The 57,671-nt window shown below is 35.5% G+C and carries 53 protein-coding genes and 1 other annotated feature (2 of these 54 cut by a window edge); of the genes, 38 read left to right on the forward strand and 15 right to left on the reverse strand.

Annotated features, from left to right (window positions below):
• From MHH85_RS21215 to MHH85_RS21260, 10 genes are all read left to right on the forward strand, one after another.
• A protein-coding gene (locus MHH85_RS21215) for a YecA family protein (protein WP_340708418.1) crosses the window boundary here: on the forward strand, positions 1-121 show its 3' portion. Its footprint begins 872 nt before the window's first position; only the last 121 of its 993 coding nucleotides appear in the window; the start codon falls outside the window, past its left edge; its stop codon occupies positions 119-121.
• Between the two features lie 321 nt (positions 122-442).
• Complete coding sequence (locus tag MHH85_RS21220; RefSeq protein ID WP_053419094.1) at positions 443-1,447, forward strand: GTPase; 1,005 nt, start codon at positions 443-445, stop codon at positions 1,445-1,447.
• A gap of 314 nt (positions 1,448-1,761) precedes the next feature.
• Positions 1,762-2,451 carry a glyoxalase gene (locus tag MHH85_RS21225; protein ID WP_340708419.1) on the forward strand — a complete coding sequence of 230 codons (690 nt, stop codon included), beginning with the start codon at positions 1,762-1,764 and terminating at the stop codon, positions 2,449-2,451.
• Positions 2,452-2,606: 155 nt separating this feature from the next.
• Positions 2,607-3,578, forward strand: coding sequence for a S66 family peptidase (locus MHH85_RS21230; protein ID WP_340708539.1), 972 nt, complete (start codon positions 2,607-2,609; stop codon positions 3,576-3,578).
• Between the two features lie 162 nt (positions 3,579-3,740).
• Positions 3,741-3,932: a hypothetical protein gene (locus MHH85_RS21235; RefSeq protein WP_053419097.1), complete on the forward strand. Its 192-nt coding sequence runs from the start codon at positions 3,741-3,743 to the stop codon at positions 3,930-3,932.
• A gap of 168 nt (positions 3,933-4,100) precedes the next feature.
• Positions 4,101-4,916, forward strand: a complete 816-nt coding sequence (locus MHH85_RS21240; RefSeq protein ID WP_340708420.1) for a DUF2812 domain-containing protein — start codon at positions 4,101-4,103, stop codon at positions 4,914-4,916.
• Between the two features lie 186 nt (positions 4,917-5,102).
• A complete protein-coding gene (locus MHH85_RS21245; RefSeq protein WP_053419099.1) occupies positions 5,103-5,423 on the forward strand; it encodes a PadR family transcriptional regulator in 321 nt (106 codons plus the stop codon).
• Positions 5,420-6,442: a DUF4097 family beta strand repeat-containing protein gene (locus MHH85_RS21250; protein ID WP_340708421.1), complete on the forward strand. Its 1,023-nt coding sequence runs from the start codon at positions 5,420-5,422 to the stop codon at positions 6,440-6,442. The genes MHH85_RS21245 and MHH85_RS21250 overlap by 4 nt, the downstream gene beginning before the upstream one ends.
• Before the next feature lie 113 nt (positions 6,443-6,555).
• The gene (locus MHH85_RS21255) at positions 6,556-7,443 is read left to right on the forward strand and encodes an NAD-dependent epimerase/dehydratase family protein (RefSeq protein ID WP_340708422.1); all 888 of its coding nucleotides are present in this window, start codon (positions 6,556-6,558) and stop codon (positions 7,441-7,443) included.
• 137 nt (positions 7,444-7,580) lie between these two features.
• Positions 7,581-8,093, forward strand: coding sequence for a DUF2179 domain-containing protein (locus MHH85_RS21260; protein ID WP_227751948.1), 513 nt, complete (start codon positions 7,581-7,583; stop codon positions 8,091-8,093).
• Positions 8,094-8,149: 56 nt separating this feature from the next.
• On the opposite strand, the gene MHH85_RS21265 is transcribed toward MHH85_RS21260, so the two are convergent.
• Positions 8,150-8,551, reverse strand: a complete 402-nt coding sequence (locus MHH85_RS21265; protein WP_340708423.1) for an NUDIX hydrolase — start codon at positions 8,549-8,551, stop codon at positions 8,150-8,152.
• 286 nt (positions 8,552-8,837) lie between these two features.
• Between MHH85_RS21265 and MHH85_RS21270 the strand changes: the two genes are divergently transcribed.
• The 15 genes from MHH85_RS21270 to MHH85_RS21340 all read left to right on the forward strand — a co-directional run bounded on the left by MHH85_RS21270 (position 8,838) and on the right by MHH85_RS21340 (position 26,073).
• Positions 8,838-9,443: a lysophospholipid acyltransferase family protein gene (locus MHH85_RS21270; RefSeq protein WP_340708424.1), complete on the forward strand. Its 606-nt coding sequence runs from the start codon at positions 8,838-8,840 to the stop codon at positions 9,441-9,443.
• A gap of 121 nt (positions 9,444-9,564) precedes the next feature.
• Entirely contained in the window at positions 9,565-9,846 is a 282-nt protein-coding gene (locus tag MHH85_RS21275) for a helix-turn-helix domain-containing protein (RefSeq protein WP_193737741.1), read from the forward strand.
• Positions 9,847-10,048: 202 nt separating this feature from the next.
• Positions 10,049-10,585 (forward strand): signal peptidase I, encoded by a 537-nt coding sequence (gene lepB / locus MHH85_RS21280; RefSeq protein WP_340708425.1) that lies wholly within the window; start codon positions 10,049-10,051, stop codon positions 10,583-10,585.
• Between the two features lie 283 nt (positions 10,586-10,868).
• On the forward strand, positions 10,869-14,006 hold the full coding sequence (locus MHH85_RS21285; protein WP_340708426.1) for an MMPL family transporter: 3,138 nt from the start codon (positions 10,869-10,871) through the stop codon (positions 14,004-14,006).
• 146 nt (positions 14,007-14,152) lie between these two features.
• The gene (gene ypfJ / locus MHH85_RS21290; RefSeq protein ID WP_340708427.1) at positions 14,153-15,007 is read left to right on the forward strand and encodes a KPN_02809 family neutral zinc metallopeptidase; all 855 of its coding nucleotides are present in this window, start codon (positions 14,153-14,155) and stop codon (positions 15,005-15,007) included.
• 197 nt (positions 15,008-15,204) lie between these two features.
• Positions 15,205-15,918: a YebC/PmpR family DNA-binding transcriptional regulator gene (locus MHH85_RS21295; protein ID WP_193737737.1), complete on the forward strand. Its 714-nt coding sequence runs from the start codon at positions 15,205-15,207 to the stop codon at positions 15,916-15,918.
• Positions 15,919-16,606: 688 nt separating this feature from the next.
• Positions 16,607-17,707, forward strand: a complete 1,101-nt coding sequence (locus MHH85_RS21300) for a glycosyl hydrolase family 8 (protein WP_340708428.1) — start codon at positions 16,607-16,609, stop codon at positions 17,705-17,707.
• Positions 17,682-18,539, forward strand: coding sequence for a diguanylate cyclase domain-containing protein (locus MHH85_RS21305; protein WP_340708429.1), 858 nt, complete (start codon positions 17,682-17,684; stop codon positions 18,537-18,539). Before MHH85_RS21300 ends, MHH85_RS21305 begins: the two co-directional genes overlap by 26 nt.
• Entirely contained in the window at positions 18,529-20,244 is a 1,716-nt protein-coding gene (locus MHH85_RS21310; RefSeq protein ID WP_340708430.1) for a DUF2334 domain-containing protein, read from the forward strand. Before MHH85_RS21305 ends, MHH85_RS21310 begins: the two co-directional genes overlap by 11 nt.
• Positions 20,237-21,508 carry a glycosyltransferase family 2 protein gene (locus MHH85_RS21315; RefSeq protein ID WP_340708431.1) on the forward strand — a complete coding sequence of 424 codons (1,272 nt, stop codon included), beginning with the start codon at positions 20,237-20,239 and terminating at the stop codon, positions 21,506-21,508. Before MHH85_RS21310 ends, MHH85_RS21315 begins: the two co-directional genes overlap by 8 nt.
• On the forward strand, positions 21,505-23,631 hold the full coding sequence (locus tag MHH85_RS21320; protein ID WP_340708432.1) for a cellulose biosynthesis cyclic di-GMP-binding regulatory protein BcsB: 2,127 nt from the start codon (positions 21,505-21,507) through the stop codon (positions 23,629-23,631). The genes MHH85_RS21315 and MHH85_RS21320 overlap by 4 nt, the downstream gene beginning before the upstream one ends.
• Positions 23,632-23,816: 185 nt before the next feature.
• Positions 23,817-24,530 (forward strand): AAA family ATPase, encoded by a 714-nt coding sequence (locus MHH85_RS21325; protein ID WP_193737731.1) that lies wholly within the window; start codon positions 23,817-23,819, stop codon positions 24,528-24,530.
• 12 nt (positions 24,531-24,542) lie between these two features.
• Positions 24,543-24,977: a GNAT family N-acetyltransferase gene (locus MHH85_RS21330; RefSeq protein ID WP_340708433.1), complete on the forward strand. Its 435-nt coding sequence runs from the start codon at positions 24,543-24,545 to the stop codon at positions 24,975-24,977.
• Positions 24,978-25,074: 97 nt separating this feature from the next.
• Positions 25,075-25,635 (forward strand): YdcF family protein, encoded by a 561-nt coding sequence (locus tag MHH85_RS21335; protein WP_340708434.1) that lies wholly within the window; start codon positions 25,075-25,077, stop codon positions 25,633-25,635.
• Positions 25,636-25,653: 18 nt separating this feature from the next.
• Positions 25,654-26,073 (forward strand): NUDIX hydrolase, encoded by a 420-nt coding sequence (locus tag MHH85_RS21340; RefSeq protein ID WP_340708435.1) that lies wholly within the window; start codon positions 25,654-25,656, stop codon positions 26,071-26,073.
• Positions 26,074-26,116: 43 nt separating this feature from the next.
• On the opposite strand, the gene MHH85_RS21345 is transcribed toward MHH85_RS21340, so the two are convergent.
• The gene (locus MHH85_RS21345; protein WP_193737728.1) at positions 26,117-27,154 is read right to left on the reverse strand and encodes an SEC-C metal-binding domain-containing protein; all 1,038 of its coding nucleotides are present in this window, start codon (positions 27,152-27,154) and stop codon (positions 26,117-26,119) included.
• 210 nt (positions 27,155-27,364) lie between these two features.
• Between MHH85_RS21345 and MHH85_RS21350 the strand changes: the two genes are divergently transcribed.
• Positions 27,365-29,062, forward strand: a complete 1,698-nt coding sequence (locus MHH85_RS21350; RefSeq protein WP_340708436.1) for a M3 family oligoendopeptidase — start codon at positions 27,365-27,367, stop codon at positions 29,060-29,062.
• 161 nt (positions 29,063-29,223) lie between these two features.
• Here MHH85_RS21350 and MHH85_RS21355 read toward each other — a convergent pair whose 3' ends face one another.
• Positions 29,224-31,077, reverse strand: a complete 1,854-nt coding sequence (locus MHH85_RS21355) for an LTA synthase family protein (RefSeq protein WP_340708437.1) — start codon at positions 31,075-31,077, stop codon at positions 29,224-29,226.
• 208 nt (positions 31,078-31,285) lie between these two features.
• Between MHH85_RS21355 and MHH85_RS21360 the strand changes: the two genes are divergently transcribed.
• Together MHH85_RS21360 and MHH85_RS21365 are read left to right on the forward strand one after the other, a co-directional pair.
• Positions 31,286-32,365: an AI-2E family transporter gene (locus MHH85_RS21360; RefSeq protein ID WP_053419119.1), complete on the forward strand. Its 1,080-nt coding sequence runs from the start codon at positions 31,286-31,288 to the stop codon at positions 32,363-32,365.
• 9 nt (positions 32,366-32,374) lie between these two features.
• Positions 32,375-32,995: an NUDIX hydrolase gene (locus MHH85_RS21365; RefSeq protein WP_340708438.1), complete on the forward strand. Its 621-nt coding sequence runs from the start codon at positions 32,375-32,377 to the stop codon at positions 32,993-32,995.
• Between the two features lie 832 nt (positions 32,996-33,827).
• Here MHH85_RS21365 and proS read toward each other — a convergent pair.
• Positions 33,828-35,258, reverse strand: coding sequence for a proline--tRNA ligase (gene proS, locus MHH85_RS21370; protein ID WP_340708439.1), 1,431 nt, complete (start codon positions 35,256-35,258; stop codon positions 33,828-33,830).
• 40 nt (positions 35,259-35,298) lie between these two features.
• Positions 35,299-35,498, reverse strand: a binding site (T-box leader).
• A gap of 81 nt (positions 35,499-35,579) precedes the next feature.
• Here proS and MHH85_RS21375 point away from each other — a divergent pair.
• The 4 genes from MHH85_RS21375 to MHH85_RS21390 all read left to right on the forward strand — a co-directional run bounded on the left by MHH85_RS21375 (position 35,580) and on the right by MHH85_RS21390 (position 37,906).
• Entirely contained in the window at positions 35,580-36,119 is a 540-nt protein-coding gene (locus MHH85_RS21375; RefSeq protein WP_340708440.1) for a histidine phosphatase family protein, read from the forward strand.
• A gap of 46 nt (positions 36,120-36,165) precedes the next feature.
• On the forward strand, positions 36,166-36,633 hold the full coding sequence (locus MHH85_RS21380) for a hypothetical protein (protein ID WP_193737722.1): 468 nt from the start codon (positions 36,166-36,168) through the stop codon (positions 36,631-36,633).
• Positions 36,634-37,044: 411 nt separating this feature from the next.
• Positions 37,045-37,272 (forward strand): hypothetical protein, encoded by a 228-nt coding sequence (locus MHH85_RS21385; protein ID WP_193737721.1) that lies wholly within the window; start codon positions 37,045-37,047, stop codon positions 37,270-37,272.
• Positions 37,273-37,300: 28 nt separating this feature from the next.
• A complete protein-coding gene (locus MHH85_RS21390) occupies positions 37,301-37,906 on the forward strand; it encodes an alpha/beta hydrolase (RefSeq protein ID WP_193737720.1) in 606 nt (201 codons plus the stop codon).
• Positions 37,907-37,947: 41 nt separating this feature from the next.
• Here the strand turns inward: MHH85_RS21390 and MHH85_RS21395 are convergent, their stop codons facing one another.
• From MHH85_RS21395 to MHH85_RS21405, 3 genes are all read right to left on the reverse strand, one after another.
• Positions 37,948-40,065: an MMPL family transporter gene (locus MHH85_RS21395; RefSeq protein WP_340708441.1), complete on the reverse strand. Its 2,118-nt coding sequence runs from the start codon at positions 40,063-40,065 to the stop codon at positions 37,948-37,950.
• Positions 40,066-40,203: 138 nt separating this feature from the next.
• Positions 40,204-41,202: an inorganic phosphate transporter gene (locus tag MHH85_RS21400; protein WP_340708442.1), complete on the reverse strand. Its 999-nt coding sequence runs from the start codon at positions 41,200-41,202 to the stop codon at positions 40,204-40,206.
• 14 nt (positions 41,203-41,216) lie between these two features.
• Complete coding sequence (locus tag MHH85_RS21405) at positions 41,217-41,837, reverse strand: DUF47 domain-containing protein (RefSeq protein ID WP_053419127.1); 621 nt, start codon at positions 41,835-41,837, stop codon at positions 41,217-41,219.
• Positions 41,838-42,077: 240 nt separating this feature from the next.
• Here MHH85_RS21405 and MHH85_RS21410 point away from each other — a divergent pair, with 240 nt between their 5' ends.
• From MHH85_RS21410 to fumC, 4 genes are all read left to right on the forward strand, one after another.
• Positions 42,078-42,611 (forward strand): hypothetical protein, encoded by a 534-nt coding sequence (locus tag MHH85_RS21410; RefSeq protein WP_340708540.1) that lies wholly within the window; start codon positions 42,078-42,080, stop codon positions 42,609-42,611.
• Between the two features lie 18 nt (positions 42,612-42,629).
• A complete protein-coding gene (locus MHH85_RS21415; protein ID WP_340708443.1) occupies positions 42,630-44,195 on the forward strand; it encodes a flotillin family protein in 1,566 nt (521 codons plus the stop codon).
• Between the two features lie 172 nt (positions 44,196-44,367).
• Positions 44,368-44,883 (forward strand): PCYCGC motif-containing (lipo)protein, encoded by a 516-nt coding sequence (locus tag MHH85_RS21420; RefSeq protein WP_340708444.1) that lies wholly within the window; start codon positions 44,368-44,370, stop codon positions 44,881-44,883.
• A 150-nt stretch (positions 44,884-45,033) separates the two neighbouring features.
• Entirely contained in the window at positions 45,034-46,416 is a 1,383-nt protein-coding gene (gene fumC / locus MHH85_RS21425; RefSeq protein WP_340708445.1) for a class II fumarate hydratase, read from the forward strand.
• 63 nt (positions 46,417-46,479) lie between these two features.
• On the opposite strand, the gene MHH85_RS21430 is transcribed toward fumC, so the two are convergent.
• Both MHH85_RS21430 and MHH85_RS21435 read right to left on the reverse strand, forming a co-directional pair.
• Positions 46,480-47,370 (reverse strand): RsiV family protein, encoded by an 891-nt coding sequence (locus MHH85_RS21430; RefSeq protein WP_340708446.1) that lies wholly within the window; start codon positions 47,368-47,370, stop codon positions 46,480-46,482.
• Positions 47,367-47,864, reverse strand: a complete 498-nt coding sequence (locus MHH85_RS21435) for an RNA polymerase sigma factor (protein WP_053419131.1) — start codon at positions 47,862-47,864, stop codon at positions 47,367-47,369. Before MHH85_RS21435 ends, MHH85_RS21430 begins: the two co-directional genes overlap by 4 nt.
• A 220-nt stretch (positions 47,865-48,084) precedes the next feature.
• Here MHH85_RS21435 and MHH85_RS21440 point away from each other — a divergent pair, with 220 nt between their 5' ends.
• Both MHH85_RS21440 and MHH85_RS21445 read left to right on the forward strand, forming a co-directional pair.
• Positions 48,085-48,771: an ABC transporter ATP-binding protein gene (locus MHH85_RS21440; protein WP_193737714.1), complete on the forward strand. Its 687-nt coding sequence runs from the start codon at positions 48,085-48,087 to the stop codon at positions 48,769-48,771.
• A 1-nt stretch (position 48,772) separates the two neighbouring features.
• Entirely contained in the window at positions 48,773-50,107 is a 1,335-nt protein-coding gene (locus tag MHH85_RS21445) for an ABC transporter permease (RefSeq protein WP_340708447.1), read from the forward strand.
• A gap of 52 nt (positions 50,108-50,159) precedes the next feature.
• On the opposite strand, the gene MHH85_RS21450 is transcribed toward MHH85_RS21445, so the two are convergent.
• From MHH85_RS21450 to MHH85_RS21475, 6 genes are all read right to left on the reverse strand, one after another.
• Positions 50,160-51,896 (reverse strand): FTR1 family iron permease, encoded by a 1,737-nt coding sequence (locus MHH85_RS21450; RefSeq protein WP_340708448.1) that lies wholly within the window; start codon positions 51,894-51,896, stop codon positions 50,160-50,162.
• The gene (gene efeB / locus MHH85_RS21455) at positions 51,871-53,148 is read right to left on the reverse strand and encodes an iron uptake transporter deferrochelatase/peroxidase subunit (RefSeq protein WP_340708449.1); all 1,278 of its coding nucleotides are present in this window, start codon (positions 53,146-53,148) and stop codon (positions 51,871-51,873) included. The genes MHH85_RS21450 and efeB overlap by 26 nt, the downstream gene beginning before the upstream one ends.
• A gap of 7 nt (positions 53,149-53,155) precedes the next feature.
• Entirely contained in the window at positions 53,156-54,019 is an 864-nt protein-coding gene (gene efeO / locus MHH85_RS21460) for an iron uptake system protein EfeO (RefSeq protein WP_340708450.1), read from the reverse strand.
• 235 nt (positions 54,020-54,254) lie between these two features.
• A complete protein-coding gene (locus MHH85_RS21465) occupies positions 54,255-55,415 on the reverse strand; it encodes a class I SAM-dependent methyltransferase (protein WP_340708451.1) in 1,161 nt (386 codons plus the stop codon).
• 84 nt (positions 55,416-55,499) lie between these two features.
• Positions 55,500-56,885, reverse strand: a complete 1,386-nt coding sequence (gene nhaC, locus MHH85_RS21470) for a Na+/H+ antiporter NhaC (protein WP_340708452.1) — start codon at positions 56,883-56,885, stop codon at positions 55,500-55,502.
• Positions 56,886-57,323: 438 nt separating this feature from the next.
• Positions 57,324-57,671, reverse strand: the end of a protein-coding gene (locus MHH85_RS21475) for a methyl-accepting chemotaxis protein (protein WP_340708453.1). The gene runs 1,122 nt beyond the window's last position; the window shows 348 of its 1,470 coding nt (coding positions 1,123-1,470); the start codon falls outside the window, past its right edge — the gene reads right to left on this strand; it ends in the stop codon at positions 57,324-57,326.

The raw sequence follows: 57,671 nt of genomic DNA on the forward strand, positions 1-57,671 counted from the left end.
ATTATTTGAACCACTTGGAATGACAGTGAAAGAAATTGCTGAAAACTTTGAGGTTTCGCCATCTTCATTAAATAAATATTATAATGAGCTAACGACTTATTATACTGAAAAAAATAATTAACAAAAAAGCTACTTCAATTAATGAAGCAGCTCTAGACTGTAGACAACTCCGAAGAAATTTGGATTTATCTACAGTCTTTTTATTTTTATACAGGATAGATCGGTTGATTCGAAGCTTACTACTCGCTTTCCGCGGGCGAGCGCCGAGCCGCTTCTCCAAACCAATACAAACTACCTTCTAACTTTCTATATACTCATTCGTTTTGCAGATAAAGGTGGATTTCTAAAAGTGCAAAAAAAGTAAAAAGTTTGCATTCTTAAGAGGTCTGTTATAGCTTTAAAATATGAGAAGTATTGTCCAACCTTCAGGAGGTTTTAACAGATGAACACAAATCAACCTTTTACAGATGCAGAATTTGATCGTATTTTTGAAGAAAAGTCAGAAGAAATTAATGCCCAGCTGGATCGTGAAATTTTGATAGCCATGATTGGTGATGTAAACGCTGGGAAATCCTCAACAGTAAATAAATTAATGGGTGACGATGTGGCACCAGTGGGCGCAAATCCTGGTGAAACTCAGCATATCAAAAAGTATATATACAAAGATAAAATTGTTTTCGTCGATACTCCAGGGCTTGATGATATTAAAAGTGAGAACTCGGATTTAACGATGAATTTTTTCCATGAGGCAGATGTCGTGCTATTTTTCCTTAATGCAGCGGGAACAGTTCTTTCAGAAACGGAGCTTGCTTCACTAAAGAAAATAAGTGCGGTCAATAAAGACATTATTCTAGTACTTAACAAAATTGATGCAGCTGACGATATACCAAGCCTTGTGAAATATGTACAAGACCATACAAATTATCAGTATCCGGTGACACCGATTTCTTCTCGCACAGGTGAAAATATGTCCATGTTACAAGAAAAGGTGTTAGAGCTTTTGGAGGTCAAAAAAAAAGACATTTTAATGGCAGCTCATATGGCTGATAAGTCAGCTACTGCTAAAAAGTGGATTTTAGGAGCAGGCGCATCAGCAGCTGCAATTGGAGCAGTGCCAATTCCAGGAGCTGATTTCGTGCCATTAACAACTTTGCAAGTAGGTATGATGCTGAAGTTGTCTACCCTTTATGGAAAGCCTATCTCTAAAGATAAAGCTAAGGAAATGATTATCGCAACGATAGTTGGTAATGTTGGGAAAACAATATTCCGCCAAATAGTAAAATTCGTACCAGGAGCAGGCACTGTAGCTGGTGCGAGTGTGGCAGGTGGAATGACAATAGCACTCGGCTATGCGGTGAAATATGCGTATGAAAATGACATCGACGTCAATTCAAAAACACTTAAACCTTTATATGAAACGTTTTTAAAAGACCAAAAGAAAAAGTAATATTATATTCTGTGCCATAAACCTTACGAAGGATTTATAGCACAGTTTTTTGTTTTGTGTGGGAAATAATATAGAAAGAACAAGACCAACAATTATCGAATATTTCGCTCATCCTATTGTCACAAGCGTTGGATGATGAAAAGTGGGTTGAGTAGTTTTAAAAAATGATTATCTAAAGCGACTACTAGATTAATAGTATGACATTCTAGCAGTCGCTTTCTCATACAATAGTATGAAAGAGATTTCATCCAATTGGTGGTATAAAACACTAATGTTATTAACATATGATGGAAGTATCGATTGGAGGGAATGTGATGATTATCCAAAAAGTGAGCTTGTATAGCTCGAATTTAGAAGAAACGAAGAATTTTTATGTGGGTAAATTAGGCTTAGGACTTTTAAATGAAAGTATTAATAGTTTTGAAATAGCTGTTGGTACAAGTATTTTAGAATTTAAAGAATATGAAGGGGAAGGTATGCCATTCTATCATTTTGCACTCAATGTACCTGGTAATTTATTTCGAGAAGCTAAAACGTGGATTATGCAATTAGTATCCTTAAATAATGATGAAGAAGGAAATGATGACGTACATTTTGAATCAGCTAAAGCATTCTCATGCTATTTCGAAGATCCCTCAGGTAATATTGTAGAGCTGATTTCACGTTATGGCTCTTCTCCACAAACCAAACTAAATGAACCTTTTTCAGCAAAGAATCTATTAAATATTAGTGAAATAAATGTTACAACAGATGATGTTTTGAATGTTGGTAGTGAATTACAACTATATGGTATTGTCCTAACAGATGAGGAGCCATTAGAACCGAATGCTCTTAATTTTTTAGGTGAAAGGGAAGATGGTGCCTTTTTCTTATTAGCACCTACAAAAAGAATATGGTATTTTTCGACGAAAGAAGCAGTTAGTTATCCATTGATGATCCAGTTGAAAGATGGCCGATTTGTTGAGGTGAATGAAGATGGAAATGTTTCTATTGGAACAAAATAGTACTTTCAAAAAAAGGCTGCTCTAGCGGCTTTTTTATATTAAAGTAGATTATTCTGTGTTTAGTGTTAGAATATGTAAAAGTGTTTACGTAGGGGGTTATTATCATAGCTATTATTAAGCCAAAAAGATTAAAGGTTGGTAGTACAATCGGAATTATTGCGCCATCATCAGGAATAGCAGCTGATTGTCCCGGCCGTTTGCAAAGAGGAATTGAAGAGATTGAGAAGCTAGGCTATAAAGTAGTTGTTGGTGAGTATGCGAGGAATAGCGACGACTACATGGCTGGCACAGTAGATGAAAGATTGACTGATTTACATACGATGTTTAATAATCCAAAAATTGATGCGATTATTACGACAATTGGTGGAACTTGTTCACATCAACTTCTAGATAAAATTGATTATGAACTAATTAAAGATAATCCAAAAATATTTATGGGCTATAGTGATATTACAGCTTTGAATAGCGCTATTTATGAAAAAACAGGACTTGTTACATTTTTAGGACCAGCGATTTTACCTCAGTTCGGTGAATTCAATGGGTTGATGGACTATACATATAAGTATTTTCAAAATACTTTGGTTGAGGTAAATACTGTTGAGATTAACAGTTCATCATATCGTGTATTGGAATCATTATCTTGGGACAAAAAAGATACTAGGGAGCGTGTTAAAGAATCTAACGCTGGTATGCAAATTTTCAAGCAAGGAAAAGCGAAGGGCAAGATTATTGCAGGTAATGTTGGGGTTATGTTGCTTCTAGCAGGAACAGAATACTTTCCTAATGTGGATGGAGCAATTCTTTGCTTAGAAGATGATGAAGGAGAATGTCCAGAATCAATAGATCGTTATTTTACTCAACTCCGACATATGCGGGTATTTGATAAAATTTCTGCTTTAGTCATTGGTCGGTTCCATCCCTCGGTCGGTTTTGGAGATAATCACGATAATGGGTTACTCAACTCCATTTTACAAAGAGCTACAGAAGGATATGATTTCCCTATTGTTTACAATGCTGATTTTGGTCATACAGATCCGATGTTCATATTACCAAATGGTATTCAAGCTTCAATTCAAGCAAATGAAGACGGAATAGAATTTCGCTTTTTAGAAACAGCTGTACAATAAATGATTAGAAATAAGGGTGTATCAGTTGATTTATAAGAACAGATATATAAACAGAGTTTTTAATAGTGAAATAATAACATTCTTTCACTAGCAGATTCATATTTCTCATGGTACTATCGGTATAAATAAAACTGAAATTTTCAAATAAAGAGGCGAAGTAATTTGTTAAAAGGTTTACCATTATACATGGTGCTAATCGCTGTCGGCTCCCTTAGTATCACATTTGGTATGACGCGTAATTTACCTTTGACGATGCAATGGATATTACTTATTAGCGGCACGATTTTAAACATCATTAGCTTAATCGGACTTTTTATATTTTTGGCAAAGCAAGACTCGAATAAAAAAGCATAACTGCTAAGAAAGCTATCTCACTAATGGTGGGATAGTTTTTTATTTTTGGTAAAAAATGTTGATTGGATATATCGCAAAGTGATATAGTCGAAGTGTGGCATAGTTGGGGTAAAAAGAGTTGTCGCATGAATATAGAGTAAATCCCTTTTTCCTTCAAGAGATGGTGTTTTGAGACGTATTAGTTCTCATCAGGATAAATGGAGCAGTTTTGCAATTATTAGCGCATGGATACTATTGATTATTTTCATGCCATTTTGTTTAATGTTGTTTATGTTGGACTTTGAAGATTTGGCGCCTATTTGGTGGATGATTCCTATATCACTTATTATTTTAGCGGTTAGTAATATTAGGTTAAGTATCTTTTTAAAAAGGCAATTAAAGGATTTAGAAAAGAAATATTTTAATACATCGATCGATCAAGTGCAGGCAACAGGAAAGACGTTTAGAAAATGGAAGAATACTTGGGCATACTTTCCTAAAATATTAGAACGATGGTTAATGGAAATGGCGGCACAAGGTAATAGACTAGTAAAAGTAAATGGGAATTTCTTTATATTTGAAGAAGGGCAAAATGAAAAAGTCTCTTATTTTTGCGAAATGAGAAAACGTATAGAGCCTTCTTATTTCGATATGCATAAAGAAGCGGGTTGGCAACTAAAGCATAAAACAACACAACATTTCGGCTCCTTTGTAATTTGGGCAAAGCAATATAAAGAAGGGGAAACAATACCAACCCTAGGGCAGGATATTACTGAAGAGCGAAAGCAAACTTTCCGAACATACTTAAAGCGAATTGCATCATTGCTTTTTTTGACAGTATTAAATTTAATACATTTATTACTTCGTATTAAAGATTATAAATTTGGTGGCGACATTGGTGACAAAGTTGTTATAGGAATACTAGCAATAGTTGTACTGCTAAGCGTAGGTATATTAATAAGTATCTCCTATACGTATTTCTTTAAAGAACGGAAGCTTCATTAACATATGGCATGATATTTTATTTTGTTTCGGCAGTTATAATGTTTGTTATTTTTTTATACAATAGCCTAGTTACAAGCTATTCTTCAAAAAAAGGATAGCTTTTTTATTAAATACAGTACCTTGCATTGAACAATAGACATATGTTATAGTACTGTTTAATAAACAATAGTGAAAGGAGGAAGCTGTATGAACGTGCAATTTAAAAAGGGTGTCTTGAATTTATGTGTGTTAGCTTTACTTGAAAATCAAGATCGTTATGGATATGAGCTAGTGCAAGCTATTTCACATCAAATTGAAATTTCAGAGGGCTCTGTTTATCCATTGCTTCGCCGTCTCACGAAAGAAGGCTATTTTACCACTTATTTAAAGGAATCAACGGAAGGGCCGCCACGTAAGTATTACCAAATTACAAAGCAGGGTCTAATTTATCTAGAAGAATTACGTCAAGAATGGGATTCATTTATTGCTGGAGTAAATCATTTAATCCATGAGGGGGATGTAAAATGAATGAGGAACGGTATTTGCAAGCACTAGAAAAAGAGTTGGATTGTTTAAAACAAGAGGAAAGACAGGATATCATTCGCGATTTTCGCGAGTATTTTTCAAATGGACGTAGTGAAGGGAAAACTGATACTGCTATTATTGATGCCCTTGGGACTCCAGCACATATTGCTGAGGAATTATTAAAGGCTTATGGTGAAGAGGATATGAAGGTAACGGAGGAACAGCCTAAAGGGGAATACTTTACGAAAGTGAGTATAGAGGCTGATTTTGCAGACTTAGATATTATTCCATCACCTGATGATCGTGCATATGTTGATATGAAAGATCAATTGAGTAATAAGTTGATTACAATGGATATTGTCGGAGATACACTGAAAATAGTTATTAAAGAGAAGAAAAAATGGTTTGCATTTGGCATTATTTTAACATTTGGTAACGCGCCTAAAGTGACGATTAAATTACCTAAACGTATGTATGATATGATTCGAATTGATAACGATAATGGTGTAACGAGAGCGGAACAATTACATGCTATTTTAATGCATATTGAATCAGATAATGGTCGAATTATATTAACAGATAGTGCCTCTACAAACTTACATGTAGAAACTGACAATGGCCGAATTACATTAAAAGGTGTTCAATGTAAAACATTAACGGGTGAGACGGATAATGGCCGTATAGAGTTACATCATGTACAAACTGAGTCAGTTAAGGTTAAAACAGATAATGGTCGAATTGATATACAAGAAGTAACAGGTGCCATTGAAGCAGAAACAGATAATGGCCGTATTGAAGCTTTTATTCCTATTATCACTAAACCAATCTCCTTGGAAACGGACAACGGGAGCATTCAATTATACGTGAAAGAAAAGCCAGATAATGCCACGATTCAGACTAAAAAAGACATGGGTAAAAGTATAATTTTCGGTGAAAAAACAAAAAAAGTAATCTTGGGTAATGGTTTATTACCGATTTCTTTAAAAACAGATAATGGGAGCATTACCGTTGCGCTAAGATAATTTCTAGCCCCTTGTACATATTGTACAGGGGGTTTTATAGTAGTTAAAAATATATAAATGACAAAATATTTGCTAAAATAAGATTGGTAGAAATTTCATAAGGGGGAGAGATTATGAAGAAAATTTTAGTATTAGGCGGCACGCGTTTTTTTGGCAAAAGACTAGTTGAATTATTAGTAGAGGATGGTCATGATGTAACAATTGCTACGCGAGGAAATTTAGCAAATCCTTTTTGTGATAAGGTAAAACAAGTCACAGTAGATAGACTAAATGCCAAAGCGCTAAAATCAGCTGTAGGAAATGAACAATGGGATATCGTATACGATAATATTTGTTATTCACCAGATGATGCAGCTGTGGCTTGTGCTATCTTTGATAAAAATGTAGGTCATTATATTTTTACTTCAACATTATCAGTTTATTCAGCAGATGGGATAGCTAAAAAAGAAGAGGATTTTGATCCTTATACGCATCCAATTCAAATGGGAGATCAACATGCATTTTCATATAGCGAAGGGAAACGTTTATCAGAAGCTGTATTTTTTCAAAAAGCAACGTTCCCAGTAACAGCAGTCCGATTCCCAATTGTAATTGGTGAAGATGATTATACAGAAAGACTACTTTTCCATGTTGAGCATGTGGAAAATGAAGAAGAGATAGGAATGGTTAATACAGAAGCACGTATGTCCTTTATCTCATCTGATGAAGCAGGATCTTTCTTAAAATGGGTTGGACAAGAGCAAATTACTGGGCCTTTAAATGCAACATTAAAAGGTACCTATTCATTAGCAGAAATGCTAGAAATTATTGAAGAAGAAGTTGGTAAAAAGGCAATTGTTTCAGCTGAAGTTGAACAGGAAAATGTTTCACCTTATAATATTCCGGATTCTTGGTATATGGAAACGTCAAAAGCAGAGTCTGCAGGTTATACATTTGCAACATTGGATAGTAGTTTTCCACAACTTGTCCACAAGCTTGCAAGAAATACATCACAAAACTAGATAAATAAATCACTGATATGAGAGGGGCTACTATTTTTTTAGTGGCTTCTTTCAGTTTTAAGTGTATAAATCTATTTTTCGGGAACTATAAAAATATGTAAAGAATCTATTTTGAGTGCGACTAGGAGTTGAAAACCATGATTGAAATGATTTTACTAATCATTGTGATTAACATTTCTTATATGACTTTAACAACTCTACGGTTGATTTTGGTCATTAAAGGCTATCCGAAAGTTGCGTCCCTGCTCTCGATGGTAGAAGTATTTATCTATTTGATGGGGTTAACTATTGTATTAGACAATTTGGATAATCCATGGAATATCGCTGCTTACTGCCTAGGTTGGGGATTAGGTGTTTATTCGGGAAGCTTAATTGAACAGCGCCTGGCTTTAGGCTATGTACTATTTGAAGTAATAGTTGATGCAAGTGAAGCGGCACTAGTTGGAGAGTTACGTGCTAAAGGGTATGGTGTCACTTCGTGGTTTGCAGATGGTAAGGATGGTAAGAAAATAAGTATGAGAGTAATAGCCAAGCGTAAAAATGAAGCAAAATTACGTGCAACAATAATAGGTATATCGCCAAAGGCATTTGTTATCTCATATGAACCAAGTAAGCTCAATGGAGGATTTTTAGTAAAACAAATGCGGTAAATAGAATAAAGAGGAAGCATCATATCGTCTAGTTTTCTAGACAGTATGATGCTTTTTTAGTCAGTAGAATCATTAGCCATAAGAATCCTCACGACTTCTAATGGACGTACATCTAATTCGCTTATTTTTGTGAGGGGTATCCAGACAGCTTCATATGTACCATTTTCAATTGAAGATTTTGTGAATTCTTCACCATTTCCTGTGCCAAATTCGCCTGATATTATTTGAGCTGTGAAATAATATTGTGTACCATTGAATGGAACGGTTGTGAGTAACTTTTTGAGCTCTACGTGAACACCTAATTCTTCTAAGGTTTCCCTAATCGCCGCTTGTTCAGCTGTTTCACCATACTCAATTCCACCCCCAGCGAAAACATAATAGTTACCATGACCTTTATTTCTTTTCAATAAAGCTACTTTATCTTCTCGGATAATGACTGTAGCTGCTCGATTTCGCATAAAAATACCTCATTTAACTTAAAATGTTTGAAAAAACAATTAATTATAACCTTTTTTTGTACATTTGGTACAAATTTTATAAATATCGATTACAATAATAGGTAGGGGAATGTAGAATTATGGATTCAATGTATGAACCACCTATTCGTTGCTATCGTTTGAATATAATTTCTTTTGTGGATACTATCTCTAGTATAGAATATTAGAGCTCTTCAAAATAGTAACAATCGCAGTAAATGAATATCGCTGAAGATAGATATTTATAGTGCAAGTAAGGAGTAGAAAAGTGTATAGATTTGTAGGTCTTTTTGTAGTAAAGTTTTTAGGTTTATTTAATAAGGTGAGAGTTTTTGACGAGCATAATGTGCCAACAGAGGGTGGTTATGTTGTAGCTTGTACTCACACAGGTTGGATTGATATTTTGAATCTTGGTGTTTCTATATACCCGAAACCTATTCATTTCATGGCTAAGAAGCAACTTTTTGATCATAAGCTACTAGGTTGGTTTATTACGAAGATGAATGCTTTTCCTGTAGATCGTGATAACCCAGGTCCAAGTGCAATTAAAATACCAATGAAGTTGTTAAAAGAAGGTGAAGTAGTAGGTATTTTCCCAAGTGGAACACGAAATGCGGAAGGAAACTCTTTAAAGCAAGGTGCCATTACAATTGCTCAATTATCCAAAGCACCTATTGTACCAGCTGCATATATTGGGCCGAATACACCGCGTGAAGTGTTTGCTCGTGAAAAGGGCTACCTTATCTATGGTGAACCCATTTATATTACGGCTAAAGGTAAAGCTGGAAGAGAAGAATTTACGCATCTTCTTGAAGAACAATTAGCTACGTTACAGAAGAAGCTAGAAGAGAAAATTGCTCATGACGCTAGCTGATTTTTGTCAGTTAGTGACTATAAAACAACATAGAGTATATCTACTTACTGCGGGGGCAAATCAACTTTAAAGTAGCTGAAAAAGAATCGTTAATACACAATTTCTTTTAGGGGTGGAGCGTATGGTTACTGTTGATTTTTACGAAAAAGATGACAAAGTTGGAGGTAAGTCTCCGTTAGAAGTAATGGCAGAAAAGCGTAGTCAACTGATTTTTAAACAAAGAATGTCAGTTGGACTTACGCAATCTGAATTAGCGGTACAGGCGAATGTAACGCAGAAAACGGTAAGTCGAATTGAACGTGGAGACACGAAGGTTCGCGAAACTACTTTACAAAAGGTTTATGATGTTTTGGGGATAACGGAAGAACATCTTATTGTATTAAAGGGCCATCCAAATACATAAAGAAATACTACTTTTAAGTGCCATATCTGATATGATATGGCACTTTTTTTAGGCTCAATTATTTAGAAAAAGGATTAATTGATTGATATGCATAAATAGTTGTAGTGAAAAATTGCGTTAAAGGGCTGATAGATGGGATAATATAACTAATGTTAAGTTATAATGAAATATATGGAATACTTTTAGTAGGGGGAGAGTTTGAATGGAAAAAAGTCAAAAAAAAGAACTGCTTTCATGGTTACGTCCCATTCTCATCGCTGTCATTATCGCTGTTGTTTGTCGCCAGTTTTTGATTTCACCTATAACAGTTCGAGGTGAGTCAATGGAGCCAACATATTTTGAGGACAATAAAGTGTTAATAAGTAAATTAAGTCATATTGAAAGATTCGATATCATTGTATTTGATGCACCCGACTCAGACGAGAAATATATTAAAAGGGTAATTGGATTGCCTGGTGACCATGTTGCAATGAAGGATGACACTCTTTACATAAATGGGAAGGCATACGATGAGCCTTACTTAAATACAAAGAAAGAAAATTTATTGGAAGGCCATTTTACATATGATTTTACATTAGAAGATATAACAGATGAAAAAGTAGTGCCTTCTAATAGCTATTTTGTACTTGGGGATAATCGTTTGGAAAGCTCAGATAGTAGAGAATATGGCTTTATTTCAAAAAACGCAGTGAAGGGCGAAGTGAAGCTTAAGTTTTTCCCTATATCAATAGTTAAATAACAGAACCTTAATTGATATTTTGTGATGTGAAAAGGTATATCCAATTAAATTGTAAAAATGAGACTCATAGAATGAATATAAAAGGTCTTCCTATCAAGGAAGGTCTTTTTATTTTGTAATAATTTATGTAAAATGATGAAAAATTGTTTATATATATTTGTAACCATCAAATAATTATAATAGATAAGAAATGTATATTATTAATAGCGAAGAGATAGTGAGAGTAATTTAATGAGAGAGTGTTTAAAAATATGCAGTTTTTTAGATTAAGAGGTGTAAAGAGTTGAAAAAGTTCATAAATGTTAGGTCGGTAGCACTAGTGGTGTGGCTAATCATAACAATAGTTATGATTTTGACAATGCCTAATTTAGACCGGCTTGTTAAGGAAAAAGGGCAACTGATTATAAGTAATGCAGTGCAAAGCGGAATTGCAGCTGAGATGATGAAAGAAATGAATGATAATAGTAGTGAACACTATTCCTTTACTGTAGTCTTCCATAGTGATGCGGATAAAAAATTATCTAGTGAGCAATTAGAAGAAATTCGTACAGCGATTACTCGTTTAAAAGATCACCAAAATGATTTAGGCATTACTTCCATAACGTCGCATACAGACAGTAAGGAAGTGAAATCGCAGCTTGTTTCAGAAGATGGGACGACCATCTTGACGCAAATTTCAATAGATAAAAAGCAAGGTGAAATTTCACATGTTGAGAAAGAATTAAATACATATTTTCAATTGAATAATGTAGATACATATTTAACTGGAAATGACTTGGTGATTAGAGATTTTGCAAAGTCTACACAAGATGGTGTTGCAAAGACAGAAGTTATTGCTATTATTTTCATCATAGTTGTATTAATTCTAGTCTTTCGTTCACCTGTAGTTCCAGTGATTTCTTTAGTGACAGTCGGTATAGCATACATCGTTTCTTTAGGCGCTATCGCACATTTAGTGGATAAGTGGGATTTTCCATTCTCCAATTTCACTCAAGTGTTCCTAGTTGTTGCGCTATTTGGTATCGGTACAGATTACAATATCTTACTATACACCCGCTTTAAAAAAGAACTTAGAAATACTAGTGATTATGTAGTGGCTGTAAAAGCAACTTATAAATCTGCTGGGAAAACGGCCCTTTATAGTGGAGTGGCTGTGTTTATAGGTTTTATAGCATTGAGCCTTTCAGATTTTCCTTTATATAAGGCAAGTTCATTAGTTGCAATAGGTGTAGGGGTTTTATTACTTGTCCTTATCACATTGAACCCATTCTTTATGGTTTTCCTAGGTAAAAAAATGTTCTGGCCAGCCAGAAATTTGGAAGGGCGTGGTAATAGTAAACTATGGTCGATTTTAGCGAAATTTGCATATTTTAGACCTATTTTAGCGCTACTTTTAGTAGCCATTGTATGTACACCTTTCATAATGAAAAATTCTGGTGAATTGAATTACAATGATTTATTTGAGATTGCGGATAGTTATGAATCGAAGCAAGGGATTAAAGTTATTGAAGAGCATTTCCCACCTGGTTTCTCATCTCCAACAAATATTGTTATTAAAGGGAGCAAGACTTTAGATAACCAAAAGTCTCTACAAGCACTTGATGAATTAACGCAAGCTATTGCAGAAATAAATGGTGTTTCAAAGGTATATTCATCAACTAGACCTGAAGGGAACCAAGTTAAGGAACTTTACTTGAACCGTCAAACAACTCATGTAAATAGCGGATTAGGAAATGCACAGGATGGCATCGGTGCGATTCATAATGGTTTATCAACTGCTGGAGATGGACTTAGTAAAGCAGAAGATAGTGGGATTGAAAATGTCCAAAAGTTAATTGACGGTACTACAGAAGTGAAATCAGGCATATTAGCATTGAACTCTGCTATGGAGAAAGTTACAAAGGGCTTCCAACATGGAGTAACAGGAGCAGGTCAAATTCAAACAGGCTTACATGAATTAAATACCAATATTGCGGAATTGTCTGATGGTACCAGACAATTACAGAAGGGTTATGTAGATTTATATACAGGCCTTAATACATTTTCACAATATTTTTCATCATTGAGTGATGCAATTATCGGCGCTAGACAAGGATATGCACAGATTGAAGTTGCTATGAGGGCCCTAATTAAAACAAATCCAGAATTAGAAAATGATGAGAATATAAGAACTACTCTACGTATAGCACGAGCGGGTCAGCTAGAGTTTTTGGTATTAAAAAACCAAATGAATAGAATTGAGCCACAGTATAAGATGGCGATGAATTCATTCAATAAAGCGAATACTTCATTCTCAAAAATTAATAATGGCTTAACGTATGTTGAGCAGGGAGTGAAACAACTTGAAGATGGAGCACTAGAGTTAAAAACAGGATTAGATAAAGGAGAAAATGGATCTGAGCAAATTGCTAGTAATCTACCCTATTTACAAACGGGACTAACTCAAATTAATAATGGTCAAGAGCAATTAAAGTCAGGACTTTCTGATTTACAACAACACATGAAAGCTTTGCAAAAAGGTCTTGCAGATAGTACCGAAGGTTTAGATGAAGTTAGTGCAGGTCTAGCGAATGCTCAAGATTATCTAGGAAACGTTAGTAACTCAAAATCAACTGAGAAATTCTTTGTTCCTAAGAATGTTTTAGAGGGTGAGGATTTCCAAAGAAGCTTAGATATGTACATGTCTGAAAATCGGGAAATGACAAGATTAATGGTTGTTCTTGATGTTAATCCATATTCAAAAGAAGCAATGCACATTGTTGAGAAAATCAATAAACGTATTGAATCAATTTCAAAAACTGGCGAGTTGGAAAATACGCAAATTGCAGTAGGTGGAAAATCTGCTCAAAATCTAGATTTACAAGATATTTCGAGCAATGATTTTACGAGGACTACTATCATTATGCTTATCGGTATTGGAATTGTACTAGTTATTATTACACGTTCACTTTGGAGACCAATAATCATTATTGCTTCATTAATTATTGCCTATTACTCATCACTTGGAATAAGCGAATTAATTAGTAAATACATTTTAGGTTTTGATATCTTAAGCTGGAACGTCCCTTTCCTTGGTTTCATTATGCTGATTTCACTTGGAGTAGATTATAGTATCTTCATGATGATGCGCTTCAATGAACTTGAACAGAAATCGAGTGAAGCAATAATAGAAGCAGCAAAAAATATCGGGTCGGTTGTATTATCAGCAGCGATTATTTTAGGTGGTACATTTGCTGCTTTGATTCCTTCAGGCATTTTGACATTGATACAAGTAGCGTTAGTTGTCATAGTAGGTCTAGTATTAATGAGTTTACTTTTGATGCCAATCTTCATTCCCTCAATGTTTGGTCTAACTAGTAAACTTCTACGTCTTGGTGATAAAAAGAAATCCAATAATAAAAAGAGTTCATTAAAAGAATAAAATTTAAGCTACTTTACCATTTAAAAAGAAATGTGTGGAGTAGCTTATATTTTTATCTTGAATGGGTTTTCTGGCTATTCGTGACTAAGTACATATATAGATGGGTAAAAATATATGAAGTTAGAGTAATAAGGAGATGTATTACGATGAATTGGAAAGGTAGAAGGCAAAGCTCCAATGTTGAGGATCGGAGAGGCATGAAGAGCCCTGCCGTAATCGGAGGGGGAATAGGCGGTATCGGAATAATTATCGTCCTTCTTTATACATTGCTAGGCGGTAATCCACAAGATATTTTGAATGGTTCCCAACAGTCTATTCCTACAGAGCAGCAAAGCTCTACTTATATTCCAACTGCTGAGGAAGAAGAACTAGCAAGTTTTGTCAAAGTTGTCCTCGCAGATACTGAGGATGTCTGGACGGAAATCTTTAAAAAAGAAGGCATGACATATAAAAATCCAACGCTCGTGTTATTTTCAGATAGCGTTCGGTCAGGATGTGGGACAGCTAGTGCGTCTGTAGGTCCATTCTATTGTCCAGCTGATCAAAAGCTATATATTGATTTAAGTTTTTATCAAGAATTAAAGAACCAATTTAAGGCGCCAGGTGATTTTGCTATGGCCTATGTTGTTGCGCATGAAGTAGGTCATCATGTACAAACAATGTTAGGAACTTCTGAAAAAGTACACGCGATGAATGGTAAAGTATCGCAAGCTAAGTACAATAAATATTCCGTTATGTTAGAGCTCCAAGCAGATTATTATGCAGGTGTATGGAGTCATTATGTACAAGGAGAGGGCCTTTTAGAAGAAGGAGATATTGAAGAAGCGCTTACTGCTGCGAATGCAATTGGTGACGATACACTCCAAAAAGAAGCACGTGGTTATGTCGTACCAGAAAGTTTTACGCACGGTACATCTAAGCAGCGTGTAAAATGGTTTGAAAAGGGATTCAATAATGGGACAATTGCTGGTGGAGACACTTTCAATGCCAAAGACTTATAGGAACTAGAAAAGGGTATAAAACGCTGAAAAATACGAAAGAAGGCTAGTTTAGCTCCCTTTTCGCATTTGACGAATATATTAATTGCTATGAAAATAGTGTATAATACTACAGTAAATTAATGGCTTATCCTCAAGTGGGCAAAAGTAATGCCCGCGCGTCATTTATATGTAGACTATTTGAAAGAGAGTGAAAATACATGGGACGTAAGTGGAACAATATCAAAGAGAAAAAAGCTGCTAAAGACCAAAGCACAAGCCGTATTAACGCTAAATTTGGACGTGAAATTTATGTAGCTGCTAAACAAGGGGAACCAAATCCAGAATCTAACGGTGCATTAAAAGTTGTTTTAGAACGTGCTAAAACATACAGTGTACCAAAACATATTATTGATCGTGCAATTGATAAAGCTAAAGGTGGCGGGGACGAAAACTTTGATGAACTTCGTTATGAAGGTTTCGGTCCAAATGGCTCAATGGTCATCGTTGATGCTTTAACAAATAACGTAAACCGTACTGCTGCAGATGTACGTGCTACATACGGTAAAAACAACGGGAACATGGGTGTCAGCGGTTCTGTAGCTTATATGTTCGATCCTACAGCTGTATTCGGAATCGAAGGAAAAGAAGCTGAGGAAGTACTTGAAATGCTAATTGAAGCTGATGTTGATGTACGTGACGTATTTGATGAAGGAGAAGCAACAATTATTTATGCTGAACCTGCTCAATTCAATGCAGTGCAAGAAGCTTTAAAAGCACAAGGTATTACGGAATTCACAGTAGCAGAATTAACAATGCTACCTCAAACTGAAATCCAACTTGAAGGCGAAGACCTAGCAAAATTTGAAAAGCTAATTGATGCACTAGAAGAACTTGATGACGTTCAACAAGTTTATCATAATGTTGAACTTTAATAGATGAGGGTTCTCTGGTTCAAGAAATGCAATTTATGACTTGAACAATTTAAAGCCAGTGGCAATTTCGCCACTGGCTTTTTGATGAACTTTTGAGGCGATAATAATATCAGTACAAGAAGTTTTAAAGGTGTTAAATAGAAATAAAAACTAAGAGGTATCTCATAAGTCGATTTTTTGACTTCGGGATACCTTTTTTTATATACAAAGATAGAAAGTGTATCTATATTTTTAATGTTACTGATTATAGTTATATATCCCTGATTTTCCCGTTATAAAAACAAGGTGTAAAGTGGTAAAATAGAATTAAACAATAGAAAGTAATAGTAAATTATTGATTAATAAGGGTATAAAAACGACTTTTTTTATATACTGATATAGTAAAATAGTTGTCCGGCGCATTAAAAAAAGTAGGATATTAATAGCTTTATTTTGATAAATCATTTTTAATCAATAAATATAAAACTTTTTAAACAAGGAGAAGTAATGAAGATTGAAAAATAATATTAAATAACATTTAAGCTATAAAAGTGCTAAGGAACTGGTGCAATTATATTATTTCAATATATGTGTATGAGGGGAAATTTAACTGAGGTTTACTAATGACATAAAAGGGTAGCTGATAAACGTGGAAATCTGATTTCCTAATTTTGGTCATCTAGTAGACCCGATAGGAAGGGTATTATATATGAGAATACTAACAATGTTATTGCTATTTTCTGCACTTATTTTAAGCTCGTGTTCTTCATTTGAACAATCAGATAAACAATTAAAAGTGCTTCAAGCAGAGGTACCTAAAGTTGAGACAGAAGCATTTACTCAAAAGTACCTTATCCAAAAGGATGGACGTATACGCACTAATTTGACAGATCGAACTGATAACTATTTATCTGAATCAGTTGGATTATGGATGCAATATTTAGTTGAAAGAGATAGCTATAATCAGTTCCATAATCAAGTTGAAGTGCTCCGAAGCTATTTTTTAACTAACGATAATTTAATAACTTGGGAGTTAAATGGAGAAAAACAGGCAGCTACTAACGCTGCTATCGATGATTTACGCATTGTGGATGCACTATTTAATGCAGGTGAGCGATGGAAAAATCCAGCGTATACAAAACTCGCTCAACAGTTAGGGGAAAGTTTTGTTAGTGTCCAATTGAAAGACCACCTAATGGTTGATTACGTAGATTTGAAAAGTAAAAAACAGAGTAATGAAGTAACGCTTAGCTATATCATTCCTTCTGGTTTTGAACATTTACAAAGTGCGGGATTAATATCTTCTGATGTATATGAAGCAAACCGTAATTTATTATTAAAGGCTCCGCTCTCTAAAAAAGCATTTTATCCAAAGTATTACGACGTGGAAAAAGCTACTTATTACTATGATGAAGAAATCAACTTAATTGACCAGCTATATGTCGGGTATCATTCGTCTCAATGGAAAGGTAATACGGATAATCTAATGAAATTTTTGAAAATGGATTTTGCAACAAACGGAGGAAAGCTATTTGGCCGTTATGATGCAGAGACGCTTAGGCCAACCGTAAATTATGAAGCTCCTTCAGTCTATGCATTGGCGATCTTATTTTCATTAGAACGTGGTGATAAGAAGTTTACTCAGCAACTTTATAATAGAATGCGGATTTTACAACAAAGTAATAAAAAGCAGGGATTTTACGGAGGATACATTGATGTAGAAACGCTAGAAACACATGCATTTGATAATTTATTGCCCTTAATTGCAGAGAGGAAGGGATTGAATGGGGCGGTTTTTAAACACAAATAAGCAAACTCTATTGCTTATTACGATACTTATTTTGTTATTACAAATTCCTTCTTATTTCATGTGGGATTATGGGAGAGAAGGAATTCTTTTATATATTTTTTTAATCCTTTTAATTATTGTGAGCTTGATATTGGGAACAGTAACAGGTCTGATTTTTAGTTTAATCTTTATCTTCATTATTGGTAGTACTCTAATTTACTTTAATTACACTGATAGTGCGATTGTAAATACCTTTACGATGCCGATACAACTTTTTTTGGTATATGGACTAATGCTGATTGTTCTAGTGTTAATTGCAGGACGCTTGCAAGAAGTTATTATTGCCCGGGAAAAGCTGAATCAGCGATTGCAAGAAGAAGTACGCAATTTTATCGCTGTTGATGTAGAAACTGGTTTTGATAACAACTATCGAATGGGGATAACGATAACGGAAGAGATGATGCGTGTTGATCGTTACGGTAAATCATTTACTCTAATTCTATTACAGATCGACCATTTAAAAGATTTTAATAGACTTTATGGTGCTAAAGAGACAAAACATTTGCTTCAGGGATTAGCCCAAACAATGGATAAGGCAATGCGTTTGACAGATAAAAAATTCAGATATGATACAGATCGTTTTGCTATTTTATTGACAGAAACCGGTGGCGATTCAATTGATTTAGTAATCGATAAACTGGCTAGCAAAATAAAAACGCACCAGCTTTTAAGTGACAAATATGTAACTTTGACATTCCGTACTGGTTATTTTGTATATGAGCCGAAACTAGATACTTCATATGAGGAGATTATCGGTAGGGTTGAAAGTGAGATGGTTTCTCATGAACTATAAACGGTTGTTTCTAGGGATTTCCATCATAATTGTGATGTGCATTCAAAGTATACCTACATTCGCTTCAGTCTCAAAAGAGCAGAAGAAACCAGCAATATTAGTAGCTTATCAGTCAACGGATGGTATTGCCAATTCAGACATTCTATTCCTTGAAACAATTTTTGCAGGAATATCTGATCAAGTTCAGTTGTCGAGTGTGCAACAAGTAACAATAGAAACCATAAAAAATATAGATGTCGTCGTATTTGTAGGAGAAGACAGAAGTAATCTACCAACGCAATTTTTAAATGCTATAAAGCAATTTAAAGGCCATTTGATTGCTTTTGGTAAAAATACTGAACAACTCCCCCGCTTTGAAAAATGGCAATTCTTCGGTAGCAAATCGTTACGTACTTTGGATGGAGAGCCTCTTTCTAAGTTAATGAATATAGAATATGTTAAACCGCCAAAAGGTAGTGAAGTGCTAGTTGAAGGTACTAATTTAAATGCTAAATATCCTGTTATTGTGAAAGACGGAAATACATCATTTATAGCAAAAACAAATTTTTTATCCAATGATAATTATATTTTGTCACGAGAATTATTTAATTTACTAGACTTGCAAGAACCAATAAAACATCTAGCCTATATTCGTCTAGAAGATATTTCCCCTATATCAGATCCGAAACTTGTGAAGGAAACAGGTGAATATTTAGCGCAAAAGGGTATTCCTTTTTACATGGCACTAATTCCTGTTTATGTGAATAGTGAGTCAGGTGAGCAAGTGCAATTAAAAGATAATAAAGAGCTTGTGAAAGTACTACAGCATTTACAAAGCTTAGGCGGTATGGTTATCGCTCATGGCTATACACATTCGTATCGATATACAGAAACAGGCGAAGGTTTCGAGTTTTGGGATTCAATAAACAATCAAAAAATTTCATCTATTAGCGCTAGTGATGACCCTATAAAAATGAAAAAAAGAGCTGATTTTTCGACAAAGGAAGCATATCAACACTATTTGGGATCAATCGATGAGATAGAGAAGAAATATATTGAAGATAAAATAAAGCTCTCTATTGAAAAATTAACAGAATTAAAATTGTACCCAATTTCCTTTGAAGCGCCACACTATTCAATGAGTTCAACGGGATATGACATTATTGCACAACATTTCACATCTATATTCGGGCAAGTTCAATTATCAGATGATACGTGGAAAAGAATGGGCGCGCCGTTAATGATAAGTAAGCCATCACTACTAAGTGATATGACATTATATCCTGAAACGATTGGCTTTATTGATCCAAGTAGGCCAGAGCCATTGAAAGAAATGGAAGAGAAAATAAAAAAAGTGCAGCAGGTTCCCGGTTCAGTCATTGGCGGTTTTTATCATCCATATTTAGGGATGGAGTATTTGCCTGAAATGGTGAGTTTAATAGAAGAAGTACCCAATTTAGAATGGCTCGACTTACGGAAATCGAAACAAATTGTACAGTCTGAAAATATCATGATTCAGCAAGAAGATGGAGAGTTAAAAGTAGTCTCCCATATTAAATGGACAGACAAAGTAAAGCAAAGGATGGGAGAAAATCCATTTGAAATGGTGTTATGGATTTTAGCAATCATCGTCGCATTATTTGTTATAGCATTCTTTATTTATGTTGTGAGTTTACGTACAAAGCTGCGAAAACGATTGTTTGAGGAGCGAAATATAAATGGCTAATATATTATTCTACATTGCGCTATTTTTAATATGGATTATGCTTTTATACCATATGTTCTTAATGCAAGGTGGCTATCTTCACTTTAAGACATTTGAGAATGTTATTCCTGAATGGGAAAAGAAAATGGTCGATTTACCTACAGTAAGTGTTTTTATACCCGCGCATAACGAAGAGGTTGTAATTGGACAAACTTTACAAGCAATGTCGCGGTTACATTATCCGAAAGAGAAACTTGAAGTAATTGTTATAAATGATAATTCTTCAGATAGAACAGGTGAAATTGCACGGCAGTTTTCAGAAAGGTACTCCTTTATTCGCGCCATAGAAACAGAGCCTCCGAATAAGGGAAAGGGTAAGTCATCCGCGTTGAATGAGGCGTTAAGAAAATCATCTAGTGATGTGATTGTTGTTTATGATGCGGATAATACACCGGAGAAAATGTCAGTTTGGTATTTAGTCATGGGATTAGTAAATGACCCAAAGGCAGCAGCAGTGGTTGGTAAATTTCGAGTTATCAATGCGGCAAAAACATGGCTCACACGTTTTATTAATATTGAAACGATTTGTTTTCAATGGATGGCACAAGGTGGCCGATTTAAATGGTTCAAAGTGGCGACGATTCCGGGGACTAACTTTGCGATAAGAAGAAGTATCGTAGAAGAACTTGGTGGCTGGGATGTTAAAGCATTAGCTGAGGATACTGAGCTAACCATTCGTGTTTACAATAAAGGCTATCATATTCGATTCTTTCCTAAGGCTATAACATGGGAACAAGAACCTGAAACACTAAAAGTTTGGTGGAAGCAACGAACTCGCTGGGCACGAGGGAATCAATATGTCGTCCTTAAATTCTTGGGGCAATTTTTTAAGTTAAAACGCAAAAGTATTATTTTTGATTTATTTTATTTTTTCTTTACGTACTTCCTATTCTTTTTCGGTGTTATTTTATCAAATACTCTGTTTATCATTAATCTCTTCTATGATTTAAATCTATCAATTGGAAATGTAGCTCTTGCACTATGGATCCTGGCATTCCTTTTATTCTTAGCTGAGGTGATGATTACGCTAAGTATAGAAAAAGCAGAGATGAATCGAACAAATTTCTTTTATGTAATATTAATGTACTTTACGTATTCACAAATGTGGATTGTTTTAGTTGTTTATTCATTATTTTTAGAGATGAAAAGGGTGTTATTTAAACAAGAAGTGAAATGGTATAAGACAGAGCGCTTTGAACAAAAAGATAAAGGGGAAAAAAAATGAAGCAATATCAGTTATTAATAGCGAGTTTATTATGCATAATTATAGTGGCTTTGGCACCGATAAAGAGTGAGGCTAACACTATAATTTCAATCGATGGAATAAAAGTGAATAATACTAAAGGCACGAACCAAACACAACCGATTACCAATTCGCCTATTACATTAAACGGCCCAGCAGGTGAGGTCACTTTCTACTATGAATTAGTAGCGGATGCAAAAGGGCAAGAAAGTAAAATTGTATTGAATACTGAAAACTCTGAGTTACTAATTGCACCATCATCTCTGTCAGTTAGTATAGATAATAAAATGGTAAAGTCGATCGCAATTAATGGAGATAAGCCTGTACGTGAAATGACTGTTCCAATTAAAGGTGATGCTCTGAAAGAAGGAGTTCATGCTGTAACTGTTAAATATTATGGTGTGCTAAAAGAAGGTATTTGCGTTAAGCAAGGTACCTCAGCTAATTGGCTTACACTTAATATCAATTCATATTATCAGTTGAATGGTCTAGTAAAAAAATCAGATGTTTCGTTAGGTGAATATCCAACTAAATTTGTTGGAACTGAGGAACAACCTGTATATATTGTAATACCAGATAAGGCTTCAACAAGTTCGTTAAACAGTGCACTTCAGATGACTAGTTTCTTAACAAATCAATCAGGTAGAAAAAATACAGTACAAATTATTAGAGAATCTAAAATAAAAGAATTAAATCAGAATGTAGTATTTATAGGTGTACCTTCTGAATTTTCAAATTCAAATATAAAAAAACTATGGCAAGATGCTAATGTGAAGCAAAAAGCAAATGCACTTAACCTATCAATTCGTACGTTAAAACAAGGGCAGCAAGAAACTTCAGCAATGTTTGTAACAGCAAACAAGGCAACTGATTTAGAAGATAGAATGGCTATTTTAACTAATCCACAATTTTCAAAACAACTGAGTGGCTTAGATTTGTCGGTAAGGGATATACCAAAACAGTTGAAATTGACACAGAATGGTAGCGTCACATTAGAACAATTTGGTGCAGAGAATATTACCCTTGATAGTCAGAGTACTAATAGCGCACATTATTATTACTATGTTTCAGCTGATACGCAACTAAATAAAGCATTTACACTTAATCTAAAATTAAAGAAATCCGAAAGTATTACATCTATAAAAGAGCAAACGGAATTAGACACTAGTACGAATATAGAGTTAATCGTAAATGTAAATAATATACCGCATTCGGTGAATCTACGTACCTTAGCAGATAGTAAGGATGGAGTTTACAATGTTAGTGTACCAATTGATGCTAAAGCTATTAGAGATAACCGTTTAATAGATTTGCAATTTCAAACTACTGGTTTTGGCGTGAATGATCCTTGTAAAGAAACAGATGAAAAACGTTGGATTTATATTGAAAAGGATAGTAATTTTACATTTCCAATAATACAAAAAGCTAATGAACAAAAGGGAATCACATTTGCTGCATTTCCTTATCCATTTGTAAGTACGGAAGGGATGACCGTTGTTGTTTTACCTAAAAAAACAGATGTTTCAGATGAACAATTACTAAAATTATATAGTGCGATTTTGCAAGGTGTTCAACAACCGACTATACAATTAAAAACTGCTGAGCAAGTAACAGCTAATGATGTTGAAAAAGCGAATGTTATATTTATTGGCGGGCCGAATGAACAACCTTTGCTACAAAAAAAGGTGACTGATTTGATAGTCTCATATAATGGGAATAAGGCTGTACTAAGTGATGAGGGCTTTGTTTCGGAAACGGCTCAACAATTTAGCTGGATCCAAAATAACCCTTGGAGTAAAGGTAATAATTCAATTCTTGTAATAGATCATCAAGGGTCAACTCTAGATTATATGGAAAATAATTTTCTTGAAGAAATAATACACTCTGATGAATTGGCAACAGTCGTTGTACAATCTAGTGACAAGCAATTTTTTACTAATGCTGAATATGTGAAAACAAGTAAGCAATTAAGTATCGATAGTAAAAATGGAAAAAGTAATAACTCAATTTCAAAATGGTGGATTGTTGGGTTCGCAGGATTACTCTTACTAATTGGATTGTTGATTTTTAGGGTTAAAAGAAGAAAGTATAAGAAGTTAAGATAGATTGAGGCAAGACTAGTTCAGATTAAATGGGCTAGTCTTTTTTAGAAATGAATTACTAATGAAATCAATAAAAAGGCAGAAATGAATTATTTTACTTTAGCTATATTTAAATACCCTTGGAGCATTGATAGCTCTTAGGGTATCTTTATTATAATTATGAAAATGTTCAGAAGGAGGAACATGGCATGTTTCTAAAGAAAGTAACTTTATTAAAAGACGGTACTGAAAATTTAAGTGAATATCCGTTCAGCATTCCTTCATTACAAGTACTTGAAACATTAGAATTTACGCAAAATGTAACGTTTTTTGTAGGTGAAAATGGTTCCGGGAAATCAACATTACTAGAGGGTATTGCTGATAAATGTGAGTTTAATACAGCAGGTGGAAGTCGCAATAATTTATATGAAGTACATGCTGCAGAATCTGTATTAGGGAACCACTTACGGTTATCTTGGTCGCCAAAAGTGATGAATGGTTTTTTCCTTCGGGCGGAAACGTTTTATCAATTTGCATCACATATCGATTCGGATCCTTTGCATTTAAAAGCATACGGCGGAAAATCTTTACATCAACAATCCCATGGAGAAGCGTTTCTTTCACTTTTCAAAAATAGATTTGGCAAAAAAGCCATTTACTTATTAGATGAACCGGAAGCAGCGTTATCACCCGCTAGACAATTATCATTAATGCGCATTATGAAAGATTTAGAAGGTGAAGCACAGTTTATTATTGCAACACACTCACCTATTTTACTTGGTTATCCAGGAGCGACTATTTATGATTTTGATAGTCAGCCTATTCAAGGTGTACGTTATGAGGAAACATTACATTATATTTTAACAAAACGTTTTTTAGATAATCGGCAAGCTATTTTACATGAGCTTTTTGCTGATGATTAAGGGAGAGAGAAAATGAATTATAAATACATTAAGGGAGTTCCTAATGAAGAACTTGTCAAAGGTATACAAGACCTTCATAAGCATGTATTTGAAGGCGCAGAGCTAGAGGTAAGCGAGCTAAAGGAGAAGCCTCAATTGTTGTGCTGTGTTGCTATAGATAATACCAGGTTAGCTGGTTTCAAATTAGGGTATGAGATAGAAGAAGGAAAATTTTACAGTTGGCTTGGTGGAGTTGATACGGATTTCCGTGGTCAAGGAGTTGCTTCTCATCTAATGAAGCTACAGCATAAAGTACTACAGGAGAGCGGATACAAGAAAATTCGTACAATAGGGAGAAATCACCGCCGAGCGATGCTTATTCTTAATATTAAGCATGGTTTTAATGTTATCGAAACATTTATAAGTAAAAAAGGTACTCATAAAATAATACTAGAGAAGAATTTATAATAATTTTAATATGTGAATCTTTTCCATAATCCTTATCGTTAATAAATAAAAAGTGGAAGAGGTTGATATGTTGAAAGGTTTAATGAGGAGGCTTTTAATGATTGGAGGAGGCATTGTTGTCGTAGTCGGTTTAACTTTTTGGAGTGTAACAACTAGATGGCTGTCAGATGGTGCAGAGCCGAAAGCAGATGGCTCCAATGAGTATGCACTTGTGCTAGGTGCCAAAGTGAAGAAAGGGAGCGTACCATCAAAATCTCTTTCCTATCGCTTAGATGCTGCGTTACAATATGCAAAGAAATATCCTCACGTTAAGTTGATTGTGTCAGGTGGTCAAGGACCGGATGAAGATGCTACGGAAGGGTCTGTTATGCAAGCATATCTAGTTAAGCATGGTTTAAGCCCTGAACGTATTATAATAGAGGGAAAAGCAACAAATACCTATGAAAATATTGTTTATTCTTTAAAGTTATTGGATGAGGATATTAGTGATTTAACTATCATTTCAAGCGATTATCATTTAGCAAGAGCTAAGATGCTTGCTAATCGAATGGATCTTAATGTAGATGTGGTTACAGCGAAAACGCCGAAAATTATTGAGGCAAAAGTACGTTTCCGTGAACGTTTTGCACTAGTAAAATCATATATTCTAGGTAGGTAGTTAATAGGAGGGTGTTAAGTGAGTATTTATAAATGGCAAGGTGCTGCAGGGGTTTGTTTAAATGACAACGGAGAAGTATTGATGGTTCTTCAAGCAGCGCCAGGTGAAGATAAGAAATGGACAGTACCTAGTGGTGGCGTCGAAGGTAATGAAACGTTTGAGGAATGCTGTCGTAGAGAATTTTATGAGGAGACAGGTTATGAAGTAAAAGTGATAAGAGAACTTTATACGAAGTCAAACGAACTTAAAGCGCTAGGGATTGAGATTGATGTACATTATTTTCATGTCGAAATCATAGGCGGAGAGCAAGTTAACGCAGATCCCGACAATTTAATTTATGAAATCGCGTGGAAAAAGGGTGAAGAGCTATTGTCCTTATCAATGGCATATTCTGACGATGTACCATTGTTGCAGGAATTTATTCGAGCATTAAAATAAAAATAAAAATAAAAAGGCAATCCCAAATTGGATTGCCTTTTTGTTATTGTGCTAAAAATTCGCTAATTTGGTCGCGATATTTTGATACAGATGAAGCGGATACTTCGTAGTATGCTGCAACATCTTTGACTTTTGATAAACCGCCTTCAGGTATGATAGCAGCTGCTTGTCCAGCAAGCACTGCACCTGCAGCGACAGTATTGGCTTTTTTAGCTTTTACTGTGTTTTGTTCTAAATATTGTTGTAGTAAGGCAGTGAATGAATCAGCAGATAGATTGTATTCAGTTACGTATTGCTGTACTAGTTCAAGAATTTCAGTTTGGAAAGGTGATAGTTCACTTTCTGTTACTGTTTTCTCTACTTCAACAGCTTTAGTCACAGGTACTTCTTCAACAACAGTAGCTGCCACTTCTGATTGAACTTCTGGAGCAACAGCTTCTAGGAACGTTTTGTACAATTCAAATGAATCAGTAACATTACTTTCAAGCTTGCTAGCTAAAGCTTTTGAAATATTTACTTTGTCATTTGGAATGAAAATAACGCTACTTGTTGCAGTTAAACCATTTTCACCTTTACGCTTATCCGGCATGAAAATACCGAATAACCAGTTACCGCTGAATTTCTTAGATGGAGAGCCAGTCATCAAATAACGTTTTTTAGATACTTCATCTATTAAAGTAATTAATTCGCCATTTTGCGACTCAACTTTTGCAAGTAAGAAAGCAGGTGTTAACCAAGCTGATAAAATATCTTTTACTTGCGGACGAATAGGTTGTGCTAATTGTTTATTTAAATAGTTTCTCCACAAATTTGGGCGATCAATATAAATATATGTTTCCATAGCAATTGTATCTATTAAACTGTCTGCAAATGCAGGATTTAATGCATTTTGCCATTGATGATTGCGTTTTTCTAATGCATGATAGTCAGCTGTATTAAAGGATTCTTTTACAAAACCTTCCACGATGCGATCGATATCTTCACTTACTAGTGTTGAAATATCTCCTACTGCATTTTTACCACAACATTTTTTGTATTTTTTACCACTGCCACATGGACAAGGATCGTTACGACCTATCAATGTAAAGCACCTCACTTTATAATTAGGCATGAAAATAGGTTAGCACAAAATGAGCTAAAACATAAGTCTTTTAGACGTAGTATTTTAAATAAGTAATTAAATACCATTTTTTTAACTAATTACGACAATAATAGTTGCAATATTTCTGAAAATATTGAACAATAAGCTTAACGTTTCGACTATCGAAAGATAAAGGGGAGAGGGAAACATATGACAACATTTAAAGACTATGAATATAAAAAACCAGATTTAGCTGCTACTAAAAGTAAATTTCACAAACTTTTAGAGGAATTTAAAGCGGCTAAAACAGTAGAAGAACAAAGTGCAGTGATCAGTGCTATTAATGAATTACGTAATAATTTTTCTACGCAATCTACTTTAGTAGAAATTCGCGCTTCTATTGATACAAATAATGAATTTTATCAAAAAGAAAGAGACTATTTTGATGAAATTAACCCTGAGATGGATGATTTAGTCACTGAATACTATAAAGCTCTAACAACTTCAGCGTTTAAACAAGAATTACAAGAGAAATGGGGACAGCAATTATTTGATTTAGCAGAATACCAAATTAAATCGTTCTCACCAGAGCTCATCTCATTGATGCAAAAAGAGAATAAACTAACATCGGAATATTCTAAATTAGTGGCTTCAGCTCAAATTGATTTTAATGGTGAAGTATTAACGCTTGCACAATTAGGTCCTTATGGAGAATCGACAAACGCTGAAACTCGTAAAAAAGCGAAAGAAGCAAGCTTTGGTTTCTTTAAGGAAAATGAAGCTAAATTTGATGAGATATATGATGAACTTGTAAAAGTACGACATGAAATGGCAGTGAAACTAGGTTATAAAAACTTTGTTGAGCTAGGTTATATTCAAATGAATCGTATTGATTATAACGCTGAAATGGTGAAAAAATTCCGTGATCAAGTAAGAGATTATATTGTTCCTGTAGCAAATAAATTATATGAACGCCAAGCGAAACGCATAGGTGTAGATAAATTAAAATACCAAGACGAAGGATTAAATTTCTTAACAGGTAACGCAACACCAAAAGGAACACCTGAATGGATTGTGGAAAACGGTAAAAAAATGTATGAAGAGTTATCCCCGGAAACTGCTGAATTCTTCAATTTCATGATTGATAATGAATTGATGGATTTAGTAGCGAAAAAAGGAAAAGAGGGGGGCGGTTATTGTACATTTATCGATGATTACGAATCACCGTTCATTTTCTCAAACTTTAATGGTACTTCTGGTGATATTGATGTGTTAACACATGAAGCAGGGCATGCTTTCCAAGTATATACGAGCCGTAATATAGGTATCCCAGAATATATTTGGCCAACATTTGAGTCTTGTGAAATCCATTCTATGAGTATGGAATTCTTCACATGGCCTTGGATGGAGCTATTTTTCAAAGAAGATACTGATAAATACAAATTTGCTCATCTAAGCGGTGCGTTATTATTCTTACCATATGGCGTAGCTGTAGACGAATTCCAACATGTTGTGTATGAAAATCCTGAAATGACACCAGCAGATCGAAAAGCTGCTTGGAAGAAGATAGAGGAAATTTACTTACCACACCGTGACTATGATGGTATTGAATATGTAGAGCAAGGCGGTTTCTGGCAGCGTCAAGCTCATATTTATGCTAGCCCGTTCTATTATATTGATTATACGTTAGCGCAAATCTGTGCATTCCAATTCTGGAAACGCTCAAGAGAAAATCATGAGGAAGCATGGGCAGATTATATCCACCTTTGCCAATTAGGAGGATCACAATCTTTCACTAATCTTGTAGCGGAAGCAAATCTAGTATCGCCTTTTGAAGAAGGTTGTGTTGAATCTGTCATTGATTCAATTGAGGAATACCTAAATTCAGTTGAGGATGACAAATTGTAAAAGGTATCGATTAGGCACAGGTAAATATCTCGTCCTTTTTAATCATTTTAATGATTGAGAGGGGCGAGTTTTTTCATTTATATTAGGACTCGTAAATTAAAAATTATTTACGCATAAAAAAGCCTTATTGAATTAATTTAAGTTTTCAATAAGGCTTTCTACTATTGTCCGATTTGCTCTCGCCGAAGTTGATCGGAGTATTGCAGTATCGTCAATGTATTATTTATATTTTTTTGTGATCTGTTTGTGAGTTTTGCCTTTTTCATTGTTTCCCTCGTTAACAATGAGGCGGGATGCTGAGCACTTGGTGCGATATACATCGTGTGATCGCTTATATAAGAGCCCCCAGGCAAGTAATAACGCATACCGAGTAGATTATGTTCATATTGGAATAAGTTATGTCCTATGAGCTGTGAAGTAGGTTCAATGCCAAGTAAATTCAAAAGTGTAGGCATTAAATCCGTTTGTCCACCAAGATGTGAAATTTGCTCATTGTCAAAGATTCCTGGTACCGTAAATAGTACAGGTACTATGAATCGATCATTCAAATTGTAAGGGTGACCAAGCAAATCTTCTAATAGCACTTGGTCTTCTTCTGTTACAGGTTTTCCATGTAAACCAGAATGATCACCATAAATGAGAATAACTGAATTATCGTACAATCCTAACCGTTTAAGATTCGCAACAAATTGACCAATTTGCCTATCTGTATAACGAACTGATTGTAAATAGTCTCCAACATATGTGTCGTTGAATTCCGTTGGTAATTCTAGATATTTGTAGTCTTCAGGCATTTTAAATGGCGTATGGCTAGTTAGTGTAATGATATTGGCGTAAACTCGATTGAATTGTTGTAACAAGCTCAGTACTTGTGATTCAGCAAAACGAAATGTTACTTCATCTGAGGGACCAAACCCGATAATTTGTTGTTCTGGAATATCTTCTGATGTATAAACATGGTTAAAACCAAGTGCAGGATATAGCTTATTACGATTCCAATACGATATATCATCTGCATGAAATGTGGCTGTACCGTAACCTTCTTCACTCAGCATTCTAGGTAAGGAAGCAACTTCTGAATCCTTTAGTAAATTGACAGTAGGGTCCATGCCTTCAGGATAAAGTCCTGTATGCATAACCCACTCAGCATCTGAAGTGTTGCCTGCACCGATTTGTTGGTAAACATTATTGAAATACGCGCTATCTTCTAATAGCTTATTCAGATTTGGTGTAATTTCTTGTCCATTAATATCTCGGTTAATAACAAAGTTTTGTAATGATTCTACTTGAATTACAAAGACGTTGCGATTTTTAGCGACACCAAATGTTTGGTGCTTGTTAAATGGAACATACTCATTGCCCTTTAGTTTTTCAAGATCGGCATCAGTTAGCTTTTCTTGAGTAGCAAGTGCGACACCAAAACTTCGAGCATATAATTGGACGACTTGTGATTGTAAGTAGCCATTTTCTTTAGCGAAATAAGATACATCAATCAGTGGTTGCCTAAATGCTAGGCCTGTCGTTATAACACTTATACATGTGAAAGCCAGGAGCCCTTTTCTAGCACCATTGTAGTAAAGTGGTTGTTTGTCTTTAGTGAAATAGTGAATCAAAGGTAGAAATAAAATAATATCTAAGAAAAAAAGGTAATCATAGGGGGTTCCAAGTAAGGCAACTGTACCACCGACCGAATGAGATTGATAGATTTGCTTGACGTCATAATAGGAAGGTAAAGTTGAAAAATACCGAGTGTAATACAATATGACGATAAATAAAGTAGATAAAACAGCATTGAAAATCCATACAGCAAGCCATGTACGCTTTTTAAATAACACTACGACAAGAGTAAGTGCCAAAGCCCACATTGGATACTCTAGTAACACAATTTGTGAAACCGAGCGGTTGTGGAAAATCACCGTACGAAATGCGATTATCTTCACAAGTAATACGGCGAGAATGAGAGTATATGGATGTAGTAAATATTTCTTGGCCACATGAGCCCAATTGCTTTTCATTACACCATCACCTTTATGTAAAGTTCTACTAAATAACGTAACAACACCCAACTGGAAAATCAACTAATGTCACTGGAATTACTTATTTTTTTTAGAATATTTGTATTATTGTATTTTCTATTATAACTGTTTGATTTCTTTTCCTACATAAAATATCGTATACTTAATGATAAAATGGGCCCATTTAGGCAATAAGGAAGTGAAGTTTGTGACGAAAAAGTTATGGTTTCAAACAGGTGTCGGTATATTACTCGCTTTATTAATAGTTAAGTATTTTTTAGAAATTAAACATTTGTTTTATCCAGTGGTTATTATTGCGAGCGCAATTTTTACTCCACTTTTATTAGGCGGAATTTTATATTACATAACAGAGCCAATTCAGCGTTTTTTAGAGAAACGTAAATTTCCGCGCTGGGCAAGTATTTTGACCATAATTATTGCATTAATAGGAGCACTTGGGGGCTTTGTCTCGTTGATTGGTCCTTCTATTGCAGAGCAGATGAATCATTTAGTAAAGAGCACACCTTATTTAGCAAGTGAAATTACAGATATGGCTGATTATATCCAAGATAATCGTGGAAGTTTTCCAGATCAAGTAAATGAATTTATAGATAAGATGGCAAACTCTATTCAAAAATACGCAGTAATGACAAGTGTATTTTTAGTACAACTAATACAAACGATTGTGTCATGGGCATTTATCTTAATATTGGTGCCTTTCTTCTTTATCTTCATGTTAAAGGATCATGAGAAATTTGCGCCATCAATGTATAAACTGTTTTCTGGGAATCGTCGTGAATGGATAAAGAAAACTCTGTCGGATATTGATGATGTGCTGCGCTCTTATATTCAAGGACAACTACTAATTAGTCTATTATTAGCTACTATGATGTATATCGGTTATTTAATAATTGGATTGGATTACGCATTGTTATTAGTTGTTTTTGCATTTTTCATGAATGTCATTCCATTTATTGGACCGTGGATTGCATTTGTCCCAGCCCTAATTATTGGATTTTTACAAGACCCCAAGTTAGCCATTTGGGTGTGTGTTGTCACATTAGTAGCGCAACAAATTGATAGTAATTTAATTACACCGAATGTTATGGGTAAATCATTAGATATTCATCCACTGACTGTTATTACAATCATTTTAGCCGCAGGTAACATTGCAGGATTCCTAGGTATCTTACTTGGTGTACCAGCTTATGCGGTTGGGAAAGTAATTGTGAAAAATATTTATGAACATCGTAAAGAAATTCGTTCAGCTGCAACAAAGAATGTGTAGGTGCCAAATATGGACAGTGAATTATTAAGAATATTTAATGATGAACATGAACCTATTGGTGAGGCAACTAGAGAAGATGTACATGCGAAAGGCTTTTGGCATGAGACTTTCCATTGCTGGCTTGTTAGTAAGGTAGAAGATAAGTACTATCTTTATTTTCAACTCAGAAGCACTTGTAAGAAGGATTATGCAAGTCAGTTTGATATAACGGCCGCTGGGCATTTGTTAGTGAATGAGCGAGCTGAGGATGGCATTCGTGAATTACAAGAGGAGCTTGGATTGCCACTTACGGTTAATGATATGAAAAAGCTTGGGGTATTTGAAACTTGTATACAACAGCCACCGATGATCGATATGGAATTTGCCCATGTGTACTATGTATTTAGTGATGCAGACTTTGTAGGATTTCAATTACAAGAGGAAGAAGTTGCTGGTATTGTTCGAGCAGAGCTAGGTACAGTGCAGGACTTCTACTCAGGTAAGTGTAAAACTCTATATGTCGAGGGGTTTGAAATCATCGAAGATGGAAAGAAGATACCTCTTGTAAAAAATGCTATACACGCTGATTTTGTTGAGCATAATGCATCCTATATGGATAATGTTTTAGCAAAATTAACAGAAGTTTTATAAGAAAAGCACGTTGCAAATGCAACGTGCTTTTTGTTTTGTTGAAGCTAGGTGACGTTTTTTAGTGAGCAATCGGACACTCAAAGTCAAAGGGAGCCTTTGATTCGACCCTTCCAGTGCTAGTCGAGGGCCGACAGGATGTTGGTCAGATAGCCGTTGCCACAGGACGTGGCGGTTTTAGGCTATCTGCATTTACACGGGCCGCTTCAGCATTAAGAATATCCGGCTTCAGCGGCCAGCCCCTCGAGGTCACTTCCACTTTCTCGGTCGAAAATTAAAAAGATATTTTCGATTCGAAAGTTCCAGTGCTTGTCAGGGCTAAACGGGCCGCTTCAGCATTAAGGTGTATCCAGCTTCAGGCGCTAGACTCTCGGGTCGTTTCGGTCTCTCGGCACAAGACAAAAAGCGTCTTGTGTTCGAGCCCTCCAACGCCTGTCGAGTCTGGTCAAGCGCCATCAGCATTAAGGTGTATCCAGCTTCAGGCGCTAGACTCTCGGGTCGTTTCGGTCTCTCGGCACAAGACAAAAAGCGTCTTGTGTTCGAGCCCTCCAACGCCTGTCGAGTCTGAACGAGCGCCATCAGCATTAAGGTGTATCCAGCTTCAGGCGCTAGACTCTCGGGTCGTTTCGGTCTCTCGGCACAAGACAAAAAGCGTCTTGTGTTCGAGCCCTCCAACGCCTGTCGAGTCTGAACGAGCGCCATCAGCATTAAGGTGTATCCAGCTTCAGCGGCCAGACTCTCGAGGTCACTTTCACTTTCTCGGTCGAAAACTGTAAAGATGTTTTCGATTCGAAAGTTACAGTGCTTGTCGAGTCTTGACGGGCCGCTTCAGCATTTAATATGCCTTGGCCCATACGACCATTTTTTCTGCTGGTTTGCTGCAACAGATGCATGCTTCTGAGATATGTTCTTGTTCGAATGGCATACATCGGGAAGTTGCACCTGTTTCTTCTTTTATCTTATCCTCACACGCTTGGTCACCACACCACATGGCTTTGATAAATCCTTGTTTTTCTTCAAGTTGTGTTTTGAATGCATCAAATGTTTGAACGGTAAATGTGTTTTCTTCGCGGTGATTTAGTGCTTTATTGTATAAATCATTTTGTATTTCTTCTAACATTTCAGGTAATTTTACTTCTAGTTCATCTAGTTTCACGATAACTTTTTCTCCTGAATCACGACGGGCTAGAACCACTTGATTATTTTCGATGTCTTTTGGTCCTACTTCAAGGCGTACTGGAATACCTTTCATTTCATACTCATTGAATTTCCAACCTGGTTTTTTGTCGCTAGCATCAATATTAACTCGTGCCACTTTGCCAAGACGCTCTTTTAAATCATAAGCAAAATCTAGGACGCCTTCTTTATGTTGAGCTATTGGTACAATCATTACTTGTGTTGGTGCAATACGTGGAGGAACGACTAAGCCACGATCATCGCCATGAACCATAATAAGTGCTCCTATTATACGCGTTGTGAAACCCCAAGATGTTTGATGAACAAATTGTTGTTTTCCTTCTTTATCAAGATATTTAATATCAAATGCACGTGCAAAACCATCTCCAAAGTTATGTGATGTTCCTGATTGTAATGCCTTCCCGTCATGCATTAGCGTTTCGATTGTGTAAGTGGATTCAGCGCCTGCGAATTTTTCTTTCTCAGTTTTTTGTCCTTTTAATACAGGAATAGCTAAGTACTCTTCACAAATTTGAGCATACACATTTAACATACGTAATGTTTCTTCTTGCGCTTCTTCTTGAGTAGCGTGAGCAGTATGCCCCTCCTGCCATAAAAACTCGAGTGTACGCAAGAATGGACGTGTCGTTTTTTCCCAGCGGACAACATTAGCCCATTGGTTATAAAGTTTTGGTAGATCACGATAAGAATGAATAATATTAGCGTAGTGTTCGCAGAATAGTGTTTCTGATGTTGGGCGGATAACTAAGCGCTCTTGTAGTTTTTCATCCCCACCATGCGTAACCCATGCCACTTCAGGAGCAAATCCTTCAACGTGATCTTTCTCTTTTTGTAATAAGGATTCAGGTATGAAAAGAGGCATATAGACATTTTCATGCCCTGTTTCTTTTAGTTTTGCATCGAGTTCATTTTTGATATTGTCCCATAATGCATAGCCATAAGGACGGATAATCATAGAACCACGAACGCTTGAATAATCGATTAAATCAGCTTTTGTTACTACGTCTGTATACCATTGAGCAAAATCCACATCCATTGCTGTTACGTCTTTCACAAATTGTTTTGCCATTATAAACACCTCTTCTTTAAAATAAAAAGCTCCGCCTTAAATAAGGGACCCATTACGGCGGTACCACCCTTATTTAAAGCGAAGCTTTACTCTCAAACATGTTAACGACTGTCGCCGCATCATTTTTCAATGACGAACTCGAAGGTAGGTTCAAGAAGCTGTTAATAAGAATCTTCCACCAATCAATTCTCTCTCTATAAAAACAGTCTATTCTTTACTAATCCTTGTCTTTGTTTTAATTATTGTTGTTTGTGATTATAGTATTGTCTAAATAGTATGTCAATACTATATAATATTATTCAGAAGATGGGGGAGTTGTTAATGAAGAAAATTTATATTATTCGTCATTGTAAGGCTTCGGGGCAAGAAGTAGAGGCAGCGTTAACCGTTGATGGGATTGAGCAGGCTAAACAATTAGCAGAGAGATTACAACAATACGATATAAAGAGAATTATTTCTAGCCCTTTTACAAGAGCAATTCAAACGATAGAACCATTTTCTAAGAAAATGAAAATAGAAATTGAACAAGATGAAAGGTTAGCTGAACGCGTATTAAGTACACAAAATTTTGATGATTGGTTAGATAAGTTGGAACAAACTTTTCTCGATGAAAATTTGAGGTACATAGGTGGAGAATCAAGCAAAGAAGCAATCGCACGAATGGAACAGTTAATCAAAGAATTACTCGAATCATCTACTACTGATACTGCAATTGTTTCGCACGGCAATCTATTATCATTACTCATTACAAAATATAATTCGAAATTTGGTTTTACAGGATGGAAAACTATGAGAAATCCTGATGTATTTTTATTGACCAAAGATGGACAAGATGTTGATATAAAGCGAATTGATATATAAAAAATGCTATACTAAAGGATGAATGCAAAAGAAAAAGGAGTAAATTATGTTAACATTTGAACAAAAACAAGCGATCATCGAAAGTTTCCCTCAATTAACTCGTAAAGAAATTTCGATGAAACGATTAAATTATCACTTTGATGGTAGCCAATATGAGAAAAAAATTGTGGTAGAAAAATTACACCCAAACGGTAATGGTTTTGTTTACGTAGGAGATTTACTACGTTATAAAGCAGACGATCGTGGTTTAGTAAATATTCGTGATTTCTCTGAGCAAGAGCTTCGTGAAATTATTGAAGATGCCCTTATGTATTTATCTGAAATTGATGAAGTAGTTCCTGAAGTGAGAATTGAGCAAAGCTGGCGTAACCGTAATGATGACCAACTTCTTTTAGTAGAAGAAGATCCTTTTTGGAATGTTTATCATGGCTTCAATTTAGAAGAAAGTTTCGGAACTCGTGATGATGCGGAAAACTATTTATATTCAGAAGGCTTTAAGCCGTCTAAAAAATGATGCTAACAATATCGTTTGTTTGCGGTATATGAGCGACCACCAAAGGACTTGCTGTTTCTAGCTGATCCGTCTGAGCACTTGATTGCACAAAATATTCGCGATGGTAAGTGTTATATCGCGAGTATGGCGGATGAGTGTTGGGGGTGGTCGTTTTGTTGATTTATAATACAAAAACTATCCAGATAATGACCATAGCGGTAGCCGGAAAATGTCAGGGACATGGCTTTGGTATTTCACTTATTCAGTAAGCCATAAGTGAAGCGACAGAAAGTGGTTATCGCCGAATTCTAAATGCTACTTGTAACTTTAGCATTGGACAACTGGCGCTGTATCAAAAATATGGATTCGCAGGATCAAAATTGAACATATCTTATTAAATATTATAAAAAAGTAATTTTGAGAACGGCATACATGTCGAGATCGGAAAGTTCTCGCAAAGGAATGCTAAAGGAAGTAGGGAATTTTATGTCTGGTAAAAAAACGGTTATTGCATTAATTTCTGTCGTAATAATTGCAGTTATATTGATTGTCCTTTCAATTCAACTATTTTATAAGAATCATCCTACGCAAGGTTCCAAAGCATATTCATTGACTCCTAGTACTGTTCAATCTATAATTATCTCGAATTCAAGATATTAATTATAGAATATAGATAGGGGGATTCTCCGTGCAACATATTTTCATTAAAGGTACTGATGATAGTAAGCCAACATTGTTGTTGCTACATGGTACTGGTGGGAATGAACATGATTTAATCTCTTTAGCAAAAGAGATTGATCCATCAGCTTCTCTTTTAGGTGTACGAGGAAATGTAGTAGAGAATGGTATGCCACGCTTTTTCAGACGTTTAGCAGAAGGCGTTTTTGATATGGCTGATTTAGAGGTCCGTACAAAGGAATTGGCTGAATTTATCGACGAAGCAGCCGAGCGATATAGCTTCAATCGAGAGAATGTTGTAGCAATTGGCTATTCTAACGGGGCAAATATTGCGGGTAATTTGTTATTCCGTAATGGGCCAGTTGTGAAAGGTGCTATTTTGCATCATCCAATGGTTCCAAGAAGAGATATTGAAGTGCCGGTATTACCACAGTTACCAATTTGGATTGGTGCTGGTAAAAATGATTATATGTGCCCTCCTCAAGAATCTAAAGATTTAGAAGGATTGTTAACAGCAGCGGGGGCAGAAGTAGAAGTATATTGGAGCGATTATGGTCATCAGTTAACACATGATGAATTAAAAGCAGCAAAAGCTTGGTATGCAAATCACTTTTAATAAATATGAAAAGAGGCAACCTGATTAAGGTTGCCTCTTTTTTATTTGCGATTTTTCTTTTGAAACGGCATCCACCAGTTCCAGTCACCTAATAATTTCATCAGACTTGGTACGAGCATTAGACGTATAATTGTCGCATCAATAGCAATGGCAATGGCAATGCCTACACCTATTTGCTTCACAGGCATTACATCTGTGAAGGCAAATGCACCTGTAATAACAATCATAATTAACGCAGCAGATGTAATGATTTTACTTGTAGAAGTAAGTCCATCAATCGTCGCGCGTGTATTACTCGCTCCTTTTTCATATTCTTCTTGAATCCTTGAGATAAGGAATACTTCATAGTCCATACTTAAGCCGAATACAAGACAAAATGTAATAACAGGTATGATTAATACAATTGTCCCTTCCTCTATTCCGAAACTTCCGTATTGGAAGATATATACGAGAATTCCGAAAGCTGATGATAAGCCAATAATATTCATTAAAATAGCCTTTATAGGAATTAACACAGAACGGAATGCAAGCATCAAAATAAAGAATGTAGAGACAATAATAATGGATAAAGCTATGACGATTTTATTTGAAATTTCATCGAAAATCTCTTGATTAAACTTCGCTTCTCCACCAAGCTTAAAGTTCATGTTTAAATCTTTATCTGACCACTTTCTCACCCAATCTTGTGCCTTTATAGAAGCTCCTTTAGCATCTAATGTAATTGGGATAAATAACTGTTTATCATGTATAAAAGTTTCTTTTAAGGGTTTTAATTGTTCGCTAGCAGAAAGGTTTTCCATACTTTGCTGCCAGTCCTCTACGCGATTGATTTTAGATTCCGTGAAAATGGTCTTCACATCGAGGACTAAGTCATCATTCTGTAATGCTTTTTGTAGCTTTAGGATGGCATTTAAACCAGCTTTGGAATCCCATCCATCTTCACGTTCTGCTAATAAGTAAACTGTAGAATTTTTGCCTAAATTAAATTCTTTTTGTAGTTTCTCAAAAGAAGTACGAGAATCATATGAAGTAGGTAAAGCATCCATTGTTGGAATGGTTAGCTTCATATCCTTCACAGGGACAATACCGATTCCTAAGATAATCAAGGAAATAATAGCAATTGTCACGGGACGTTTCATAACCAGTGTTGCAAAACTACGCCAACGCGATGCACTATTCGGTTTCACCCGAATAATCGTCCATTTATTTAAGCGATCACCTAGTAACAATATGCTTGCAGGCAACAAAGTTAATGAAGCAACAACTGCTAGGAAAACTGCAATTGTACCACCTAGTGCGATATTATGGAATATTTCTACTTGGATAACAATCATAGCACCGAGACCAATCATGACACAAAATGCAGAAAAAATAATCGAACGTCCGGCAGTTTGAATCGTTGTTTGCACAGCTTGTTGAATGGTAGAGTGCAATCTTTCCTCACGATAACGATTGATAAACAATAATGCGAAATCTATGCTGAGTGCGAGTCCAAGCATAGGAATAATATTCATTATGAAGATTGATAAATCAAACTGTCCACTCAGCATAGATAGTATGCCAAACGCAGATACGACAGTAATGATACCAATTACAATTGGGAGAATTGAAGCAACAACGCTACCAAATGCTAGTAATAACACAAGTACTGCGATGGGCAATCCAATTGCTTCTGCGTTAGCTAAATCCTTTTGACTGGCTGTATTAAGATCGGATGAAATCACCGACCCACCTGTAATAGTAATTCCTTGTTTATTGTTTATTTTATCTCGTATCTTCGGTACTACAATTACCATATCCTCTATAGTATTATCGAAATTTAAAATAGCATAGGAGATATTCTTTTTATGAAGTTTCGAGTCCTTTAAAGGAGATTGAATAGAATCGATTTCCTTTACCTTTTCGATTTTCTGTAATGTAGCTTCAATATCTTCGTCTTTGACATTATCAAATACGACAAATATGGTTTCAGCAGGTAGACCAAATTCTTCTGTTAGTTCGTTCATAACCGCTTGATGATCGCCATTAACTTTAAAACCATCGCCTTTTAATTGACCAGGTAATTGAATAGCAAAGTATGCAAAGATAATGAACAATGCACACCAAATCGTTGCGATTATTTTATAATATTTTGTTATGAATCGAGATAAACCTTGCAAATGTATGTACCACCTTTCTTAAATAACTCTATGGATTAGTGTAAAGCATACTGTCTTACTTTGTCGTTAAACAGTCAAAAATTTTTACATAAAAAAAGTTTCCATCCGATAACGAATGGAAACCTATTAAGGTCATTATTAGATAAATAAGTTGAGAACAAAAAAGATGGCTGCTCCCATTATTGCAGATGTTGGTAAAGTAATAATCCACGTAAGAACAATTTTCTTTGCTACGCCCCATTTAACACCTTTAACACGTTGAGCTGAACCAACTCCCATAATAGAAGATGAGATAACATGTGTTGTACTTACAGGTAAGTGAAGTTGTGTAGCTCCGAAAATAACAGCGGCAGAAGCTAAATCAGCAGCTGCACCGTTAACAGGTCGAATTTTCATGATTTTACCGCCAACAGTTTTGATAATTTTATATCCACCAATAGATGTACCTAATCCCATTGCTGTTGCAGCTGCAATTCGTACCCACATTGGAATATCGTCACCAGTTTGTAATCCAGCAGCGATTAAAGCCATTGTAATAATACCCATTGATTTTTGGGCATCGTTTGTACCGTGGGTAAAAGATTGTACCGCAGCAGTGAAAATCTGTAGTCTACGGAATCCTTTATTAGTACGGTATAAGTTTAAGTCTTTGAATAACACTTTGAAAATGGACATCATGATAAAACCAGCTACGATAGCAATAAATGGCGAGTAGATTAATGCTTTAATAATTTTGATAAATCCTTCATAGTTCAATACAGCAAAACCTGCAGCAGCAATCGCTGCACCAGCTAAGGAGCCGATTAGAGCATGCGATGAACTAGATGGAATACCATAATACCAAGTTACTAAGTTCCAAATAATTGCGGATAACAAAGCGGCTAAAATAATGACAACCCCGTTATCAATTGCAAAAGGGTCAACGATATCTTTGGCCAATGCTTTTGCTACCCCTGTAAATGTTATTGCACCTATAAAGTTCATAGTTGCGGCCATTAAGACAGCTACACGAGGAGGTAATGCACGTGTAGAAACAGCAGTTGCGATGGCATTTGCAGTATCGTGAAAACCATTAATGAAGTCGAATAATAGTGCGAAAATTACAACAAGAATGGTTAAAAATAGAACAGTATCCAATATATCTACATCTCCTAGGCGTTACGCATTATAATTGTATCCATAGTATTAGCAACATCTTGGCAGTAATCAGCTACTTCTTCAAGTTGTTCGTAAATATCTTTGAATTGAATTATGCGAATAGGATCTTTTTCATGTAAGAATAGTTGTTTAATTGATGTACGAAGAACGTCATCACATTTGCGCTCATAGTCTTTAATGAGGATGGAATGATCACGCATAGCGATCAGTTTTTTGTTTGTTAAATGTCCCATTGCTGCGACAATTTCATCTGTACTTTTTACGATGTATTTAAGGAAATCACGCATATAGTCGTCTACCTCTGTTAATGAGAACATTTCGAAGTGGGCGATACAGCCTTCAATGCCATCAAGGACATCATCCATACGTACAGCTAATTCCAAAATATCTTCACGTTCGATCGGTGTCATAAATGATTTGTTTAACATGAAAATTAATTCATGAATTAATTTATCTCCATCGGTCTCATACTGTTTTAATGTTACGCTAAGCTCTTTTAAATCTGCGATGCTTGTAATTTTAAAATCATTTGCATAATGAACAGCTTCATTAACTGATTCTGCAATTTTCAACAGCGACGCAAAAAAAGGGTCTTGTTTTTTTGAGCTAAACATGTGAATCCTCCTAGGTTGAATATCAACTTATCAATCTCTTTTAACGCTACACAATCATAACAAAATGCAATAAGAATCCCCACATTATTTACATAATTTCGACTAAAATTTACATTCCCGTAATATTAGAAATAATTCTAAATAAAATGTGTAAAATATTTGAAAAAAATGAAACTTTCCCTCCGCTTAACCGTATAACGTATTGTAAGGAAAATAACATAAGTATGAGAGGTGAGTCTAATAGAACTGTTTGGTATAGCAATCCAACAAGTATATTTATATTCCCTAATAATTCTTGCGGTATGCATGGTCTTATTTTTATTTTTCGGAGATGTCATTGATGGTGTAGGAGAAGGTATTCCGTTTTTTAATCCAGCGGTTATTCTTTCTTTTCTAACATTCTTTGCAGCAATTGGTTTCATCTTTGAAAGTTTAACGTCATTTTCTAGTATCGTGATCATCGCATTTGCAACAATTATCTCTACCGTATTAAGTGTATTACTCTATTTCTTTATCTTATTACCATTAAAATCAGCAGAAGTATCAATGGCGTATACAGATGAGTCATTGGCAGGGCAAATTGGTAAGGTAATCGTACCTATTCCTGTTGATGGGTTTGGTGAAGTTGTTATTGAAACTGTAAATGGTTTAATTTCAAAACGTGCTGTCGGATTTGATAATGAAGAAATTGAGTATAACCAACAGGTCCTTATAGTAGAAGTAAAAGAAGGCACGGTCTATGTCAGAGCATATGAGCCGATGTTTTCAAGATAGATAAAAGGGGGAAATGAAATGGATTTTGGAAATATAGGATTATTAGTCGTAATAGGAATTGTAGCTTTTGTGTTATTAGCTATTATTGGTGTTTATGTTACTAAATACCGAACAGCAGGTCCAGATGAAGCGCTAATCGTAACCGGGAGTTACTTAGGCTCAAAAAACGTACATACAGACGAATCAGGTAATCGAATTAAAATTATCCGTGGTGGTGGTACATTCGTACTTCCTGTATTCCAGCAAGCAGAACCATTAAGCTTATTATCTAGCAAACTAGAAGTCACAACACCTGAAGTATATACAGAGCAAGGTGTTCCAGTAATGGCGGATGGTATTGCAATCATTAAAATCGGCGGTTCTATTTCTGAAATTGCGACAGCAGCAGAGCAGTTCTTAGGAAAACCTAAAGAAGAACGTGAAAATGAGGCGAAGGAAGTTTTAGAAGGTCATCTACGTTCTATCTTAGGTTCTATGACAGTTGAAGAAATTTATAAAAATCGCGATAAATTCTCACAAGAAGTTCAACGTGTTGCATCACAAGATTTAGCTAAAATGGGTTTGATCATCGTTTCATTTACAATTAAGGATGTACGTGATAAAAACGGTTACCTTGATTCATTAGGGAAGCCAAGAATCGCACAAGTAAGACGTGATGCTGACATTGCAACAGCAGAGGCAGAAAAGGAAACACGTATTAAACGTGCTGAATCAGATAAAGAAGCACAAAAAGCAGAGCTTGAACGTGCTACTGAGATTGCAGAAGCAGAAAAAGAAAACCAATTAAAAGTAGCTGAATTCCGTCGCGAGCAAGATGTTGCTAAAGCCCGTGCTGACCAAGCATATGAGCTAGAATCAGCTAAAGCAAAACAAGAAGTAACAGAACAGGAAATGCAAGTTCGTATCATCGAACGTCAAAAACAAATTGAGTTAGAAGAAAAAGAGATTCTTCGTCGTGAGAAACAATACGATTCTGAAGTGAAGAAGAAAGCTGACGCGGATCGTTATGCAATAGAGCAAAACGCAGCAGCAGATAAAATGAAACAATTAGCTCAAGCCGATGCGGAGAAGTATAGCATCGAAGCAAGAGCGAAGGCTGATGCAGAAAAAGTACGTTTAGATGGTCTTGCAAAAGCTGACTCAGAACGTGCACAAGGTGAAGCCGAAGCAGATATTATCCGTCTTAAAGGTCTTGCAGAAGCAGAAGCGAAACGTAAGATTGCCGAAGCGTTCGAGCAATACGGCCAAGCAGCTGTACTTGATATGGTCATTCACATGATGCCTGAATACGCGAAACAAGTTGCTAGTCCGCTTTCAAATATCGACAAAATAACAGTCGTTGATACAGGAAGTGGTGGTGAAGGCGGCAGTGGTGCAAATAAAGTCACTGCTTATGCAACGAACTTAATGTCTACTTTACAAGAATCTCTTAAAGAGACATCGGGGATTGATATGAAAGAGCTAATAGAAAACTACTCGGGCAAAGGTACGATTCGCCCAAGTATTGAAAGATTAGCAGATGAAATCCAAGGTAAGTCAACTTCATCAACAACTGCAGTAATTGAACCAAAAGAAGAAGCTTAAATGAAAGGGCTGGCTCATGAAAATGAGTCAGCTTTTTATGTATAAAAAGAATAAGACTTGTCTAATTATATAAAAAGCCTACTACTCAATAATAATGTTGCTTATTTGTCATACAAGTTTAAATACTTATTAAGGTACAATAGGGGAAAAGTGTGTGAAGGAGTTATTAGTAATGAAATTTAAATGGCTTACGTTATTACTAGCTGGTTCTATGATATTGACTGCTTGCAGTAGTGGTGAGGACAAGGCAGATGAACCGGTAAAACAAGAACAACACAATGAAGAATCAGGACATCAACACGCTGTAGCTAATGGTGATATTCAAGAGACGACAGCTTCAGCAGATGTTCTTCCAAGCTTTTTAGATAAACAATCTGAAGATTTGAAACTTGTTTATAAAGCGACAGGTCAAGCAACAGAGATTCTTAAATGGATACCTTGTTATTGTGGGTGTGGAGAAAGTGCAGGTCATAAAAGCAATATGAACTGCTTCATTAAAGAAGTGAAAAAGGATGGCTCAATCGTTTGGGATGATCATGGAACAAGATGTGTAGCTTGTGTAGAAATCGCAATCCAATCAATTAAAATGGCGCAAGAGGGTAAGTCATTAAAAGAGATTCGCAAAGTAATTGATGAAGCTTATAAAGAAGGTTACGCTAAACCGACGCCAACGCCAACACCAGCTTAATATAATTTTCAAACCTTGTACTAGCTTTTGAGTGCAGGGTTTTTTAAATCTCTTATGCAAACAGCATTTAAGACATTCTAATAAGAAAGCGTTATCATAAATGGTGGAAAGGTAATAAGTTTCGTAGAAAAAAAAGGGAGATGGATGACTTTGGATTATCGTATTGAACATGATTCTATGGGAGAGATAAAAGTACCATCAGCACATAAATGGGGAGCTCAAACACAGCGTAGTAAGGAAAATTTTAAGATTGGTACAGAACAAATGCCAATTGAATTTATTTATGCGTATGCACTTCTAAAAAAAGCAGCAGCTACTGTTAGTGCTGAGTTTGGTAATCTGTCACAAGTTAAGGCAAATGCCATTGTTCACGCAGCTGATGAAATTATAGCTGGTAAATGGGATGATGAATTCCCACTTGTTGTGTGGCAAACGGGTAGTGGTACGCAAACCAATATGAATGTCAATGAAGTAATCGCCCATCTTGGAAATGCATATTTGCAAAAACAAGGTAGTGATGAAAGACTACACCCAAATGATGATGTTAACAAATCTCAAAGCTCTAACGACTCATTTCCAACAGCTATGCATATTGCAGCTATTACTGTTGTTACGAATGATTTACTACCAGCTCTACAAGAGATAAAAGCAACATTGCAGGCGAAAGCTGAGCAATTTAAAATGACGATTAAAATTGGCCGTACGCATTTGCAAGATGCAACACCTTTAACACTGGGTCAAGAGATAAGTGGATGGTTGCATATGATTGAGAAATCAGAGCAAATGATTAAGCAAAGTAAAGAACATTTATTAGAGCTTGCGATTGGAGGGACGGCAGTAGGGACGGGTATCAATGCACCTAGTGAATTCGGTGACAGAGTATCTAAAGCTTTAGAAGAAGAAACTGGACTCCATTTCATTTCATCTGAAAATAAATTTCATGCGCTCACAAGCCATGATCAAATTGTTCATGTGCACGGTGCTTTAAAGGGTTTGGCAGCAGATATGATGAAAATTGCCAATGATGTTCGTTGGCTTGCAAGTGGTCCTCGAAGTGGTATTGGCGAAATCACTATTCCTGAAAATGAACCGGGTAGCTCGATTATGCCGGGTAAAGTAAACCCAACACAATGTGAAGCTGTTACGATGGTAGCGACCCAAGTTATGGGCAATGATGTGACGATTGGTATTGCAGCAAGCCAAGGGAATTTTGAACTCAATGTATTTAAGCCTGTTATTCTATACAACTTCATGCAATCTGTCAGTTTGTTAAGCGACGTTATCCGAAGCTTTAACGAACACTGTTTAGTAGGCATTGAGGCAAATGAAGAAAAACTAGACCATTTTGTGAAAAATTCACTTATGTTAGTGACGGCACTTAATCCACATATTGGTTATGAAAATGCAGCAAAAATAGCGAAGCATGCACATAAAAATAACCTGACATTAAAAGCAGCAGCGCTTGCAACAGGATTATTAACTGAAGCCCAATTTGATGAAATAGTAGACCCAGTGAAAATGATTCAATTTTAAATTACGACATTAAAAAGCCTTGCACTTCAGCGGAAGAAAAACTGCTGAGTGCAAGGCTTTCTTTTATTTAATATAGTGATTACTTACAAGGTCTTTTTGTATAGTATTTGTTGGAATTTTGAATTTAACTGTACCCATATAGCCTGGTGCAACCTCATATTGATCAAAGTAGATGATAAGCTCATTATTCTTTGTAATAGAGAAGTTTTGATCCTCTTTAATTTTGTCAAAGCCATTGTTTACATCTGATTCTCCTACAATAAAGTAGGTTTTCTCAACATCAGCAGCCATTTGTTTACGCATTTCATCTTTAATATAATTTGAGATGGTTTCGATATAGGCATTATCTTTGAATAGACTTGGTAAAGTAATGAGTAGTTCATTCTTTTTATCTATTGTATCGTTGTGAATTGTCTCGTAGCTTGAAGCTTGTGTTTCTACAGTATAGCGACTAATTGAAAGTAAATCTTCTGTATCTGTTAATACTTTATAGCCGGCGTCTACCCCTAAGTGTCCTCCGCCTTGTTCTTCAATTTTGGCCATTTTCTTTTGGAACTGAGCAAATAGCTTAGCATTTTCTTGCTCGTATTTTGAATTCAATGTTGCTTCCAATTCTTTGTTCTCAAGGCCAGTAATTTGAGGAGTTGAAATGTTGGCTTGCGAATTGTCATTACCATCAGCTATTTCATTAATAGTGATAACTTTGACAATTGAATTTAAGACAGGAATGTTAGACATTGTTTGTGCAAAGGCTGGACTTATGTTTACACTACCTGCAAATAATATTGCAGCAGCTGCGGCCCCTAGTCCAAAATTTTTAAAAGGGTTCATTTTTTTTCGTTTATTTTTTTTCATTGGGTTAGCTTCCTTTATTGCTTTTTGGACAACAAAATTTAGTTCATCAGGGATTTCAATATTGTCGAATTTTTTTTTGGCGTCGTTAATTTTACTCATGATTCCACATCCTCTTTCATTTCTATGCGTAGCTTACGCAATGCGGCATAAAGCCTTGTTTTAATTGTGTTGCTATTTTCCCCGAGCATTTCGGCAATATCATCGATTTTCATATCCTCGAAGAAGCGCAAGATGATAATGGTTTTGTAAGTAATGGGTAAATGATCAATGGCGTCATATAAATCTAAATCATGTAAATTAATTTCTTGGTTTGGTAAGTGAAAATCTAAGATTTCATCAGGAGAGGCAATTGTTCGTTTGTTTCTTTTTATATAATCGATAGATGTATTGATTAAAATACGGTAAAACCATGTTTTAATATATTCAATTTGCTCTATATAGTCGATTGATTTGAGTGCTTTAACAATGCTCTCCTGTACGATATCTAGTGCATCTTCTTTGTTTTTTACATAGCTAAATGCTAGGCGATAATATGAATGCTGATTTTCTATTATAAATGCTTCTACAAGCTTGTATTTTTCCTCTTTTGTCATGACCAGTTAAACTCCTTCACAAATATAGCGTATCGCGAAAACACTACAATATTTTGACTTGGAAGTACCTCGAAAAGTTTGCATCTATCAAAATTTAATTGAAAACCTTAACGCCACTATATCTAATCTTAAGAATTTCTTCATCTTTATCCTTCTTATTACTTAAGAATCTATGTATATACTTAGTTTCAGTAAGCAAATGGAGAGGGGTTAAAATAAATTGATTGAAATAAAAAATGTAAGTCATACATTTGCTATAGGAAAAAAAGGTAAGGAAAAGAAAGTACCCGTATTAAAGGATTTATCGTTCGATGTAGCAAAAGGAGAAATAGTTTCAATTGTTGGAAAGAGTGGGTCCGGTAAATCAACTTTATTGAATACTATCGCTGGTTTTATGAAGCCTGAATATGGATCAATTGTTATCAACGGTCAAGAAACAGCTTCTATGAATGAAGTTACTCATGCGCAGTTCCGATTAGAGAATTTCGGATTTATCTTTCAAAACTTTCAATTGATGCCTGGTTTAACGGCGTTTGAAAATATTGAATTACCTCTAAAGATTAAAGGTATTCCATCTGCGAAGAGAAAGGTAAAAGTAAAAGAATTATTACAACAAGTAGGGTTGGAAAATGTTTCAGACCATTATCCAAATGAGTTATCAGGTGGGCAGCAGCAACGTGTTAGTATTGCCCGAGCATTAGTAACTAATCCACCAATATTATTAGCGGACGAGCCTACGGGTAGTTTAGATTCTGAAACAGAGCAAGATATTCTACTCCTTATTCAAAGCCTTAATAAAGCGTTGAATTTAACGTTTGTCATTATTACACATGATGAAGAAGTGGCTAATATAGCACATCATAAATTCAGAATGCACGATGGCGAATTAGTTAAGGAGGTATTGTAATATGTTATTTAAGGATCAAGTAGATTTTGTTAGACAACACTTAAAGAAAAATAGGCTACGTGTGTTTACAACTGTTTTAGCAACTACTATGGGATGTGCGTTTTTAATTGTATTAGCATCCATCGGTTTTGGTTTACAAGGGTCGATGGAAAGAGAAATCTTAACAGATCAAAAATTGACAGAAATTGAGGTATACGGAGATCCTCAAAAGAAAATCGATGTAGATGCCATTAGAAAAATGGAGAATGTCAGAGCAGTGGTTGAAAAAACAAATGCTCAACTATCGGCTAACGTAAAATTTGAGGAACGTACAAATAGCGTACCAGTAAACATGACTGAGTTTGATAACGAAGAAAAGGTCGGGAGTAAATTATCTGAAGGTCGTCTACCTCAAAATTCTGATGAAATTGTAGTTGGTTATCATTTTGCAGAGAATTTATTATCGAAAGCAGAGTTGAAAGAGCAGGAAAAGTTAAATGAGGAATCTGCAGAAAATGACACAACTTCTACTAAGCAAGCAAAGAAACTTGGTTACAAGGAATCGCTAGTAGGTAAAACAATTTCAGTAAAACTACAAGATTATGATAATGATAAGGCAATTAATAAAGAGTTAACATTCAAAGTGGTTGGTGTATCAGAAAAACCGGCAAAAGATTGGCTTATTAAAAATACGATACTATTTAGTCATGAACTAAAAGGCGAGTTTTATAATATTTATAAGGCATCTGTAAAAGATTCGAAAAACATAAAAGCTGAAAAAGATATGTTCTATCCGGAGATAAAAGTACATGCTACGAATTTAGAAGCAGTAAAAGGTGTAATAGCCAAACTGAAGGATAAAGGTTTAAGTGTTTACTCAGTTACTGAGCAATTAGATGAAATCAATGTTATATTCTTAGCATTTAAAGTAGGTTTAATCTTTGTAGGGACGATTGCAGTTTTAATTGCATCTATTGGTATTTTCAATACGATGACAATGGCAGTAACTGAACGCACACGTGAAATTGGTGTTATGAAAGCGATTGGAGCAAGTCCAAAATTGATCCAGCGATTATTCTTAATGGAAAGTGCATGGATTGGTATTATCGGAACAGTGATTGCAATTGTTATTTCATATGGCATTAGTTTCTTATCGAACTGGCTATTACCGATTATTATCGATATGGCTACGGATTCAAATCAATTCCAAGAAGCGGATATTGTGTTCTCACATATTCCATGGCAACTCATACTTGTAGCTTCAGTAATTAGTATTGGAGTAGCATTACTTTCGGGCTGGAGACCAGCACGTAAGGCTACAAAAATTGATGTCATCCAAGCTTTGAGACAGGAATAATAATTATAAAAAGAGCGATTAGCCATTAGGCTAATCGCTTTTTTTGATAGTTTCATCCAGTCACATTTTCGTTATGTCGTTTGTAGAAGAAAGTAATGATTACTAAAACAATTAAAATCACTTGTCCAATAATTGTTTCGATTGTAGGGTAGAAACCGATTGAAGCCCATACAGGCAGATTACTAATAATGGATGCTGGTAGCACATTTGTTAACTGCAATGTATGAATACTAACACCGATAATTTTAAACGCTAATAAATAGATTAAAACGGTTGCGACAGCAAAGAAGTAGTGGATTGGGATCTTGCCACTTGCTCGCAGTAATACGATGGCTACAATCATTAAAATAGCAAGGGCAATGCCAATTCCTAAAGTGAAGTCGAAAGTTGACATTTTAGGTGCAATTCCAGCGTAGAATACAAGCGTTTCAGCACCTTCACGGAAAACAGATAAAAAGCTGATAAAGGCCATTGCCCATACACTTTGTTTAGACATCGCATGATTCATTTGTTTTGAAATGTAATTATTCCATGATTTGATGTTGGATTTGCTGTGCATCCACACACCGACACCAATCATCATTGCAGCAGCTGCAAGCCCAATATAGCCTTCTAGCATTTCACGGCTCGTATTAATAGTTGTCGAGTTAAATAATGTTGACATTAAAATCGCTGCCACAGCACTTAAACCGATACCAATACCAGCACCAATATAAATCCATCTTTCCATATGTGTTTGTCCAGATTTTTTCAAGAAAGCTACAAGTGCAATAATGATTAATAAAGCTTCTAGACCTTCACGCAAAAGAATTAATGCTGCATCCCAGAAGCTATAGTTCTGATCTCCTTGGATAAGCTGGATTTGCTGTTTAAAGTTGTTTAACTGAGATGTTATGTCCTTAGCATCTATAGAATCTTTCATTAAATTGCTGGCGATGATAGGCATATCACTTTCGATTTTAGTATATAGACTGGCGTTTTTAGTGCGAATATCGCCCTCTACATTAGGCCATGTAGTAATGAATTTTTTAATAGTTGCCGATGCTTTTGAGTATTCTTCATCATCAATTTGATCTTTTGCCTCATCAATTAAATCTAATAATGTTTGCAGGGAGTAGGTACCAGATTGGGTAGCTGTTTTTTTTCCGGCTGCAAAGTTATCTATTGCTTGTTTTAACGAGTTGAATTGATCTGTTAATGAATCGATATTAGGATTGTCATCTGCAAGTGTCATTCGCATAAAGGACATTTGTGTTTCTATTTGTCCGTATGCTGCAATATCATGTTCTCGTACTGGGCGTTCAGTTCTTTTCCAAAAAGTATTGAACTGCTTGTACTGCACTTCAATTTTTTCTAGGTCACCAGTTTGAATGGTTTGACCTAGTGAGTTCAATGCAGGAGTAATCGTTTTTAAAAATCCAGCACGTTCTGCCATTTCGTCTACAGGATTTTCTGCTTTCTCTAAAGCTGTTAAAGCCTTTGATAGCTTTGTAAGTGCAGTAAGACGGTCTTCTTTAGAAGAGGCGTTTAAAGCTTCATCTAAAGAAGCTTCGATGGCCTTTGTTTCACTAGATGTTTTTACATCAGCTTTTATCCAATCGGATTGGAATGTCTTTATAGCATCAATAGCGGCTTTATCTTGATCCTGCTTAGAGTTCATAATGGCATCACTAATAGAAATGTATAAATGACTATAGGATGCAGCGGCATTTACAGAATGTATTGATGTTAAGATGATTAATCCAAGAATAATAGTGATCTGACTACAGCGTTTTAAAAAGTGCTTCACCGATATAACTCCCTTTTTGTATTCCAGGGAAGCAAGCGAATAAGGCACTGCCTCGATGGGTAATATATTCGTTCATTTTATCTAATCGACCTAGACTGTTTTGAATTTTAATGAATTGATCAGGATTTTTTTGAAATGAAACAAATAGCAAGCCTGCATCATATGAGCCTGTAGCATCCATAACGCCTGATGAGTATGAATACGATCGACGTAATATGCGTGCATCGACAGATTTCGCCAAGAAGACATGAGATGTTTCAGGGACTATATAATTTCCTTTATCGTCTTTTCGATCAATATCCATCGCTTCAAATTCATCTTTTTTGCCAATAGGTGCACCACTATCACGATGACGTCCGAATGTATTTTCTTGTTCTTTTAAAGAAGTACGGTCCCAAGTTTCTAAATGTAATTGAATTCGGCGAGCAACTAAATAAGAACCCCCAGTCATCCAACCTTTTGAGTCTCCAGATTGTACCCAAACAACTTCATTCATATCTTTTTTGTTAGAAGTAGTGGGATTCTCTGTGCCATCTTTAAAAGCAAATAGATTACGGGGAGTCTGTTTTTTCCCTTTTGAAACAGGGAATGCATTGAAGCCAGCTTGTGACCATTTCAAAGATACTTTTCCAGAAGCGGCACGTACAAGATTGCGTACTGCGTGGAACGCAACTTGTGGGTCGTCTGCACATGCTTGAATACAAATATCCCCCCCAGTGTAAGTAGCATCTAGCTGATCTTTTGGAAAGTGAGGTAAGTCTTTTAATTCGTTTGGTTTTTTAGAAGCTAGTCCGAATTCCTCTTTCTCGAAAAGGGATGGTCCAACTCCAAAAGTGATACTTAAATTTGCTGCATCAAGACCTCTTGCTTCACCGGTATCTTTTGGAGGAATCATCCCATTAGTTGTTGGATCACCAATCATTTCGCCATTCATTAAACGAACTGCAAGAGGTGTCCACATTTTGAACAACTCTTGTAACTCTTGTTTAGAAGTAACTAAAACATTTAAAGAAGCGAAATAGATATTAGTTTGCACATCTGTTGCAATTCCAGATTGATGTTCACCATAGAAATCTACCTTGTTAGTAGAAGTTGAATCGTCATCAAAAAAATCCTTGCCAAATGTTTTGATGACGCCACCAAAACCTGTAGCACCAATGGCTACGCCGGCAGCCCCAAGACCGGTCATTTTCAACATTTGACGACGTGAAATTTTTTTATCAAAGATTTTTTCTTCTTTTGTTTCAGTCATTGTAATCTCACTCCATTATGATCGCCATTTGGCTTAATGGTTCGCCAAGGTTGTTTACTGCTTCAGCTAATGCTTTTGTATCGTCTTTAGTAAGTTCAGTGTATGAAATATAACCATCTTTTGTTTCGTGATTAGCTAACAAATCGTTAACTGCTTTAAATTTCTCTGTTAGGTTTTTAGCTAATTCAGGATCTTTAGCTTCGATTTTGCTTTCTAATATGGTAAAGATTTTTTCGGCACCTTCAACATTAGCTTTGAAGTCATATAAGTCAGTATGAGAAAAGATTTCTTCTTCTCCAGAAATTTTTGATGTAGAAACTTCGTTTAATAAATCGATTGCTCCGGTCATCATTAAATCAGGAGTCACTTCAACTGTTTCAACACGAGCGCGAAGTTCTTTTGCATCTTTAAGTAGTTGATCAGCAGTTTTTTCGTAGCCTTTTGTTGTGTTTTCTTCCCATAAGCCGTATTCAATTTTATGATAACCGCTCCAGTCTTCTTTTCCTTGACCTTCTTCTTCTAAATCAGCTAAACGAGCATCAATACGTGGGTCAAGGTCACCGAAGCTTTCCGCGATTGGTTCAGAACGTTCGAAGAACATACGCGCGTTTGGATAAATGTTTTTTGCTTTATCAATATCACCAGCTTTTACAGCGGCAACAAATTTTTCTGTTTCAGTTGTGAATTGATCCATTTGATCAAGTGCGAATTCTTTATATGCATCTATTTCGGCCTTTAAGTCAATTACTTCTGTATCTTTTGTTGCTTCAGATGAAGAATTCTTAACAGAAGATTCTTCATCTGAGTTATTACATCCTGTTACGATAACGCTTCCTGCTAATAAAATGGCTAGTAATGATTTTGACTTCATTGATATCCTACTCTCTGCGATTCGATTTTATATCTACAATAATGATAATCATTATCAGTGAAAAGTCAATGCTTTACGAGACAAAAAATTCTATTTAATGGTATAAGTTTCCTTTTTAAGTATAAGTGTAACATTTGAAGAAGTGGAGTAGATATGATTTTTCTCACAATGTTACTTACAATTTTTCTAATTACAAAAAATCCCCCTGCACCAAATATTGGTACAGGGGAAATTGTTAGTTCACATATTCCTTTAATTCTTTTTCTAAGAAAGGTTTTGCAGATAAAAATTTAGTAAAGGCATTATAGCGTTCCTTTTGAATAACGGTTGGTTTTTTACCTGTGAAGTATGCGCGAATTAATATATTCTTTGGTGTATTCTCCATATCGATAAATTCAAGCAGCTGTGTTTCGTAGCCAACAAGTGTTAAAATCTCAGCACGAATAGAATCTGTAGCTAGTGCAGCAAATCGCTCTTTTACTAAACCATGTTGCAGCATAATATCAAGTGGCGAAGATTGAATTTGAGTATTTAATTCATGTTGGCAGCAAGGAACACTCAAAATCACTTTTGCTCCCCATTTTACTGCACGAGCTAATGCCATATCTGTAGCAACATCACATGCGTGTAAAGTAACGACCATATCGACAGCTGATTCATCATTATAGTCATTAATATCACCTACCAAAAATTCAAGTTGGTCATATTCTAGATCTTTGGCAATTTGTGCGCAATGCTCAATAACTTCCTTCTTTAAATCTAAACCTGTTACACGAATATCTAGTCCTTGCTCAATTTTTAAATAGTGATAAAGTGCAAAAGTTAAATAAGATTTACCTGATCCAAAATCGAGTATACGAATGGTACGGTCTTTTGGTAAATAGTCGAGTGAATCGTGAATAAATTCGATAAAGCGATTAATCTGTTTAAATTTATCATACTTTTGCTTTTTCACTTTACCATCAGCAGATTGCACCCCTAGGCGGATAAGGAATGGATAAACAGTGTCGGGATCTAATAAGTAATTCTTTTTGCGATTATGCGAAAGGTCGACCGTTTTGTTTGCTGTTTGTTCAACTTTCCAAAGTACTTTGTTTTTCTTGGATAGTTGGATTTGTATATTCTCACTAGTGAATTCTCCATGGAACTGACGGAATTGCTCAAATAGCTCATTAACTGTCATTTCAATAGAAGATAACGGTATATTTTCATGCTTTAAAATACGTTCATATTGATATTCAAGTTGAATATGATAAATACCTTTTAGTTCAATTGGCTTTAATTTAATACGTTTAATTTCATTTGATTTTGTACGGGGCTGGCTAATTGTAGCAGCTACTAATTCTTTATTTAACAATCGTTGCAATAACGCTTGTGTCATTTCTTGATAATCCATTGTTACTCGCCTTCTTTATTGTTTAATAGTTGGCATTAGTGTACCATAATTCGCCCACATCAAAGAATAAAAGAAGTTGAGTAATTATTTTTCATCAATGTATGAAAGTGTTTTGCCCGTCCAACCAAATACGATTGTTAAGATAGGTGATAACAAACAGAAGAAGGCAAATGGCAAGTACGCCCAAGTTGAAACACCTAATACATTGGTGATGAAAATACCACATACACTCCAAGGAACGAGTGGGTTTACAACGGTACCCGCATCTTCCATTACACGCGCAAGGTTTTTACTTTTCAAGCCAACCTTTTTGAACTGTGCCTGGAATGCTTCACCTGTTAATAGAATTGATAAGTATTGTTCACCAATTAATGTGTTAATACCGATCGCTGTAACGGCTGCACCTGTAATAACAGAACCAGTACTTTTAAAGAAGCTTTCTACTTTTGATAATAGTGCTTGCACGATACCAAGAGTGAACAATAAGCCACCCATACTAAGTGCTAAAAGGACAAGTCCGATTGTGAACATCATGCTATTAATTCCGCCACGTGACAGTAGGGAATCAATGTCTTCAATACCTGTAGTAGATTTGAAGCCGTTAAATAAAATATCCATTACTTCACTAAATCCAAATTGTGTATGGAAATAAGAAACTATAATAGCTGAAATAGAGCTAACCGCTAATGTTAAAATAGCTGGTGTTTTTTTCAAAGTGAACACGATTAGAACAACTAATGGAATGAGAGTGTACCAATGCACCATACCTGTTTGTAACAAACCGTTTTGGAATGCATCAATTTTGTCTGCGTGTTGTAATTCTTTGTTCGGCGAAATCACACCGTAAACAATTAATGATATGAAAAATGCAGGGATTGTCGTCCATCCCATATTTTTAATGTGTTCAAATAAGTCTACACCGACAATGGCAGATGAAAGGTTCGTCGTATCAGATAGAGGTGACATTTTATCACCAAAAAAAGCACCTGAAACGATAGCACCGGCAGTGATCGCTAAGGAGATATCCATTGCGCTAGCCATGCCGATAAATGCAACTCCCACTGTTGCAGTAGTAGTGAGTGAACTACCAATCGCAACACCAACAATACAAGTAACAAGAAATACAACTGCATAAAAGAAATGTGGTGTAATAGTTTGGAAGCCTAAGTAGATCATTGTCGGGATGGTACCACCCATCATCCAACTACTAATCAAAATACCGATAAAGAAGAAGATGAAAATGGCGCTTAAACCTGCTCTAGAACCCTCAACTAGACCTTCTTCTAGTTGTTTATAAGAAACTTTTTTGATTAAGCCGTAAGCGATTAATAATAAAATACTCATAATAATTGGCATATGAGGTACTGCATCAAATTTAGCAATACTAATCCCCATTGTGGCAATAATGATGCCTACGAGAAGTAAAGCTTCAAAAAAAGATGGTGTAATTTTAGATTGAATACGAAACATGGAAATCCTCCTATATATTAAAATGGCATAAAAAAATCCTTCTATCCCTATAAAAAGGGACGAAAGAGAACTCCGCGGTACCACCCTAATTGTTGAATAATTGTATCCAACCACTTCATTAAAACGAGTATCTAATGGTGTAATTCATCTATAGTACAGACCTAAGTTTGCACCAAATACTTAGTCTCTAATTGCTGTCTGTAAAATAACTACTATGTCCATCACTCGGGATATTTACTTTGTCGCTTCAACGCATTGAAGTTAATAAAGATTCTACCATGTTTGAGTATATAGTCAATAGATTTGACTTAAATATATTACTTGAAACAGTATTTTTATATCTTAATTAGAAAGAAAGTCTGTTGATAGGCATACATAAATTACTCACAATAAAAAAACTATCGGCAAATTAATGCCGATAGTAGAGAAGATAATAGACTATGCTTTTATTGAATTTGCTACTTCATATGTTTGGTTAACATAACTAGCTATTTGATCTTGTTCCTCAGTTAAGTTCACTAAGGTCGCATTTAGCTCTTCGAGAGCTGCTGTACTTTCTTCAATAACAGCGGCAAACTCAGTAGTACTTTGTTGAATAGTTTCGGAATTGCCTTCTATTTGCGCCATATTAGTTAATAGTTGGGCCATCTGTTTTTGCAATGTGTCCATAGTTTTGTGTAGCTCATTGAAGGCAGTTGTAGAATGTTCAGCCTCAGATACTTGTTTGTATATCTTGTTCATTCCATCCTCTAATTTAGTGAGGGTTACTTCATTATATTCATTAAC

The organism is Viridibacillus sp. FSL E2-0187, assembly GCF_038006425.1.
Lineage (GTDB): Bacteria > Bacillota > Bacilli > Bacillales_A > Planococcaceae > Viridibacillus > Viridibacillus arvi.

What these genes read in the sequence shown, in the direction of transcription:
- MHH85_RS21300 (WP_340708428.1), top strand. Translation starts at nt 16,607, where the DNA reads ATGAGAATACTAACAATGTTATTGCTATTTTCTGCACTTATTTTAAGC.
- MHH85_RS21275 (WP_193737741.1), top strand. Translation starts at nt 9,565, where the DNA reads ATGGTTACTGTTGATTTTTACGAAAAAGATGACAAAGTTGGAGGTAAG.
- MHH85_RS21355 (WP_340708437.1), bottom strand. Translation starts at nt 31,077, where the DNA reads ATGAAAAGCAATTGGGCTCATGTGGCCAAGAAATATTTACTACATCCA.
- MHH85_RS21320 (WP_340708432.1), top strand. Translation starts at nt 21,505, where the DNA reads ATGAAGCAATATCAGTTATTAATAGCGAGTTTATTATGCATAATTATA.
- MHH85_RS21255 (WP_340708422.1), top strand. Translation starts at nt 6,556, where the DNA reads ATGAAGAAAATTTTAGTATTAGGCGGCACGCGTTTTTTTGGCAAAAGA.
- MHH85_RS21415 (WP_340708443.1), top strand. Translation starts at nt 42,630, where the DNA reads ATGGATTTTGGAAATATAGGATTATTAGTCGTAATAGGAATTGTAGCT.
- MHH85_RS21245 (WP_053419099.1), top strand. Translation starts at nt 5,103, where the DNA reads ATGAACGTGCAATTTAAAAAGGGTGTCTTGAATTTATGTGTGTTAGCT.
- MHH85_RS21445 (WP_340708447.1), top strand. Translation starts at nt 48,773, where the DNA reads ATGTTATTTAAGGATCAAGTAGATTTTGTTAGACAACACTTAAAGAAA.
- MHH85_RS21305 (WP_340708429.1), top strand. Translation starts at nt 17,682, where the DNA reads ATGGGGCGGTTTTTAAACACAAATAAGCAAACTCTATTGCTTATTACG.
- MHH85_RS21375 (WP_340708440.1), top strand. Translation starts at nt 35,580, where the DNA reads ATGAAGAAAATTTATATTATTCGTCATTGTAAGGCTTCGGGGCAAGAA.
- MHH85_RS21435 (WP_053419131.1), bottom strand. Translation starts at nt 47,864, where the DNA reads ATGACAAAAGAGGAAAAATACAAGCTTGTAGAAGCATTTATAATAGAA.
- MHH85_RS21385 (WP_193737721.1), top strand. Translation starts at nt 37,045, where the DNA reads ATGTCGAGATCGGAAAGTTCTCGCAAAGGAATGCTAAAGGAAGTAGGG.
- MHH85_RS21260 (WP_227751948.1), top strand. Translation starts at nt 7,581, where the DNA reads ATGATTGAAATGATTTTACTAATCATTGTGATTAACATTTCTTATATG.
- MHH85_RS21220 (WP_053419094.1), top strand. Translation starts at nt 443, where the DNA reads ATGAACACAAATCAACCTTTTACAGATGCAGAATTTGATCGTATTTTT.
- MHH85_RS21325 (WP_193737731.1), top strand. Translation starts at nt 23,817, where the DNA reads ATGTTTCTAAAGAAAGTAACTTTATTAAAAGACGGTACTGAAAATTTA.
- MHH85_RS21310 (WP_340708430.1), top strand. Translation starts at nt 18,529, where the DNA reads ATGAACTATAAACGGTTGTTTCTAGGGATTTCCATCATAATTGTGATG.
- MHH85_RS21365 (WP_340708438.1), top strand. Translation starts at nt 32,375, where the DNA reads ATGGACAGTGAATTATTAAGAATATTTAATGATGAACATGAACCTATT.
- MHH85_RS21335 (WP_340708434.1), top strand. Translation starts at nt 25,075, where the DNA reads ATGATTGGAGGAGGCATTGTTGTCGTAGTCGGTTTAACTTTTTGGAGT.
- efeO (WP_340708450.1), bottom strand. Translation starts at nt 54,019, where the DNA reads ATGAAGTCAAAATCATTACTAGCCATTTTATTAGCAGGAAGCGTTATC.
- MHH85_RS21225 (WP_340708419.1), top strand. Translation starts at nt 1,762, where the DNA reads ATGATTATCCAAAAAGTGAGCTTGTATAGCTCGAATTTAGAAGAAACG.
- MHH85_RS21315 (WP_340708431.1), top strand. Translation starts at nt 20,237, where the DNA reads ATGGCTAATATATTATTCTACATTGCGCTATTTTTAATATGGATTATG.
- MHH85_RS21430 (WP_340708446.1), bottom strand. Translation starts at nt 47,370, where the DNA reads ATGAGTAAAATTAACGACGCCAAAAAAAAATTCGACAATATTGAAATC.
- MHH85_RS21420 (WP_340708444.1), top strand. Translation starts at nt 44,368, where the DNA reads ATGAAATTTAAATGGCTTACGTTATTACTAGCTGGTTCTATGATATTG.
- lepB (WP_340708425.1), top strand. Translation starts at nt 10,049, where the DNA reads ATGGAAAAAAGTCAAAAAAAAGAACTGCTTTCATGGTTACGTCCCATT.
- nhaC (WP_340708452.1), bottom strand. Translation starts at nt 56,885, where the DNA reads ATGTTTCGTATTCAATCTAAAATTACACCATCTTTTTTTGAAGCTTTA.
- MHH85_RS21380 (WP_193737722.1), top strand. Translation starts at nt 36,166, where the DNA reads ATGTTAACATTTGAACAAAAACAAGCGATCATCGAAAGTTTCCCTCAA.
- MHH85_RS21405 (WP_053419127.1), bottom strand. Translation starts at nt 41,837, where the DNA reads ATGTTTAGCTCAAAAAAACAAGACCCTTTTTTTGCGTCGCTGTTGAAA.
- MHH85_RS21250 (WP_340708421.1), top strand. Translation starts at nt 5,420, where the DNA reads ATGAATGAGGAACGGTATTTGCAAGCACTAGAAAAAGAGTTGGATTGT.
- ypfJ (WP_340708427.1), top strand. Translation starts at nt 14,153, where the DNA reads ATGAATTGGAAAGGTAGAAGGCAAAGCTCCAATGTTGAGGATCGGAGA.
- MHH85_RS21265 (WP_340708423.1), bottom strand. Translation starts at nt 8,551, where the DNA reads ATGCGAAATCGAGCAGCTACAGTCATTATCCGAGAAGATAAAGTAGCT.
- MHH85_RS21350 (WP_340708436.1), top strand. Translation starts at nt 27,365, where the DNA reads ATGACAACATTTAAAGACTATGAATATAAAAAACCAGATTTAGCTGCT.
- MHH85_RS21295 (WP_193737737.1), top strand. Translation starts at nt 15,205, where the DNA reads ATGGGACGTAAGTGGAACAATATCAAAGAGAAAAAAGCTGCTAAAGAC.
- proS (WP_340708439.1), bottom strand. Translation starts at nt 35,258, where the DNA reads ATGGCAAAACAATTTGTGAAAGACGTAACAGCAATGGATGTGGATTTT.
- MHH85_RS21330 (WP_340708433.1), top strand. Translation starts at nt 24,543, where the DNA reads ATGAATTATAAATACATTAAGGGAGTTCCTAATGAAGAACTTGTCAAA.
- efeB (WP_340708449.1), bottom strand. Translation starts at nt 53,148, where the DNA reads ATGACTGAAACAAAAGAAGAAAAAATCTTTGATAAAAAAATTTCACGT.
- MHH85_RS21465 (WP_340708451.1), bottom strand. Translation starts at nt 55,415, where the DNA reads ATGGATTATCAAGAAATGACACAAGCGTTATTGCAACGATTGTTAAAT.